The sequence below is a fragment of the Kribbella sp. NPDC050241 genome (assembly GCF_044459685.1).
Classification (GTDB): Bacteria; Actinomycetota; Actinomycetes; order Propionibacteriales; family Kribbellaceae; genus Kribbella.
In genome coordinates, this window is sequence record NZ_JBITJE010000003.1 from 395225 (window position 1) to 450842 (window position 55618).

At 68.2% G+C, this 55618-nt stretch carries 56 protein-coding genes and 3 tRNA genes (2 of these 59 cut by a window edge); 19 read left to right on the top strand and 40 right to left on the bottom strand.

The annotated features are described in order from the left end of the window. The 5 genes from rplA to ACIBG5_RS16515 all read right to left on the bottom strand — a co-directional run. Nucleotides 1-261, bottom strand: partial view of a 50S ribosomal protein L1 gene (gene rplA / locus ACIBG5_RS16495; RefSeq protein WP_360446745.1) — the start only. The gene continues 462 nt to the left of window position 1, outside the view; only the first 261 of its 723 coding nucleotides appear in the window; its start codon is at nt 259-261; the stop codon falls past the left edge of the window. Nucleotides 262-372: 111 nt separating this feature from the next. Beyond that, nucleotides 373-804 carry a 50S ribosomal protein L11 gene (rplK, locus tag ACIBG5_RS16500; RefSeq protein ID WP_131361094.1) on the bottom strand — a complete coding sequence of 144 codons (432 nt, stop codon included), beginning with the start codon at nt 802-804 and terminating at the stop codon, nt 373-375. A gap of 12 nt (nt 805-816) precedes the next feature. Continuing rightward, complete coding sequence (gene nusG, locus ACIBG5_RS16505; RefSeq protein WP_396392996.1) at nt 817-1701, bottom strand: transcription termination/antitermination protein NusG; 885 nt, start codon at nt 1699-1701, stop codon at nt 817-819. A 384-nt stretch (nt 1702-2085) separates the two neighbouring features. After that, on the bottom strand, nt 2086-2328 hold the full coding sequence (gene secE, locus ACIBG5_RS16510) for a preprotein translocase subunit SecE (protein WP_360446750.1): 243 nt from the start codon (nt 2326-2328) through the stop codon (nt 2086-2088). Nucleotides 2329-2383: 55 nt separating this feature from the next. Further along, nucleotides 2384-2456, bottom strand: a tRNA-Trp gene (locus ACIBG5_RS16515). A gap of 266 nt (nt 2457-2722) precedes the next feature. On the opposite strand from ACIBG5_RS16515, the gene ACIBG5_RS16520 reads away from it, so the two are divergent. The 4 genes from ACIBG5_RS16520 (at nt 2723) to ACIBG5_RS16535 (ending at nt 7035) form a co-directional block, all read left to right on the top strand. Then, nucleotides 2723-3916 carry a pyridoxal phosphate-dependent aminotransferase gene (locus ACIBG5_RS16520; protein WP_396392358.1) on the top strand — a complete coding sequence of 398 codons (1194 nt, stop codon included), beginning with the start codon at nt 2723-2725 and terminating at the stop codon, nt 3914-3916. Between the two features lie 51 nt (nt 3917-3967). Continuing rightward, nucleotides 3968-5011 carry an adenosine deaminase gene (locus ACIBG5_RS16525; protein ID WP_360446754.1) on the top strand — a complete coding sequence of 348 codons (1044 nt, stop codon included), beginning with the start codon at nt 3968-3970 and terminating at the stop codon, nt 5009-5011. Beyond that, nucleotides 4969-5601: a histidine phosphatase family protein gene (locus ACIBG5_RS16530; RefSeq protein WP_396392359.1), complete on the top strand. Its 633-nt coding sequence runs from the start codon at nt 4969-4971 to the stop codon at nt 5599-5601. Before ACIBG5_RS16525 ends, ACIBG5_RS16530 begins: the two co-directional genes overlap by 43 nt. 63 nt (nt 5602-5664) lie before the next feature. Next, nucleotides 5665-7035 (top strand): TrpB-like pyridoxal phosphate-dependent enzyme, encoded by a 1371-nt coding sequence (locus tag ACIBG5_RS16535; protein WP_396392360.1) that lies wholly within the window; start codon nt 5665-5667, stop codon nt 7033-7035. On the opposite strand, the gene ACIBG5_RS16540 is transcribed toward ACIBG5_RS16535, so the two are convergent. Next, a complete protein-coding gene (locus tag ACIBG5_RS16540; protein WP_396392361.1) occupies nt 7032-7532 on the bottom strand; it encodes a hypothetical protein in 501 nt (166 codons plus the stop codon). The two genes, ACIBG5_RS16535 and ACIBG5_RS16540, sit on opposite strands and share 4 nt — an antisense overlap. A 312-nt stretch (nt 7533-7844) precedes the next feature. Here ACIBG5_RS16540 and ACIBG5_RS16545 point away from each other — a divergent pair, with 312 nt between their 5' ends. Genes ACIBG5_RS16545 through ACIBG5_RS16555 form a run of 3 tightly spaced genes read left to right on the top strand, consistent with a single transcriptional unit; the run spans nt 7845 to nt 10347 of the window. Next, a complete protein-coding gene (locus ACIBG5_RS16545) occupies nt 7845-9161 on the top strand; it encodes a hypothetical protein (RefSeq protein WP_396392362.1) in 1317 nt (438 codons plus the stop codon). An 11-nt stretch (nt 9162-9172) separates the two neighbouring features. Then, complete coding sequence (locus ACIBG5_RS16550; protein WP_396392363.1) at nt 9173-9787, top strand: 2'-5' RNA ligase family protein; 615 nt, start codon at nt 9173-9175, stop codon at nt 9785-9787. Between the two features lie 26 nt (nt 9788-9813). Next, nucleotides 9814-10347 carry a hypothetical protein gene (locus ACIBG5_RS16555; RefSeq protein ID WP_396392364.1) on the top strand — a complete coding sequence of 178 codons (534 nt, stop codon included), beginning with the start codon at nt 9814-9816 and terminating at the stop codon, nt 10345-10347. A gap of 115 nt (nt 10348-10462) precedes the next feature. On the opposite strand, the gene ACIBG5_RS16560 is transcribed toward ACIBG5_RS16555, so the two are convergent. The 10 genes from ACIBG5_RS16560 to ACIBG5_RS16605 form a co-directional block, all read right to left on the bottom strand. After that, a complete protein-coding gene (locus tag ACIBG5_RS16560; protein ID WP_396392365.1) occupies nt 10463-12676 on the bottom strand; it encodes an FAD-dependent oxidoreductase in 2214 nt (737 codons plus the stop codon). Between the two features lie 11 nt (nt 12677-12687). Further along, nucleotides 12688-13563: a MurR/RpiR family transcriptional regulator gene (locus tag ACIBG5_RS16565; protein WP_360446767.1), complete on the bottom strand. Its 876-nt coding sequence runs from the start codon at nt 13561-13563 to the stop codon at nt 12688-12690. 19 nt (nt 13564-13582) lie between these two features. Further along, nucleotides 13583-14959, bottom strand: a complete 1377-nt coding sequence (locus ACIBG5_RS16570; protein WP_396392366.1) for a hypothetical protein — start codon at nt 14957-14959, stop codon at nt 13583-13585. Then, the gene (locus tag ACIBG5_RS16575; protein WP_396392367.1) at nt 14956-15777 is read right to left on the bottom strand and encodes a carbohydrate ABC transporter permease; all 822 of its coding nucleotides are present in this window, start codon (nt 15775-15777) and stop codon (nt 14956-14958) included. Before ACIBG5_RS16575 ends, ACIBG5_RS16570 begins: the two co-directional genes overlap by 4 nt. Beyond that, complete coding sequence (locus ACIBG5_RS16580; RefSeq protein WP_396392368.1) at nt 15770-16705, bottom strand: carbohydrate ABC transporter permease; 936 nt, start codon at nt 16703-16705, stop codon at nt 15770-15772. Before ACIBG5_RS16580 ends, ACIBG5_RS16575 begins: the two co-directional genes overlap by 8 nt. Beyond that, on the bottom strand, nt 16705-17898 hold the full coding sequence (locus tag ACIBG5_RS16585; protein WP_396392369.1) for an ABC transporter substrate-binding protein: 1194 nt from the start codon (nt 17896-17898) through the stop codon (nt 16705-16707). The genes ACIBG5_RS16580 and ACIBG5_RS16585 overlap by 1 nt, the downstream gene beginning before the upstream one ends. Nucleotides 17899-18166: 268 nt before the next feature. Further along, the gene (locus ACIBG5_RS16590) at nt 18167-19039 is read right to left on the bottom strand and encodes a DUF559 domain-containing protein (protein WP_396392370.1); all 873 of its coding nucleotides are present in this window, start codon (nt 19037-19039) and stop codon (nt 18167-18169) included. Nucleotides 19040-19194: 155 nt separating this feature from the next. Next, the gene (locus ACIBG5_RS16595; protein ID WP_396392371.1) at nt 19195-20220 is read right to left on the bottom strand and encodes a UDP-N-acetylmuramate dehydrogenase; all 1026 of its coding nucleotides are present in this window, start codon (nt 20218-20220) and stop codon (nt 19195-19197) included. Beyond that, nucleotides 20217-20582 carry a MaoC/PaaZ C-terminal domain-containing protein gene (locus ACIBG5_RS16600; RefSeq protein ID WP_396392372.1) on the bottom strand — a complete coding sequence of 122 codons (366 nt, stop codon included), beginning with the start codon at nt 20580-20582 and terminating at the stop codon, nt 20217-20219. The genes ACIBG5_RS16595 and ACIBG5_RS16600 overlap by 4 nt, the downstream gene beginning before the upstream one ends. Nucleotides 20583-20620: 38 nt before the next feature. Then, entirely contained in the window at nt 20621-21043 is a 423-nt protein-coding gene (locus ACIBG5_RS16605) for a MaoC family dehydratase N-terminal domain-containing protein (RefSeq protein ID WP_131361121.1), read from the bottom strand. A 246-nt stretch (nt 21044-21289) separates the two neighbouring features. Here ACIBG5_RS16605 and ACIBG5_RS16610 point away from each other — a divergent pair, with 246 nt between their 5' ends. Then, nucleotides 21290-22036, top strand: a complete 747-nt coding sequence (locus ACIBG5_RS16610; protein ID WP_396392373.1) for a hypothetical protein — start codon at nt 21290-21292, stop codon at nt 22034-22036. A gap of 93 nt (nt 22037-22129) precedes the next feature. Here the strand turns inward: ACIBG5_RS16610 and rpmG are convergent, their stop codons facing one another. The 4 genes from rpmG to ACIBG5_RS16630 all read right to left on the bottom strand — a co-directional run bounded on the left by rpmG (nt 22130) and on the right by ACIBG5_RS16630 (nt 23647). Beyond that, a complete protein-coding gene (gene rpmG, locus ACIBG5_RS16615; protein WP_131361122.1) occupies nt 22130-22297 on the bottom strand; it encodes a 50S ribosomal protein L33 in 168 nt (55 codons plus the stop codon). A 62-nt stretch (nt 22298-22359) separates the two neighbouring features. Next, nucleotides 22360-22433: transfer RNA gene (locus ACIBG5_RS16620), tRNA-Met, on the bottom strand. A 50-nt stretch (nt 22434-22483) separates the two neighbouring features. Further along, a tRNA-Thr gene (locus ACIBG5_RS16625) sits at nt 22484-22556 on the bottom strand. Nucleotides 22557-22684: 128 nt separating this feature from the next. Continuing rightward, the gene (locus ACIBG5_RS16630) at nt 22685-23647 is read right to left on the bottom strand and encodes an NAD-dependent epimerase/dehydratase family protein (protein WP_396392374.1); all 963 of its coding nucleotides are present in this window, start codon (nt 23645-23647) and stop codon (nt 22685-22687) included. Between the two features lie 336 nt (nt 23648-23983). Between ACIBG5_RS16630 and ACIBG5_RS16635 the strand changes: the two genes are divergently transcribed. Further along, nucleotides 23984-24886 (top strand): M23 family metallopeptidase, encoded by a 903-nt coding sequence (locus ACIBG5_RS16635; protein ID WP_396392375.1) that lies wholly within the window; start codon nt 23984-23986, stop codon nt 24884-24886. Here ACIBG5_RS16635 and ACIBG5_RS16640 read toward each other — a convergent pair. Continuing rightward, a complete protein-coding gene (locus ACIBG5_RS16640) occupies nt 24876-25715 on the bottom strand; it encodes an alpha/beta fold hydrolase (protein WP_396392376.1) in 840 nt (279 codons plus the stop codon). The genes ACIBG5_RS16635 and ACIBG5_RS16640 overlap by 11 nt on opposite strands. Further along, the gene (locus tag ACIBG5_RS16645) at nt 25715-26221 is read right to left on the bottom strand and encodes a GNAT family N-acetyltransferase (RefSeq protein WP_396392377.1); all 507 of its coding nucleotides are present in this window, start codon (nt 26219-26221) and stop codon (nt 25715-25717) included. Before ACIBG5_RS16645 ends, ACIBG5_RS16640 begins: the two co-directional genes overlap by 1 nt. A gap of 145 nt (nt 26222-26366) precedes the next feature. On the opposite strand from ACIBG5_RS16645, the gene ACIBG5_RS16650 reads away from it, so the two are divergent. After that, on the top strand, nt 26367-27026 hold the full coding sequence (locus ACIBG5_RS16650; protein ID WP_396392378.1) for a M15 family metallopeptidase: 660 nt from the start codon (nt 26367-26369) through the stop codon (nt 27024-27026). Here the strand turns inward: ACIBG5_RS16650 and ACIBG5_RS16655 are convergent. Further along, nucleotides 27023-27544: a GNAT family N-acetyltransferase gene (locus ACIBG5_RS16655; RefSeq protein WP_396392379.1), complete on the bottom strand. Its 522-nt coding sequence runs from the start codon at nt 27542-27544 to the stop codon at nt 27023-27025. The genes ACIBG5_RS16650 and ACIBG5_RS16655 overlap by 4 nt on opposite strands. A 39-nt stretch (nt 27545-27583) precedes the next feature. Between ACIBG5_RS16655 and ACIBG5_RS16660 the strand changes: the two genes are divergently transcribed. Next, a complete protein-coding gene (locus ACIBG5_RS16660) occupies nt 27584-28147 on the top strand; it encodes a helix-turn-helix domain-containing protein (RefSeq protein WP_396392380.1) in 564 nt (187 codons plus the stop codon). Here ACIBG5_RS16660 and ACIBG5_RS16665 read toward each other — a convergent pair. Next, complete coding sequence (locus tag ACIBG5_RS16665) at nt 28114-29649, bottom strand: FAD-dependent monooxygenase (protein ID WP_396392381.1); 1536 nt, start codon at nt 29647-29649, stop codon at nt 28114-28116. The genes ACIBG5_RS16660 and ACIBG5_RS16665 overlap by 34 nt on opposite strands. A gap of 77 nt (nt 29650-29726) precedes the next feature. Continuing rightward, nucleotides 29727-30341 carry a TetR family transcriptional regulator gene (locus ACIBG5_RS16670; RefSeq protein ID WP_396392382.1) on the bottom strand — a complete coding sequence of 205 codons (615 nt, stop codon included), beginning with the start codon at nt 30339-30341 and terminating at the stop codon, nt 29727-29729. 103 nt (nt 30342-30444) lie between these two features. Between ACIBG5_RS16670 and ACIBG5_RS16675 the strand changes: the two genes are divergently transcribed. Beyond that, nucleotides 30445-31653 (top strand): TerC family protein, encoded by a 1209-nt coding sequence (locus ACIBG5_RS16675; RefSeq protein WP_396392383.1) that lies wholly within the window; start codon nt 30445-30447, stop codon nt 31651-31653. On the opposite strand, the gene ACIBG5_RS16680 is transcribed toward ACIBG5_RS16675, so the two are convergent. The 4 genes from ACIBG5_RS16680 to ACIBG5_RS16695 are packed head-to-tail and all read right to left on the bottom strand — an operon-like array spanning nt 31643 to nt 36616. Then, the gene (locus ACIBG5_RS16680) at nt 31643-32473 is read right to left on the bottom strand and encodes a carbohydrate ABC transporter permease (protein WP_396392384.1); all 831 of its coding nucleotides are present in this window, start codon (nt 32471-32473) and stop codon (nt 31643-31645) included. The genes ACIBG5_RS16675 and ACIBG5_RS16680 overlap by 11 nt on opposite strands. Before the next feature lie 2 nt (nt 32474-32475). Further along, nucleotides 32476-33432, bottom strand: coding sequence for a carbohydrate ABC transporter permease (locus tag ACIBG5_RS16685; RefSeq protein WP_396392385.1), 957 nt, complete (start codon nt 33430-33432; stop codon nt 32476-32478). Beyond that, nucleotides 33429-34739: an extracellular solute-binding protein gene (locus tag ACIBG5_RS16690; RefSeq protein WP_396392386.1), complete on the bottom strand. Its 1311-nt coding sequence runs from the start codon at nt 34737-34739 to the stop codon at nt 33429-33431. The genes ACIBG5_RS16685 and ACIBG5_RS16690 overlap by 4 nt, the downstream gene beginning before the upstream one ends. A 2-nt stretch (nt 34740-34741) precedes the next feature. Next, nucleotides 34742-36616: a glycoside hydrolase family 127 protein gene (locus ACIBG5_RS16695; RefSeq protein WP_396392387.1), complete on the bottom strand. Its 1875-nt coding sequence runs from the start codon at nt 36614-36616 to the stop codon at nt 34742-34744. A 171-nt stretch (nt 36617-36787) separates the two neighbouring features. On the opposite strand from ACIBG5_RS16695, the gene ACIBG5_RS16700 reads away from it, so the two are divergent. Together ACIBG5_RS16700 and ACIBG5_RS16705 are read left to right on the top strand one after the other, a co-directional pair. Next, the gene (locus ACIBG5_RS16700) at nt 36788-37786 is read left to right on the top strand and encodes a LacI family DNA-binding transcriptional regulator (RefSeq protein WP_396392388.1); all 999 of its coding nucleotides are present in this window, start codon (nt 36788-36790) and stop codon (nt 37784-37786) included. Nucleotides 37787-37855: 69 nt separating this feature from the next. Next, entirely contained in the window at nt 37856-39040 is a 1185-nt protein-coding gene (locus ACIBG5_RS16705; protein WP_396392389.1) for a hypothetical protein, read from the top strand. Here the strand turns inward: ACIBG5_RS16705 and ACIBG5_RS16710 are convergent. The 10 genes from ACIBG5_RS16710 to ACIBG5_RS16755 all read right to left on the bottom strand — a co-directional run bounded on the left by ACIBG5_RS16710 (nt 39006) and on the right by ACIBG5_RS16755 (nt 51662). After that, a complete protein-coding gene (locus ACIBG5_RS16710) occupies nt 39006-39983 on the bottom strand; it encodes an acetylxylan esterase (protein ID WP_360456535.1) in 978 nt (325 codons plus the stop codon). The two genes, ACIBG5_RS16705 and ACIBG5_RS16710, sit on opposite strands and share 35 nt — an antisense overlap. A gap of 11 nt (nt 39984-39994) precedes the next feature. After that, complete coding sequence (locus ACIBG5_RS16715; protein WP_396392390.1) at nt 39995-42313, bottom strand: polysaccharide lyase 8 family protein; 2319 nt, start codon at nt 42311-42313, stop codon at nt 39995-39997. 10 nt (nt 42314-42323) lie between these two features. Further along, nucleotides 42324-43460 (bottom strand): GDSL-type esterase/lipase family protein, encoded by a 1137-nt coding sequence (locus tag ACIBG5_RS16720; protein WP_396392391.1) that lies wholly within the window; start codon nt 43458-43460, stop codon nt 42324-42326. A gap of 89 nt (nt 43461-43549) precedes the next feature. Beyond that, nucleotides 43550-44119, bottom strand: coding sequence for a DUF624 domain-containing protein (locus ACIBG5_RS16725; RefSeq protein WP_396392392.1), 570 nt, complete (start codon nt 44117-44119; stop codon nt 43550-43552). Further along, nucleotides 44116-46038: a hypothetical protein gene (locus ACIBG5_RS16730; protein ID WP_396392393.1), complete on the bottom strand. Its 1923-nt coding sequence runs from the start codon at nt 46036-46038 to the stop codon at nt 44116-44118. Before ACIBG5_RS16730 ends, ACIBG5_RS16725 begins: the two co-directional genes overlap by 4 nt. Beyond that, a complete protein-coding gene (locus ACIBG5_RS16735; RefSeq protein ID WP_396392394.1) occupies nt 46038-47756 on the bottom strand; it encodes a heparinase II/III family protein in 1719 nt (572 codons plus the stop codon). The genes ACIBG5_RS16730 and ACIBG5_RS16735 overlap by 1 nt, the downstream gene beginning before the upstream one ends. Continuing rightward, on the bottom strand, nt 47744-48508 hold the full coding sequence (locus ACIBG5_RS16740) for an SDR family NAD(P)-dependent oxidoreductase (protein WP_396392395.1): 765 nt from the start codon (nt 48506-48508) through the stop codon (nt 47744-47746). The genes ACIBG5_RS16735 and ACIBG5_RS16740 overlap by 13 nt, the downstream gene beginning before the upstream one ends. A 23-nt stretch (nt 48509-48531) precedes the next feature. Then, the gene (locus ACIBG5_RS16745; RefSeq protein WP_396392396.1) at nt 48532-49413 is read right to left on the bottom strand and encodes a carbohydrate ABC transporter permease; all 882 of its coding nucleotides are present in this window, start codon (nt 49411-49413) and stop codon (nt 48532-48534) included. Beyond that, nucleotides 49400-50344 carry a carbohydrate ABC transporter permease gene (locus tag ACIBG5_RS16750; RefSeq protein ID WP_396392397.1) on the bottom strand — a complete coding sequence of 315 codons (945 nt, stop codon included), beginning with the start codon at nt 50342-50344 and terminating at the stop codon, nt 49400-49402. The genes ACIBG5_RS16745 and ACIBG5_RS16750 overlap by 14 nt, the downstream gene beginning before the upstream one ends. A gap of 28 nt (nt 50345-50372) precedes the next feature. Continuing rightward, nucleotides 50373-51662: an ABC transporter substrate-binding protein gene (locus ACIBG5_RS16755; RefSeq protein ID WP_396392398.1), complete on the bottom strand. Its 1290-nt coding sequence runs from the start codon at nt 51660-51662 to the stop codon at nt 50373-50375. A 213-nt stretch (nt 51663-51875) separates the two neighbouring features. On the opposite strand from ACIBG5_RS16755, the gene ACIBG5_RS16760 reads away from it, so the two are divergent. The 3 genes from ACIBG5_RS16760 to ACIBG5_RS16770 are packed head-to-tail and all read left to right on the top strand — an operon-like array spanning nt 51876 to nt 54186. Further along, a complete protein-coding gene (locus ACIBG5_RS16760) occupies nt 51876-52952 on the top strand; it encodes a LacI family DNA-binding transcriptional regulator (RefSeq protein WP_396392399.1) in 1077 nt (358 codons plus the stop codon). A 9-nt stretch (nt 52953-52961) separates the two neighbouring features. Continuing rightward, nucleotides 52962-53783: a TrmH family RNA methyltransferase gene (locus ACIBG5_RS16765; RefSeq protein WP_396392400.1), complete on the top strand. Its 822-nt coding sequence runs from the start codon at nt 52962-52964 to the stop codon at nt 53781-53783. 25 nt (nt 53784-53808) lie between these two features. Next, on the top strand, nt 53809-54186 hold the full coding sequence (locus tag ACIBG5_RS16770) for a VOC family protein (protein WP_396392401.1): 378 nt from the start codon (nt 53809-53811) through the stop codon (nt 54184-54186). 106 nt (nt 54187-54292) lie between these two features. Here ACIBG5_RS16770 and ACIBG5_RS16775 read toward each other — a convergent pair whose 3' ends face one another. Then, complete coding sequence (locus ACIBG5_RS16775; protein ID WP_396392402.1) at nt 54293-55087, bottom strand: class I SAM-dependent methyltransferase; 795 nt, start codon at nt 55085-55087, stop codon at nt 54293-54295. Between the two features lie 169 nt (nt 55088-55256). Here ACIBG5_RS16775 and ACIBG5_RS16780 point away from each other — a divergent pair, with 169 nt between their 5' ends. Continuing rightward, nucleotides 55257-55553 (top strand): putative quinol monooxygenase, encoded by a 297-nt coding sequence (locus ACIBG5_RS16780; protein ID WP_396392403.1) that lies wholly within the window; start codon nt 55257-55259, stop codon nt 55551-55553. Beyond that, nucleotides 55550-55618, top strand: partial view of an isocitrate lyase/phosphoenolpyruvate mutase family protein gene (locus tag ACIBG5_RS16785; RefSeq protein ID WP_396392404.1) — the 5' end (the start) only. It continues 705 nt past the right edge of the window; the window shows 69 of its 774 coding nt (coding positions 1-69); the start codon lies at nt 55550-55552; its stop codon lies off the right edge, out of view. The genes ACIBG5_RS16780 and ACIBG5_RS16785 overlap by 4 nt, the downstream gene beginning before the upstream one ends.

Here is a 55618-nt window from a genome sequence, read left to right on the forward strand (position 1 = left end):
GGCCTCGGCGCGGTCACCGGTGGCGAAGACGAGGACCCGTGCCGTCTTGCCGGTGCCGTGCGGAAGGTTGACGGTGCCGCGCACCATCTGGTCGGCCTTGCGGGGGTCGACCCCGAGGCGCATCGCAACGTCGAGCGTGGAGTTGAACTTCTTGCTGCCGGCGGCCTCCTTGGCCAGCCGGATCGCCTCGAGCGGCGTGTACAGCTTGTCGAAGTCGATCTTCTCCGCGATCGCGCGGTAAGCCTTACTGCGCTGTGTCATGTCTGTTCTCCTGTGTGCGAACGCTGCTTGTTCGTTCGCGTTGTGGTGATGACGGGCGAACCTCTCGCCCTTCCACTCCTGCTGGTCCGCCGCGGCGGACCGATGGAGGTACTACTTCTCGACGACAACGCCCATCGAACGGGCGGTGCCCTCGATGATCTTCATCGCGGCGTCGATGTCGCGCGCGTTCAGATCCGGCATCTTGGTGGTGGCGATCTCGCGGACCTGGTCGGAGGTGATCTTGCCGACCTTGTCCTTCTGCGGGACGGCCGAGCCCTTCTGCAGACCGGCGGCCTTCTTGATCATCTCCGGCGCCGGCGGCGTCTTGGTGATGAAGGTGAAGGAACGGTCTTCGTAGATCGTGATCTCGACCGGAACCACGTTGCCGCGCATGGATTCTGTCTGGGCGTTGTACGCCTTGCAGAACTCCATGATGTTGACGCCGTGCGGACCGAGCGCGGTACCGACCGGCGGGGCCGGCGTCGCGGCACCGGCCTGGAGCTGCACCTTGACCAGGGCAGCGATCTTCTTCTTGGGAGGCATTCTGTCGGGTCCTTAGACTTTCTGGATCTGGTTGAAGCTGAGTTCCACCGGGGTCTCCCGGCCGAAGATCTCGACCAGGGCCTTGATCCGCTGGGCCTCGGCATTGATCTCCGTGACTGTGGCGTGCAGGGTCGCGAACGGCCCGTCGACCACCATGACCGAGTCGCCCACACCGAAGTCGGCGACCTCGACCTTCTTCTTGGCCGCGGTCTTGGCGGGTGCGGCGCCGGCTTCGGCAGCCGCTGCCTCGGCCGCCGCCACGACGGCCGGAGCGAGCATCTTCTCAACCTCTTCGAGGCTGAGCGGGACGGGCTTCTGGCTGTTGCCGACGAAGCCGGTCACCGACGGCGTGTGCCGCACGGTCGACCAGGACTCGTCGGTCAGGTCCATCCGGACCAGCACGTAGCCGGGGAGCACGGTGCGCTTCACCATCCGGCGCTGCCCGTTCTTGATCTCGGCGACCTCTTCGGTCGGCACGATGATCTCGAAGATGTAGTCCTCCATGTTCAGGGAGTTGATCCGGTTCTCCAGGTTGCCCTTGACCCGGTTCTCCATCCCCGAATAGGTGTGGACGACGTACCAGTCGCCGATCTGCGAGCGCAGCCGGCCGCGGAGCTCCTCGAGCGGGTCGCCCGGCTCCTCGGGCTCGCTCTCCTCGGCCTGAGCCTCGGCGGCAGCAGTCGCCGCGGCGAACGCGTCCACGTCCGCGTCGTCGTCGGCGGCCGGGCTCGCGTCCGCGCTGGAGAAGACCAGCTCGTCGTCGGCCGGCTCCTCCTCGATGCTCTCGTCGGAGGTGGTCTCGGCGGTCTCGGCAGCGAGCTCGTCGGCCGCGTCCTCGACGTCGGCCTCGGTCACGACCTCGGCGTCCTCGGCCTCGTCTGCGGCGGCGACCACCACGAGCGGCTCCTCGTCGGAGTCGTCGGCGTCGGCCGGGCCGTCCTCGGCCTCGTCGTCGGCGGAGTACTCCGCGACCTCCTCGACCTCGTCGTCGGCGCTGACGTCCTCGTCCTCGTCGTCGAGCCCGGCGAACGGGTCGTCGTCATCGTCGTCGTCGCCGGCGAACAGGTCGTCATCGTCGGTGGCGTTCTCGTCGAAGTCGAGCTCGAGGTCAGGTTCGTCGGAGTCAGCGGATACGTCGAACTCGTCCTCCAGGTTGAGGACCTCGTCGTCGCGCTCGGACACGTTGTACTCCGTCATCTGTGCATCGGGTCTTGTCTGGCTTCGGGTCGGGCCGGCGGGCCCGGGACCCCCGGCGAGTGCGTTCGTGGGCTGCTGTGAACCTCAGCCGAAGATCTTGAACATCGCCCAGCCGAAAACGAGGTCGAGGACCGAAACGATCGCGATGACGAACACCACGAAGGTCAGGACGACCACGAAGTAGGTGGACAGCTGCTTACGGGTGGGCCAGACGACCTTGCGGAGCTCGGCAACCACCTGGCGGTAGAAGCGCAGCAGGCCCCTGCCCTGCTTGCCTTCCGCCGGTTTGCCGGCGCCGGACGGTGCCGGGGTGCGCGTCTCCGTCACGACCTACCTCTTTCGCTAGCGGCGGCCTGACCGGCCCTGCGCCGGTCAGGATTTGCAGGGCACGAGGGACTTGAACCCCCAACCTTCGGTTTTGGAGACCGATGCTCTGCCAGTTGAGCTAGTGCCCTCTGCAATCCTCCGGACGCCGCGGGACCTGATCTCGGGCATGCCGGATCAGGGCCACCAACGCCCGGACTAGAAGAGTGTACGGGGTCCGCGCCACCTGGTCTAACCGAGGCCCTTGCCCGTACGACCCCCGGACCGGGCGTCGCACCGCGACCAGAACCATACAGCCTCCAACCGGTTCCAACGGACCACGCCCCCTGCGTGTTCCCCGGATCACCAGGTGACACCACGGTGCGTGGGCGGCCGCCCTGGTGCCAGGATGGGGCGCATGGGTTCCAGGGTTTCGGCGCGGATCGGCGCCATCAGTGAATCGGCGACGATGGCGGTCGACAGCAAGGCGAAGGCGCTCAAGGCGGCCGGTCGCCCGGTGATCGGGTTCGGCGCCGGTGAGCCGGACTTCCCGACGCCGGACTACATCGTCGAGGCGGCGGTCGCGGCCGCCCGGGATCCGAAGAACCATCGCTACACCCCCGCCGGCGGACTGCCGGAGCTGAAGCAAGCGATCGTCGAAAAGACCAGGCGCGACTCCGGCTACGAGATCGAGGCCGCCCAGGTCCTGGTGACCAACGGCGGGAAGCACGCGGTCTACAACGCGTGCGCGACGCTGCTGGACCCCGGCGACGAGGTGCTGCTGCCGGCGCCGTACTGGACGTCGTACCCGGAGATCATCCAACTGGCCGGGGGTGTGCCGGTCGAGGTGCTCGCCGACGAGACGCAGGGGTACTGCGTCACCGTCGAGCAGCTCGAGGCGGCCCGGACCGAGAAGACCAAGGCGCTGCTGTTCTGCTCGCCGTCCAACCCGACCGGTGCGGTGGACAGCCCGGAGGCGGTCGAGGCGATCGGCCGCTGGGCGCTCGAGCACGACCTCTGGGTGATCACCGACGAGATCTACGAGCACCTGACGTACGGCGGCGCCGAGTCGACGTCGCTCCCCGTCGCGGTGCCGGAGCTGGCGGACAAGACCGTCGTACTGAACGGTGTCGCCAAGACCTACGCGATGACGGGTTGGCGGGTCGGCTGGATGATCGGCCCGAAGGACGTGGTCAAGGCCGCGACGAACCTGCAGTCGCACCAGACCTCGAACGTCTGCAACATCGCCCAGCGGGCCGCGATCGCCGCCTTGTCCGGCGACCTCAGCGCGGTCGACGAGATGAAGAAGGCGTTCGACCGCCGCCGGCAGACGATGGTGCGGCTGCTGAACGAGATCCCCGGCGTCGAGTGCCCGGAGCCGACGGGTGCGTTCTACGCGTACCCCTCGGTCAAGGGCGTACTCGGCAAGGAGATCAACGGGCGTACGCCGGCCAGCTCTGCGGAGCTGGCCGAGATCATCCTGGACGAGGCCGAGGTCGCGGTCGTCCCGGGTGAAGCGTTCGGCGCGCCTGGATACCTGCGGCTGTCCTACGCGCTCGGCGACGCCGACCTGGCCGAGGGCGTCGGCCGGATCGCCAAGCTGCTCAGCTGACCGGATCAGCCCGATTTCTGTCCGTACGCCGTCCGTCGGTAACCTTCGGTAATGACGCAGCGGGATCTGCGGGTGCTGCCGAAGACGCACCTGCATCTGCACTTCTCCGGGTCGATGCGCCACCTGACGCTGGTCGAGCTGGCGGACACGCACGGGGTTCGGCTGCCTGACGCCCTGCGCACCGATTGGCCGCCGGATCTGTCCGCGGCGGACGAGCGTGGCTGGTTCCGGTTCCAGCGCCTGTACGACATCGCCCGGTCGGTGCTGCGCACGGAGGACGACGTACGGCGCCTGGTCCGGGAGGCGGCCGAGGACGACCGGGCCGACGGCTCCCGCTGGCTGGAGATCCAGGTGGACCCGTCCGGGTACGCGAACCGGTTCCACGGCATCACCGAGTTCACCGATCTGGTCCTGGACGCGGCCCGGGACGCGTCTGCCACGACCGGGATCGCAGTGCAGGTGATCATCGCCGCCAACCGCACCCGGCATCCCCTCGATGCCCGGACGCTCGCCCGCCTCGCAGCGCAGTACGTGGGGCGTGGAGTGGTCGGCTTCGGCCTGTCCAACGACGAGCGCCGGGGTACGACGTCCGAGTTCGCACCGGCCTTCCGGATCGCGCGGAACGCCGGACTGCTCGCTGACCCGCACGGCGGCGAGCTGTGTGGCCCCGCGACTGTCCGCACCTGCCTGGACGAGCTGGGAGCCGGCCGCATCGGACATGGGGTGCGCACAGTCGAGGACCCGGACCTCCTGAAGCGTGTGGTCGACGCACAGATCGCCCTGGAGGTCTGTCCGGCATCCAACGTCTCACTCGGCGTCTACGAGCGACCGGAGGACGTGCCGCTGCGCCAGCTCTACGAGTCGGGGGCACGCATCGCGCTCGGCGCGGACGACCCCTTGCTCTTCGGCTCGCGTCTGGCCGAGCAGTACGAGTCAGCCCGCACGGTCCACGGCTTCACCGACCAGGAGCTCGCGGACCTGGCCCGCGGCTCGGTTCTGGCCTCCACCGCTCCACCCGACGTCCAGAAGTCCTTGCTCAGTGAGATCGACGAGTGGCTCGGCGTCACGACTCCAGCCCCGGTCCCGGCGTACTAGTGCGGTTCGACGCCGTCTACCTGGCCCGCCACGGGCAGACACAGTGGAACGTCGAGGGACGCAGACAGGGACGGCTGGACTCGTCACTCACTCCGCACGGGCTGCTGCAGGCGCAGCGGAACGCAGCTCTGGTCAGCGACGAGCAGATCGATGCTGTCTTCACCAGTCCACTCGGCCGCGCTCGCCGTACGGCAGAGATCCTTGCCGACACGCTGGAGCTACCTGTGCGGGTGGTCGACGACCTCGCAGAGGTCGCGCACGGTGAGTGGTCGGGGCTCACGTCGGCGGAGATCGACTCAGGTTGGCCTGGGCAGCGGGCTGCTCGCGAGAAGGACAAGTACGTCTTCCGCTTCCCCGGTGGCGAGAGCTATGCGGACGCTGAGCTACGAGCCGTACGCGCGTTGCAGAGCATCGCAGCGACGGGATCGCTCCGACCGCTGCTCGTCGCGCACGAGATGCTCGGCCGGCTGCTGGTGAAGCAACTCGTCGGGCTCGGCAGCGAGGAGGCTCTGCGGCGCGCTCAACCGTCCGATGTGGTCTATCGGATCACCTCCGCCGGATCGATCGATCGGTTGACGTGTGCCGAATAAGTGCTGGTCTGGTTCCTGAGCAGGGCATTGCCCGGGCCTGCGGGCGGGAATTACGTTGCGTACATGACGCCGACCAAGATCCTGCTCCCAGAGGACGAGCTTCCGACCCGTTGGTACAACGTGCTGCACGACCTCCCCACGCCCCCGCCGCCGGTGCTGCATCCGGGGACGGGGCAACCAGTGGGGCCGGACGATCTCGCGCCGCTGTTCCCGATGGACCTGATCCTGCAGGAGGTCTCACAGGACCAGTACGTCGACATCCCGGGCGAGGTGCTCGATGTGTACCGGCTGTGGCGACCCAGCCCGCTCTACCGGGCGCACCGACTGGAGAAGGCGCTCGACACCCCGGCGCGGATCTACTACAAGTACGAAGGTGTCTCGCCGGCCGGCTCGCACAAGCCGAACACGGCGGTCCCGCAGGCCTACTACAACGCCAAGTCCGGTGTCCGGAAGCTCACCACCGAGACCGGCGCCGGTCAGTGGGGCACAGCACTCGCCTTCGCCTGCGCGCAGTACGGGCTGGAGTGCGAGGTCTGGCAGGTGCGGGCGTCGTACGACCAGAAGCCGTACCGCCGGACGATGATGGAGGTCTTCGGCGCGACCGTCCACCCGAGTCCGTCGGAGCTCACCGAGGCCGGCCGGAAGATCCTGGCGGAGGACCCGGAGTCGCCTGGATCGCTCGGCATCGCGATCAGTGAGGCGGTCGAGTCCGCCCTTCAGGACGAGTCTGTGCACTATGCGCTGGGCTCGGTGCTCAACCACGTGCTGCTGCACCAGACGATCATCGGCGAGGAAGCGCTGATCCAGCTCGCGATGGTTGGTGAGACGGCGGACCTGCTGGTCGGCTGCACCGGTGGCGGGTCGAACTTCGGCGGCCTGGCGTTCCCGTTCCTCCGGGAGAAGTGGGCCGGGCGGATGTCGCCGACCGTCCGCGCGGTCGAGCCGGCCGCGTGCCCGTCGCTGACTCAAGGGACGTACGCGTACGACTTCGGCGACACGATCGGGATGACGCCGCTGATGAAGATGCACACCCTCGGCCACGACTTCATCCCGGACCCGATCCACGCCGGCGGTCTGCGGTACCACGGGATGAGCCCGTTGATCAGCCACCTGTACGAGACCGGCGAGATCGAGGCGGTCGCCAAGCCGCAGTCCGAGTGCTTCGCCGCGGGTCTGCAGTTCGCCCGCACCGAAGGCATCGTGCCGGCGCCCGAGCCGACGCACGCTCTGGCCGCGGCGATCGAGGAAGCCCAACGCTGCAAGGAGTCCGGCGAGGAGAAGGTCATCCTCACCGCTCTCTGCGGTCATGGCCACCTGGACCTGGCGGCGTACGACGCCTACCTCAGCGGTGCGATGACAGACCGTTCCTGGGACGACGCTGATATCCAGGCCGCGGTCGCCCAGGCTCTCACCCACCTGCCCGTTCTGAGCTAGCGCCTACCGCGCTTCCACCAGGGTTTGGGCCGCTTGGCGACGGCTTCCAGCCAGTCCGCCGGGACGGCCCACCCCCTGGCCTGCACCGCATCGAAGTACGCCGCCTTGAGACTGTCCGGGAGCCAGTAGGTCGCCCTGCTCTGGTCCATGACCTCGAAGTACGTCGTACGTCGCTTGGCGCTCCAGATGGTCGCCTGCTGGGCGCAATAGGCCAGCCGGACGTAGTCCCACCGTGCCTGTGCGTCCTCCACGTCGAACACCCGCTCCACCACGCGCCCTTGCCGCGGCTCGGCCTCGATCCCGTCGATCAGCCCGAGCACCAGCTGCCGGTCGTGGGTGATCTCGTCCGGCAACCGCAACTCCACCGGGTCGAGGACGACAGGCCCCAGCCAAGGTCGCGCCACCTCCAGGAACACCTCCAGCAAGGCGAACCCTTCGTCGGCCCGCTCGAACCGGGCGAGTTCCGCCCGCAAGGTCGTCACCGCTTCCTCGGCCATCCGCCCACCCTAGTGTCCTGAGTCGGAGGTTCGGGGCACTCGGAGGCCGATCCTCCGCATGGGCGGCCAGCCGGTCCGGCATCTGCCCCGACCTGCCCCTGTCTGCCCCGGCCATGCACGCTCAGCTACGAGCTCCTCGACCACCGATCTGCCCCGGTTCGCCGCCCGCCGACCAGGCGCACCACCCGGAAACCCCTTACAGCGCGAGAAATCCGGGGCATCTCGGGGCATTCCGGGGCAACCTGGGGCAGATCATCCACAGCCCTCGTCTTCGACCTCACAGAGGGTGCGCGGACACCTACAGTTACCGCCATGCCAGACCCGAACGAACTCCTCCGCACCGCCCGCGAACGCACTCCTTCCCGCCGAGCGCCCGGTGAGCAGATGTCCCGGGCCGAGCTCGCGGAGGCGGTCTGCGGCTGGCTGTGGGAGACGACCGAGACGAAGTACGAGCTCGACGGGCACTACATCGCGAAGCTCGAACGCGGCGCCGTCCGCTGGCCCGGAGCGGCCTACCGGGCCGGCCTGCGGTTTGTCCTGAACGTGGTCGACGACGCCGACCTCGGATTCGTCGCGCCCGGCGGCCTGGCCGGCACGGATCCGGAGCCGGGGACCAGCTCGATGCTCGGGCTCGAGGACGACCTGGTGCAGGCCGGCGACGAGTCGGTCGCGCTCCTCGCCCTCGCCGAGGAGTCGAATGTCGGCGACCTGACCGTCGAACAGCTGCACGCCGACATCGTGCGCATCACCCAGCAGTACCTGCGCACGCCGACCAGACCGCTGTACATCCGCGCCCGGGCGATCCGGGACCGCGCGTTCCGACTCCTCGCCGGCCGGCAGCCGCCGAGCCAGACCCGCGACCTGTACGCCGCGGGCGGCTGGGCGCTGACCCTGCTGGCCTGGATCTCGGTCGACCTCGGCCGCCCGGATGTCGCCGAGAGCCACACCCGGACCGCCTGGGCCTGTGCCGAGGCCGCCGAGAGCGACGACTTGCGAGCCTGGGTGCGCGCGACGCAGCACACCGCTGCGTTCTGGCAGGACGACTTCGCCCGGGCGACGACGTACGCGCAGGACGGACTGCGGTACGCGACCGGTAGTTCGACACTGTTCCTGGCCAGCGTCGCTGCGGTCGATCTCGCCCGGACCGGCCGTCACGCCGAGGCCCGCGAGGCTCTCACGATCGCGAAGCGCACAACGGTCCGCACCGACGTACCGGAGCTCGGTGGCCCTTTCCTCTGTACGCCGGAACGCGCGGAAGGCATCTGGTCCGACACGCACCTGGCGCTGGGCGAAGCACAGCGCACCCTCGAGCACGCGGATCGCGGCATCGCGCAGTTCGAGGCGGCGCCACACGCGGTACGCAACTTCGGTTCGGAACGGATGGTCCGGCTCCAGCAGGCCAAGGCACATTTGCAGCTCGGTGATCTGGACGGCGCGACGGAGGCGGTGTCGGTCGTGCTGACCACACCGGTCGAGTACCGGGTGCGTCCGTTGATCCATCGCATCAGCGAGGTCGCCGCCCTCACCCGCCTCAGCCGGCACGCGACCGATCCGAAGGCTCGCGCGCTGCACGACTCCATCCGCGTCTTCACCCGTCATCCCGCCAGCAGGGCGACCCCGAGCAAATGAGAGGCCCGTCAATGTTCGAAGAAGTCCACGACCACTGGTACTGGCGTCCCGGTTGGCGCGCCGACCGTTCCTTCTACACCTGGCACATCACGTTCGCGGACCGATCGGAGATGGCCGCGTTGCATGCGTCGTACGCCGAGCTGGTCGACGACCTCCCCGGCTTCACGCCCGTGCCGCTGGAGTGGTTGCACCTCACCCTGCAGGGCATCGGCTTCACCGACCGGGTGCCGGAATCCGACCTGGCGGACATCGTCAAGGCCACTCGTCACCGGGTCACCCGCCTCGGCTCGTTCCCGGTCGGCATCGGCCCGGCCGTCCTCGACCGCGAGTCCATCCAACTCCCGGTCCGCCCGATCGAACCGCTCCAGCACCTCCGCGACCTCACCCGAGCCGCCATCACCGACGTCTGGGGCGACGACGCCGTCCCCGAACTCCCCGAGCTCAACCCCCACATCACCATCGCCTACTGCAACCACCCGGCCCCCGCGGCCCCCATCACCACCCGCATCCTCAACCACCCACCCCGCTCAACCGCCCTCTCCATCACCACCCTCACCCTCCTGTCCCTCACCAGAACCCACCACCTCTACCACTGGACCCCCCTCGAGACGATCCCCCTGGACTGACGCACGGGCCCGAGCGCCCACCACCCATGCCGCCCCGACCTCGCGCCCGCATTCACACCTTCGTCGACGAGAACAAGACCCGCGGCCTTCTCATGGCCGCCGCGAGCTGCCCGGCCTCGGCGGTGAGCATCAACCGCCGCACTCTCGCCGGACTTCTGATGCCCGGCCAGCGCAGGATTCACTTCCAGAAGGAGTCCCCTGCGCGGCAACGCAAGATCCTCGCCGCCATCACCGAGCTCGACACAGCCACTAACCTCTACGCCACACCGCGAGCCGACGTCGAGAGCCGACGGCGCTGCCTGACCGCGATCGTGCGAGATGCTGCACGGACCGGCGAGCGGCTCGTGGTGGAGCGCGACGAATCCACCCTGGACTTCGACCGGCAGACGCTGTACCACGCGGTCAGGATCTATGACTGTGTCGAGACACTTCAGTACGAACTGCTGGCGCCACATCTGGATCCACTGCTGTGGATCCCGGACGCGCTGGTCTGGGCGTGGGCCAAGGGCGGTGAATGGCGCGAGCAGGTTCGCGAGTCCTGCACGACCCGACCCGTCTGAACGCGCGGAACCCGGCTCACCAACCGTCCGGATGGCTGCCGGGTTCACTTCCCACAAGCTATTGCCCTGGGCACCGACAACTCTACCGGCAACTCCGGTCGCGTCGCCAGCAGGATCAGTAGGCGCGGAGGGAGGTTACGTGGGCTCGGGGGGAGCCGTTGGTGGTGTGGGGTTTTAGGCGGAGGTGGGTGATGGGGGTCGGGGTGGGGAGGGGGTGGCGGTGGGTTCGGTGGTGGTTGTTGGTGACGGTGGCGATGGGGTGCCAGTCGGCGGTTCTGTTGCGAGCCTCGAGGGTGTAGGACTCGAGGAGGGTCGGGAGCGATGTGAAGGGCGTGCGGTGGTGGTGGAGGTTGATGAGGTCCTCCTCGACGTCGTCGTCGAGGATCACGACAACCTCGGAGACATCCACGGGTGCGGACCAGCTGAGTTCGATCCACGGGTCGGGGTCCCAGGCGAGGTCTTCGGAGGACCAGAGGTTCGGGCCGCCGTACGGGCGGGAGTAGCTGCCGATCACCTTCTCCGGTGCGTACGCCGACGTCTCCCCCAGGCGAAGGCACAGACCAGCCCGCGGCAGGATGTGCTTCCAGGCGCGGAACTGTTCGGTCCACTGCTCATCAGGCGACGGGTCGCGATGCGCGAAGTAGATCATCCCGGGCAACCCCGTCGCCGCTGTATGGACGGAGACAGAGGCGTTCTGCTTGAGGACCACGATCACGTTGCCGGGGTGGTCCGGACGATAGTCGACAGGTACGTCGATCCACCGCTTCTCCCCCGCGGCCACGGGCACAGAGCGCGAGTCGATCAACGCCAACGGCAGATAGTTCTGCGGGTTCACCGGATCGTGCAGCTCGACGGTCAGTACGGCGTCTTCGGCAGCGTCGACCAACAGCTCCAGACGATCCAGCGCAGGATCGACCGGCACGACCATCGCGATATCGGCGTCCAACGGCAACGTGCCGGACGAGACCTCGACAGTCGGCTGAGTCAGCGTCGACGACGCCGTGACAGCGGCCCGCAGAGCAAGGTTGGCCGGATCATCGTCTACGACACCGAGGACGGAGCCATCGGCACGAGTGAGCGCATGCCGCATCAACTCGAAGCGCGAGGAAGCCAACTCACGCGGAGACAAACCGTTGCGCAGGGCAACAGCAGCCCCGATGCCGGCCGCCTCCCCCAGAATCGCGCAGGTCGCCATCACCCGAGTCGTGCCGAACGCGACGTGACTCGCACTGATGTTCCGGCCAGCCATCCACAGATTGCGCACACTCCGCGAGTACAGCGACCGCAGCGGAATGTGGTAGTTCCCATCCGGATGCCAGTGCTTCGACCCGCGCTCGCTCGCATAGACCCCACCAGGCGGGTGCAGATCGATCGACCAGCCACCGAACGCGACCCGATCCTCGAACAGCGTCTGCCCGAGTACGTCGTGCTGCGTCAGCACGTGATCACCGAGGAACCGGCGGTACTCGCGCTTGCCCGGCACCGACCCGATCCACTCCAGGGTCAGGTTGTCCGCGTCGAACCGCCCCGAGTTCTTGATGTAGTTCCAGATCCCGTAGACGACCGCCTGCAGTTCGTCCCGGATCGCCTCGTTGTCGTCGACGACGTCGAGCTCTCCACCCCACTCGATCCACCAGTACGCGCATCCGTTCAGATCCGACCGGATCACGCGGCGATCCGGGATCGCGGTCTCGGTGATGTCGCGCGCGAACGACGGCGGCACGAACCGCACCGGTGCGCCGGTGTCCTTCGTGTAGAAGAGGAGCGTGCTGCCGAGCGTGTCGTTGTCCGGTACGTCCGGCGCCCACGACTCGTCGTACATCGACCGCGGCTCGCGTCCGGTCCGGTACTCCGCTCCCGCGAGCAACCCGATCAGGCCGTCGCCCGAGCAGTCGGCGTACGCCGGGCTGACGAACCGGATCTCCTTCTCCGACCCCATCTGCCATCCGGTCACCGACCGGATCTCCCCGGCAGAAGCCTCGACGGTCCGTACGTCGGTGTTCAGGAACAGCTGGATCCGGGGCTCCGCGCGGACCGCCTCCAGCAGCACGAGATCCCAGTAGTAAGGATTTCCCTCGGGGTTGCGGTACTGGTTCTCCACGAACAGCTCGCCCATGATCCCGGTCTCCCGGGCGAAGTGCTGGACACCGTGCGCGGTCGCGCCGCACACCCACACCCGCACCTCGCTGGAGGAGTTGCCGCCGAGCACCGGCCGGTTCTGGACCAGCGCCACCGTGCTCCCCTGCCGGGCCGCGCCGATCGCGGCGCAGATACCGGCGAGCCCTCCGCCGACGACGGTCAGATCGGTCTGGATTTCGAGCTGCTGCATGCAGGAACCTTTCAGCTGTCAGGTGTGATGACGGGTTGTCCGGGCCCGTTCGGGTGGTTGGCCGTGAGGTGGTCCGGGACGCGCTGCGCGACCAGGACGAACAGCAGGCCGGCGGTCAAGGTGTCACTGGCCCGCCCGGCGAAGAACTCGGTCCAGGTCCCACCGACCGGCGTACCGGTGTCGAAGACGACCTCCGCCACCCGGCCGATCGGCGAGTCCGCGACCCCGGTGATCGCGACCGTCAGCGCGCCCCCGGCCTTGGAGCGCTTGATGAACTCCAGCGTGGCCGGATCGTTCCCCTGCCGGGTCACGACCAGCGCGACGTCCCCGGATTCCAGCAACCCGCTGCCGATCGACCCGGCCTGCGGTCCGTCGAAGAACCACACCGGGATCCCGATCCGCAGCAACCGGATGTACAGCTCGCGGGCCGGGATCGCGTCTCCCCACTCCCCATAGATATGGGTACGTCGTGCGCCCGCGATGGAATCGGCGACCCGGGCGGCAGCCGCCAGGTCGATCGACGCCAGCGCGTTGCGGAGAGCGTTGGCCTGGGTACTGGCCAGCACGTTGAGCACCTGTTCGGGCGGGTCCGCCGGACCGATCGCCATCCCGATGTCACTCGCCCAGCCGGCCTCGATCCCGCGGCCGACCTCCATCGCGAGGGCAGCCCGGAGTGCGGGGTACCCGGCGAACCCGAGGTGCGTCGACAACCGGGTCACCGTCGCCGCCGAGGTCTGCGCGGCCTCGGCGAGCTTGGTGATCGACCCGCGCGCGACCTCGTCCGGGTTCGCCTGGATGTGCTCGGCGACCCGCTGCATCGCACCGTTCAGCTCCGGCAGGGCGCGCTTGACCAGCTGCAACGGGCTCGGACTGTCAGCTCTCTCCATGTCTCCCATTCCGCGATCATCACGTATAGACGAACTGGGCACTCGCCACACCGTCGGTGTCGCTGACGACCCGCACCCAGTGCGCGCTGAACCCGGATGGGAACACGTGCGTCCGGATCTGCCCCGGCTCGACCGTCAATTCCGTGACCGCCCCGAAGCGCCCGTGCCCGTGGAAGTCGATCTCGACAGTGATCGTGATCGGATCGGCCGAGAAGTTCTCCAGATGCAGGCACTTCCCATCGAAGCCCGTCATCAGATACGGATCCGACGGCACCCCGGCGGCGACCGGCGTCTCCCACCACGGGCCACCCCACCCGGCCGGCTTGCCGAAGCTCCACAGGTCATCCGTCTTCCCGAACCACAGCCCGGACTGCGGCTCGGCCGTGGTCGGGTTGAGTCCGTGACTCGGCGAGGCGTTGTCCGCACCGGCGACGAGCATGCCGCGCCAGGAACAGAAGTCACCCAGCACCCACAGATGGGTCGAGATCGGCCGCACGCCCCAGATCCGGCCGCCGTACGCCCAAGGCGACAGTTCGTAGAACATGCCGTGGTGGTCGAGCAGGAGCCGCTCGTGCTCGACCTCCCGGATCCGCGGCCACTCGGTCTGCCACTTGTGGTCGAAGCAGTGCGACGCCTTCGGCAGCCGGTACCGCGTCCACTTCTGCTCGGCCTCCGTGAACACCTCGAGGATTGCCGACGCCCGGTCCCATCCGGTCGCGAAGATAGTCCCGCCGAACTCGTGCCGCCCACCGATCGCGGTGTACGGGTCCTCTCGCAGTACCTTCCACGATTGGCCGTCGTACTCCGCGAGCCGCCCGCGCGACCGAACGCCTTCCCACTCGGGCTCGGCGTACTCGTTGGAGCAGACGACGAGCCGGCCGAACGACGTGTAGCAGTCCTTGTAGTGGACCTTCATCTCGCCGTCCGTGCCGAGCTCGTCGTTGAGGTCGAAGAGCTGCGTGCACTCGTACGTCGTCAGGTCCAGCTCGAGCAGCTCACCTTCCATCGCCAGCACATACACGTGGGTGTCCGGCTTGGTCAGGTGCCGCGACGTACCGCAGACCCGGAGCGGCTGGAGCTCGGGGATCGTGACGATCTTGTGGTCGGCACTGATCACGTGCGGCCCGAGGACCAGCTGCGACGTCGGGAAGTGCACGAATCGGTTGGTGTAGGTGCCGTCCACACCGAGGGTCTCGGCGACGATCTCCATCGACAGGTCGGCGTCGATCCGCCGGAGGCTGACGCCGGCACCGGACGGCGCCTTGTGGGAGTTGTAGTTCTGGACGTAGAGCTTCCCGTTCCACGGCATCAGCGAACCGACGCCGAGCTCGCTGCGTGGCGGACCGAAGTCGCCGACCTGCGCGAGATCCGGGAAGACACCTGAGACGTTGATCATTTGATCCCTGTGTGAGTCATGGCCGCGATGAAGCGGCGTTGCAGGACGACGAAGACGATCAGCACCGGGACGATCGAGATCACCGAGGCTGCCATGGTCAGACCCGGTGCGATCTGCCCCTGCTCGTCGACGAAGTTGGTCAGGCTGAGCGGCAGGGTGTAGCGCTCCGGGTTGCTGATCAGCACCAGCGGCGTCTCGTAGTCGTTCCAGGACCAAACGAACGCGAGGATGCCGAGTGCACTGATCACCGGTGTTGCCAACGGCAAGTAGATCCGGGTGAACACCCGCCACTCGTTCGCGCCGTCCATCCGGGCCGCTTCGGCGAACTCGGCCGGCTGACTGACGAAGAACTGCCGCATCAGGAAGGTCCCGAGCACCGTGAACATGCCAGGCAGGATGAGCGCCCACAATGTGTCGTAGAGCCCGAGCTTCTGGAAGTAGATGAACCGCGGTACCAGCAGCAACTGGGCCGGGATGATCGCGGTCGCCAGGTAGACCAGGAACAGCTTGTCCCGGCCCTTGAACGACATCCGCGCGAACGCGTAGCCGGCCATCGTCGCGGTGATCAGTTCCCCGGCGACCCGCAGTACGGCGACGAACACCGACCGCCCGAACGCCGGCAGCACCGAGGTGGCACCGCTCAGTACCGTGCTGAAGTTGTCCCACTGGAACGGATCCGGGATCCACTGCATCGGGATCTTGTACGCGTCCACGTCCTGCTTGAGCGCGGTCGACAGCATCCATGCGAACGGCGCGAGGAAGGCGATCGCGAGGATCCACAGCGGGATCCCCCAGTACCACTTGGCGCGGTTAGTCATGCAGAGCCCTCCCTCGCTGGGCCCGCCAGGTCACCAGGGTCAGCACCAGTACACCGACGAAGGTCACCAGGCCGGTCGCCGAGGCATAGCCGAACCGGTAGAACTGAAAGCCCGTCTGGTACATGTAGTAGGAGATCGTCGTGGTCGAGTCGCCCGGTCCGCCGGCGGTGATCAACGCGATCAGGCCGAAGCCCTGCGACGCACCGATGATCAGCGTCACCAGCAGGAAGATCGTTGTCGGCAGCAACGACGGCCAGGTGATCACGCGGAACTTCGCCCAGATTCCCGCGCCGTCGATGTCGGCCGCCTCGTACAGCTGCCGCGGCGCGTCCTGCAGCGCGGATAGGTAGATCAGCGAGCAGTAGCCGACGCCACCCCACACCGCCATCACGATCAGCGCCGGCAGCGCCCAGTGCGATGAGGCGAACCAGCCCGGTTGCAGCCCGAAGACGTCGAGCACCTGGTTGACCAGGCCGGCCTTCGGGTTCATCAGCATCAGCCAGGTCATGCCGATCGCGACGATGTTGACGATGTACGGCAGGAAGAAGATCGCCCGGAGTACGGCGCGACCGGGCAGCGGGCGGTTGAGCGCGATCCCGAGGCCCAGTCCGAGGATCACGGTCAGCGGAACGGACACTCCGACGTAGACGAGGGTCAGGCCGACCGCGCTCCAGAAGCCGGGGTCGCGGGCAATGGCGATGAAGTTGTCGAGACCATTGAACTTGATGCCGCCGAGGCCGGACACCAGGTTCCAGTCGGTGAAGGCGAGCACGATCACGCTGATCAGCGGGATCAGCGTGAACGCGATGACGCCGAGCAGGTTGGGCGCGATGAACAGCAGCCCGATCCAGCCCTTCGGCTTGATCCCGGGACCCGGATCGGCCCGGACCGTGGTCCGTTCCGCTGCGACGACGGTGGCGGTGGCCATCAGGAACTCCTCTCGTTCCGGGCGATCGCGGCATCGGCGACCCGGCGTACCTCACGGATCGCCGCGCCGGGATCCTTCTCGCCGAGCCAGCACAGGTCCTTCTGCTGCTTCACCGCGAGGGTGATCTCGGGGAACCCGGCCAGCCGGGTGTCGGTGGCGAGCTTCGGTTCCGCGTCCAGGACGACACGGCGGAACGACTCGACGTCGAAGTACTTCTCAGGTTCCTTGCCGAGCATGCCGGTGAGCACCTGGTCGTCGGTGACGTTGCCCAGCGTCGGCAGCTTGCCGCCCGCGAGCATCGGCGTGGACCCCTCGGTGAGCCAGAACTTCACGAACTCCCAGGCCGCCTCGGCCTTCGGCGACTTCGGGTTGACCATGACGAAGTTGTTGTAGCTGCCGCCGTTCCAGTCCTGGCCGTCGACGGTCGGAGGTGGCGCGAACGAGACCTTGAAGTCGTGCGGGAACTTCTTCGGGTCGTACAGGTACCGCAGGTTGAACGGTGCGGTCGACCAGAGGTGGAACTCCTCGCCGAGGAACGAGTTCTGCTGGTACGAGTCCAGGTGCCGGGCGAGCACCTCGGTCCACGGGAACGCGGACCCCTCCCGGATCATGTCCTGGCCGATCCGGAAGCTCTGCTCGAAGTGCGGATCACCGAAGTTCGAACGATCGCCGTCGTACCAGTAGTTCGGGCCGAGCGCGATCCGGGCCACGTCGGGGACGGTGTACGCGCCGATGGTCTTCGCGGTGGTCAGCTTCTTCGCGGTCTCGCGGTACTCGTCGATCGTCCACTGCTGCGGAAGGTCGACGCCGGCCTGCTGCCGGAGCTTCTCGTTGAGCAGTACGAAGAACGGCTCACGGGCGGTGGCGAGCGCCTTGATCCGGCCGTTGTCGAGGTACGCCCGCGGTTGATCGGTGTCGAGGAACACCTTCAGTTGCGGGTCCTGGGTCACCCGGTCGGTCAGGTCCGCGGCCAGCCCGGACCCGGCCCGGAGCGCGAGCGACGCCGGCGAGTAGGTGAAGTACACGTCGATGTCGACACCACCCTGCAGCGCGGTGTCCAGCTTCAGATTGCCGCGGGCGTCGTTCACGAACCGCGTGTAGTTCACCTTGTACTGCGGGAACCGCTGCTCGAATGCTTTGACCACGTTCGCCGGCCCGGATGCGGCCGGCACTCCACCCCAGACCTGCAGCACAGCCGACCGCGCTCCCCCACCAGAGCACCCGGGCACCACCGTCGCCAGCGCCCCCGCACCAAGCCCGGCCAGCACCTCCCGCCGCGAAAATCTTTTTCGCCTCACATCCCACCTCCCATCGAATCTCGCAAAAGATTAGCGAGCCCAACCAGCTCAGGGAAGAGGCAGCTGCAAATCTTTTTCAGCGGACCGACGAACGGGTAGTAGTGATCGGGCCAGGCGACCTCCACGCCTGCGGCTATCGCCCAAGCACTCAGGTGGACGACTACTACCCGTTCCTCGGTACACCGAGGCGTTGCGTCAGGGCACTCCGCACGGTGGCCAGAACCCACTCCGGATCACCGATCACCTGCTGATAGGTGAACCTGAGGACAAGCCATCCGTCGGCGATCAACTCGTCGTACCGCCGGCAGTCGTCGGCGAAGTCCGTGGCCGACCCGTGAAATTCATAGCCCTCGGCCTCTAGTGCGACACGAGCCTGCCTGTGCCCCAGGTCCACCCGCGCGCGGAAGCACCCGGTGTCGATCAGTACCTGCGGCTCGAACCCCTCGACGCCCGCCACGAGCAGCAGACTTCGCAGCATCGACTCGAGGAAGCTCTGCGACAGCCCGGTGGCGGCCGCCGCGACGCTGACGGCATTCGGCCGCCCTTGACCTCGCAGAGCCAGCAGGGCTGCCTCCAGCTCGTCACGACTGAGCCGACCGGTCGCGAGCGCAGCGTCAGCAACAGCCAAGGCTTCGCCGAACGGAAGAATCCGGACACAGTCGGAGACTGTGCGCAGGAGTGAGGTGCGTCGGTGGTGCCGGTCAGCCGCTGGAAGAGCCGCCCAGTGCAGAACGGCGGGCGGACCCGATCGTGCGTTGCGGTTCAGGGGCAGGGTGATGTGCGGCTTCTGTGGGGTCACGAGCAGCGGCAACCGCCAAGCCGCCGCTGCGCTGGTGTGCGACAGGACTCCGTCGTACGCGATGGCCGTCGAGAGATCCCCGGCGAGCTCCGGGAGTCCGTAGATCCCGCGCGTCAACCGCTCCACGTCTCCGTGACGCACCGCGCGTGCCAGTGCACGCCGGGACGTCATTCTCACCAGCTCGGCAAAAGTTCCCCAGCCGCCCGACCGGGCCAGCACTTCGACGACGGACTCCACCCCGAAATCCTGCCGACTTAAGCGGATTCCCGGCGGCCGTCATCCACAGGGGTACCGACGGACGGGTAGTAGTCACCCGCGGACCTGTGGATCACGGTGGGCGGCCGGTCGCCGCGCCCGGGTTTCCGCTACTACTACCCGTTCTTCGGCACGGATCAGAGGGTGCAGTTCACCAGGACTGGTTCGTTGGTGAGGGTGATGGCGAAGGCTTGGTGGACCTGGTTGCGGACGTGGGCGGCCAGGGAGAGGAGTTCCTTGGCGGTGGCGTTGCCGCGGTTGGTGAGGGCGAGGGGGTGTTTGGTGGAGACGGCGGCGGAGCCGATCGTGAAGCCCTTGGAGACGCCGGCGTGTTCGATCAGCCAGGCGGCGCTGGTCTTGACGCGGCCGTCGGGCTGGGGCCACTGCGGCGCACCCGCGGGTACGTCGGCCGGCGTGTCCAGGATCGGGTTGGTGAAGAACGACCCGGCGCTCCACGTGTCGTGGTCGTCCGGGTCCAGCACCATGCCCTTGCTGCGCCGCAACCCCAGCACGGCTTCCCGTACGTCGGTCATCGGCGCCCGCGACCCAGGCTCGACATCCAGTACCCGGGCCAGTTCGGCGTACCCGACCGGCGCGGACAGGTCGCCGAGCGGCAACTGGAAGGTGACCTCGAGTACGACGTACCGCGACGGGTCGGCCTTGAAGCGCGAGTTCCGGTAGCTGAACCCACAGTCGGCGGCGAACATCGTGCGAACCGCGTTGTCGACCCGGTCCCAGACGCGGACCGACGCGATCGTCTCGGCCACCTCGTGACCGTAGGCGCCGACGTTCTGCACCGGCGTCGACCCGGTCAGCCCGGGGATGCCGGACATCGACTCGAGTCCGCTCCACTCCTCGGCGATCGCGCGCTGGACGACGACATCCCAGTCCTCACCGGCGGCGATGTGAACCATTGCCCCGGAGCACATGTCAGCGTCCACGCGGATGCCACGCGTCGCGATCTTGACCACCGTGCCGCGGAAGCCGTCGTCGCCGATCACCACGTTGCTGCCGCCCGACAGCAGCAGCACCGGCTCCCCGGCGGCGTCCGCGTCGCGGACCGCGGTGATCAGGTCGTCCTCGGTGCTGACCTCGACGAGCTTGTCGGCCAACCCTCCGATCCGCAGGGTGGTGAAGTCGGCCAGACGTACATGCGTAGTCACGAGACGCGCACAACCGCCCTGGCCCGGCCTAGCACCTTCTCCTCGCCGGCGATCGCGGTGATGTCGAACTCGGCCAGCCCGTCGGCGACCTTGTCGGCCCTCGCCGAAAACGTCACGCTCGCACCCTTGTCGTCATCCGGTACGACGACCGGCTTGGTGAACCGTACGCCGTACTCCACAAGGTCAGCCGGGTCGTCCAGCCAGTCGGTGACGACGCGGACCGCGGTCGCCATCGTGAGCATGCCGTGCGCGATCACGCCGGGCAGGCCGAGCGCGGTGGCCATCCGGTCACTCCAGTGGATCGGGTTGAAGTCACCACTGGCACCGGCGTACCTGACCAGGTCGTCACGTCGAAGCGTCACGGTCAACGGGGGCAGCTCGAGGCCCGGTGAAGCGGTCTTCACGCGCCCGCCCGGTTGTGCGAGATCGTGGAGGTCGAGGTGGCGATCGGTTCGCCGTCGACGGTGGTCAGGGCGGTCTCGTACATGATCACCTCGACGTCACCGGCCTTGCGCACGGTGGTGATGGTCGCGGTCGCGGCGATGTCGTCGCCGGCCTTGATCGGGCGGGTGTAGCTGAACTTCTGCGCGCCGTGCACGATCCGGTCCAGCCGCAGTCCGAGCTCCTCGTCGCTCAGCAACTGCTCCAGCGCCCGGCTGCCCAGCATGAACGCGAAGGTCGGCGGCGCGACCGCATCGGCACCCCGGTACGCCGGATTGGGGTCGCCGATCGCGTCGGCGAACTCGCGGATCTTCTCCCGGCCCACCTGGTAGGACTCGGCGGCCGCATAGCTCCGGCCGACCATCGTGGCGTCGATCGTCATATCGCAAGAGCCTACTGGCAGACTGCGAGAGCGTGCCTGCCAGTCCCATGCCGTAGCGAGCAGGTACTCGGTGCGGTGCATCGGCGTGCTGGAGTGAAGGCCTCGATGTGGTTCCATCGTGGCCTTTGCTCCAGTGCGGCGAGGTGCCGTGCCGAGTGCCGCGCAGTAGGCATGGGACTGGCAGGTACGCTCTTCCTCCGAGTGCCGCCACCCACTCACTGTGAGCCTGACTGGGGAAGGTTGATCGTGACGGCAGTGGCGGCGCTGGCCAGGTACGCGCCTCGGTACAAACTGGAGATCGGTGAGCCGACAGGCTCCGAGTGGCTTCGGGTCGATCGGATTCTGGAGCCGGACGGCCCCGAGCTCACCGAGCTCCTCAAGCGCGACAACGACGCCAGCGGTCACCGCAGCGCCCCTGCCAACGCGCTCAGCTTGATGTCCTTCTACGCCGGCCGCGCCCCCGCGACCGCGCTCCTGCTGTGGGCCCTCGAGGGACATGTCCTGGACATCCGCCCGCACAACCTCTGGGTCCGCCCGCATGACGGCCACGGCCTCGCCGCCGTCGCCGTGCGGTCGGCCGACTACCTCCCGGGCGGCCTGGAGACCCTGTACGACGTAGTCCTCCGCCAGCACCTCTTACCTCTGTCCGCCGAACTGCACCGGCGCACCCGGGCCGGTCTCCGGCAGCTCCACGGTGGGGTGGCGGCCGGTTGCGCGATGGGGTTCTGCGCCGCCACTCGCGAGGAGGAGACAGTCGAACCGACGTACCTGCTGGAGCGTTGGCAGAGGTTCGTCGCCAAGGCGCCGGGCGGCCTGGCCCGGCTGGGCGAGGTCGAGACAGCGGCCGGCAAGCTCGTCTACCTGCGGAACACCTGCTGTCTCTACTACACCAGCGAGGTCGGCACCGGCACGCTCTGCGGCTCGTGCTGCCTGACTCCGCGCGACGAGCGCCTGACCGCCTACGAGGGCGGCCGCCCGATCCTCACGGTCTGAGTCCAACGAAAGGGCCGGTCCAGGCACAGGGAAAACGGCACAGCGAAAGGGCCGCTTCGATGTCCGAAGCGGCCCTCGCGAAGAAAGCTGAGGTCAGCGGGTCTCGCGGTGGTCCGTGTGGTCGTTGCAGCGCGCGCAGTACTTCTTCATCTCCAGACGATCCGGGTTGTTGCGCCGGTTCTTCTTGGTGATGTAGTTGCGCTCCTTGCAGACCGTGCACGCCAGCGTGATCTTCGGGCGGATGTCGGTTGACTTGGCCACTGCTGCCTCTTCTGATCAGGAGCACGCAGCTTCCGCGCACTCTCGTAGTACTGGTCGGTGGGTAGCGGGGGCGGGAGTCGAACCCGCGACACCACGATTATGAGCCGTGTGCTCTAACCACCTGAGCTACCCCGCCGGGTGAGTTCGCCACCCCACCCGGCGGACCGGGTGAGATGCCGTGCTCAGAGCCCCTTTACGGAATCGAACCGTAGACCTTCTCCTTACCATGGAGACGCTCTGCCGACTGAGCTAAAGGGGCGGGCCGAGGAGAGAGATTACACGGTCCGCCGTCCCGATGTGAAATCGAGCCGGGCGCACCTTGCGGTCCCCTCTGTCCGACCCGGAAAGCATACCGGTTCCTCACACCTGCTCTGACCAAATTTCCGCCTAGACGGACCCGGCAGCGGACTCGAGCGCCGCGTCGTCGGCCGAGAAGTCGTCCGAGCCGTCCGGCGGCGGGTTGTCCAGGTGCCAGCGGACCGAGGTTCGCAGCGTTCCGGCCGGGTCCGTCGGCTCCCAGCCGAGCATGGTGTGCGCCTTCCACGAATCCATCAACAGGTGCTGGCTCAACGTCCCGGTGAGCTCCAGATCCGCCGGCAGCAGGTCGTCGCGGACCTTCACCAACTCGACGTCCTGGGCATCGACCGCTTCCAGGATCTGCTCGGCCAGCAGTCCGTACGGCGCTGTCGTCGGCTCCACGATGTTGAAGGCCTCACCGCGCTGATCTCCCGCCAGGGCCAAGGAGACCGCCGCGGCGACGTCACCGACGTACACACGGCTGAAGAGGAACTGCCCCGACCCGATCGGGATCCGCCGGCGACCGGCTCGGACCCGGCGCAGGACGAACTCGAACCGCCGCTGATAGTCGTGCTCCCCGTAGACGGCACCCAGCCGCAGCACGGTGGCGCCGCGCGGCAGGTACTTCTCTTCCATCTCGAGGTTCTCGTACTGCGGTCCGTCGACGAAGCGTCGCGTCCTCAGCGGCGACCACTCACTCAAGGGCACCGCGTCGGTGTTCTGGCCCGAGTGCAGGGCGTCGTACGCGCGGTAGACGTCGCAACTCGAGATCGCCACCAGCCTCACCGACTCCCCGACCGCGCCCAGCGCCGCGTCGGCCGCCGCCGCATTCATCCCGGACACGTCGACCAGTGCCTCGGGGTCGAACGGCTTCAGCGCCGCCGCCAGCGCCGCACCGTCGTGTCGGTCCACGTGCGCGTGCTCAGCTTCGGGCAGCCCGGTGGGCTCATGCTCCCCGCGATGCACCACCAGAAGCGTGTGTCCGTCCGCAGCCAACTGCTCCGTGACTGCCCGTCCGATGAATCGGGTACCACCCAAGATCGCGATCCGCATGCCATCAGTCCTACCCGCCGATCCGGGCCCGCGCAGCCTCCTTTTGCGATCAGCAGACACCTGCGCAATCGCGCCTTATACCGGTCCAGAAGGGCTGCTCAGCGCCATTTCGCGCGTGATCCGCGTCACGGTGAAAACTCTTCACTTCCGCCGGGTTCGCACGCCTGAGCGCACACGAGGCGGAGAGAGCCGATCACAGCGCGTCGCGACAATTCCGTGATCTCGTCGCGCTCAGCGTTTGAGGCTGTTGAGAGGCGCTCGTTATGGTCGATGGGCCGTCACCCCCTCAGGCGGCACACCCTCCCCTGGAAGGCCCCCGTGTCTCACCACCATGACGTGCCGGAAGCAGAGCGGCCGGCACTACGACGCCTGGCCACTGCGCGCCGGGTGGCCAAGCATCGCTTGTCCCGTCGGAACATCGGCCGCCGCGGCCAACTGATCGGCCTGACCGCCGCTCTCGCCGCCGCAGCCGGAACGACCGCGGTCGGCGTCTCGTCGTCCGCGACCGGGCCCGCCCCGACCAGCACCGGCCTGAGCCCCTCACAGGCCGACGCTCTCACCGCGGCCCGGATCGATCGGCGCGACCTCGGCTCGCGCGATTCGTCCCGCATCGACCTGTCGCTGGCCGCCACCCGCAAGGCGGCGGCCGACAAGGCCGCGAAGCAGCGGGCCGCTCGGCTGGCCACGAACGCGACCCTGACCGAACGGCGGGCGTTGGCGCTGGCCTCCGCGAAGGCCGTCGCCGCGCGCAAGGCCGCTGCCAAGGCCAAGGCCCTCGCCGCGGCGAAGGCTGCCGCCCTCGCCAAGGCCAAGGCGGCCGCCGCGAAGGCCAAGGCCGCCCCGAAGATCGTCCTACCGACCACCGGCTACCACCTGACCGCGCGCTTCGACCAGGCCGGCGGCCGCTGGGCCCACAACCACACCGGCCTGGACTTCGCCGCCCCGATGGGTACGCCGGTCCGCTCGGTGATGGCCGGCGAGGTCATCCAGGCCGACTACGAAGGCGCGTACGGCCGCCAGGTGAAGGTCCGGCACGCCGACGGCACGGTCACGTCGTACAGCCACATGTCGGAGTTCGACGTCTCGGTCGGCGACTCCGTGTCGGCCGGCAGCAAGGTCGGCGCCATCGGCATGACCGGCAACACCACCGGCCCGCACGTCCACTTCGAGGTCCTGCCCGGTGGCGGTTCCCCGATCGACCCGGAGCCGTGGCTCCGGGAGCACGGCGTCAACCCGTAGTTCCGAGGAACCTCACCACCGTGCTCACGAAGCCCTCGGCATCGTCGAGCCACGGATGGTGGGCCACTCCCGGCAGAACCACGAACTGAGCCTGCGGGAAGACTCCGGCGAACGCCTCGGCGGCGACGGTGTCCGTGCCCCAGTCGAGAGCCCCGGCCAGCACCAAGGCCGGGGCTTCGACCTTTGCCAGCGCGGCCCGCGTCGCGGGCGGGTCGAAGGCGTCGGGTGAGTTGAACTGCCGGAGCGCGTCAAAGTTGGCGAGGCTGTCCTCGAACGCCTGGTGGGCCTGGGTTTCGGCGTCCCAGCGCGCGTACGACATCGGGTTGAGGGCGGCCCAGTCCGCGCCCTCACCGGTCTGGAGCGCCTCGAACGCCGCCGACACCTCGGCGTACCACGGTTCGTCCTTGCGTGACTCGAGGACCAGACGCCGCCGGTCCGCGGTCATGTCGATCCCGACCGATCGCGTGCCCGGAGTGGCGAACACCAGCTTCTCGATCCGCTCCGGGTACTCCGCGGCGTACCGGGTCACCAGACTCGCACCCGCCGAGTGCCCGAGAAGCGTCATCCGCTCCAAGCCCAAGTGCTCCCGCAGCGCCTCCAGGTCCGGCACTTGCCGATCACACCGCCAGTTCTCCGGCTCGCCCGGCCCACCGGACTCCCCAGTGCCTCGCAGGTCGAGCATCACCAGCTGCCGGTACGCCGACAGCCCGCCGAGATCTCCGAGGTAGGTACTCGGCAGCATCCCGCCGGGCACACACACCACCGGCTCACCCTCCCCCACGAGCCGATAGGCCAACTGGACTCCGTCGGGTGCAACGCAGGTGGCCATCAGAGCATCTTCGCCATGTCGAGCGCGGCGATGTAGGTGCCTTCGATGAGGAACTCCTTGGGGTGGGTGCCTTCGACCACGTAGCCGTGACGTTCGTAGAGGCGACGGGCGATGGCGTTGGTGCTGTGGACGTGCAGGGTGATCTTGCGGGCACCGCGGAGGCGTCCTTCGGCGGCGGCTGCTTCGAGCAGGGCAGATGCGACGCCACGGCTGCGGGCGGTCTGGGCGACGGCGAGGCCGTTCACAGCAAGGACACCGGCGCCCTCCGGAAATGGGTACTTGTCCTGCAATCGCAGATAGCCGACGACCTGTCCGTCGTACTCGGCGACCAGATGCGCCTCCGGACCGCTTCGCTCGAAGAAGCTCTCGCGGACGGCTTCCTGGTACGACGGGAAGCCGGACGACGCGTCCCACGAGGTGCGGTCGATCTCGAGCAGGACAGTGTCGTCGGACTCGACGGCGCGGCGGACAGTCACTTCAGGTTCGGGCAGGCGTTCGTCACTCACCGGACCATCCTCACCCGCCGACGAGGTCAGCCACCGGCAGGGTGACGGCGACAGTCAGTCCGCAACGATCTGCGGGCACACCTCGTCCTCGACGACCAGCACCCGCATACCGTCCATTGAACCGGGCCGGACGTATCGAAAACGTATGCCGAAACGCAGACGCTGCGGCAACATCGGCCGAGTTGGACTGGTGGCCATGCTGACCGATCAACTCGTTGCCATCCGCAAACGCGGACGCCGGCTGTCAGCCCTGGCCGGACTCGCGGTCGTTGCCGCGGTCATCAGTCTCACCACGTCGTCCTGTACGGCGGTGTCCGCCCAGGACGACCCGCCACCGTCGGCGGCCGGTGCATCGTCGTCGAAGAGCGGTCCGCCCGGCGCCGCGGACGGCGTACTGCCGGACCACACCTCGGCCTTCGATACCAGTCTGCCCGGCGTCGCGAACCTCGACCCGGCCCTGCGGAAGGCGGTCCAGCAGGCCGAGCAGGCGATGAAGGAGAAGGGCATCACGATGCAGGTGACCACGGGCTGGCGGAGCAAGAAGTACCAGCAAGAGCTGCTGGACAAGGCGATCCGCAAGTACGGCAGCAAGAAGAAGGCTCTGGAGTTCGTCGCCGAACCGGACGAGTCCCACCATGTCACCGGCCACGCGGTCGACATCGGCCCGACCGACGCGGACGGCTGGCTGATCCGCAAGGGTGCACAGTTCGGTCTGTGCCAGACGTTGTCGAACGAGATGTGGCACTTCGAGCTCGTCACGAAGCCTGGCGGCACCTGCCCGCCGATGACGGACCCGACGAACTAGCGGGTCTCCGCCGGCGGGTCCGGGAGGATGGCGAGGGGGCGCTGCCGCCAGTGCACGTCGTGCCAGCCGCCGAGCTTCCAGCCGATCCGCCGATAGGTACCGATCTCCTCGAAGCCCATGGCCTTGTGCAGTCCGACGCTGGCGTCGTTCGGCAGCGTCATCCCGGCAACCGCCGTCCGGAATCCACGCTCCGTCAGCCGCTCGAACAACGCTTCGTAGAGCGCTCGGCCGCCACCCGTCCGGCGCCGGCCGAGCTCGAGATAGACGCTCACCTCGCAGGACCAGCGGTACGCCGCGCGCGGCTTCATCGGACCGGCGTACGCGTACCCGATCACGTCGCCTTCCTCCTCGAGCACCAGCCAGGCATGGGTCGCCTGTGCCCTCGCGATCCGGTCGGCCATCTCCGCCGCCGTCGGCGGTTCGGTCTCGAAGGTGATGGCGGTGCCGGTGACGTACGGCGTGTAGATCGCCGCACAGGCAGGGCCGTCGAGCGCGGAGGCGTCTCTGATCTTTGGCATGTCACGATAGTAGCCATAACTGCCGCTATAGTGGCAAGCGTGATTGACGAACTCTCCGCTTCGCTCGCCGCGACCGTGCAGGCTGCCCGCGTCGCGCAGGACCTGTCCGTGAACGCGCTGGCCGATCGATCCGGGGTGTCCCGCGCGATGATCGGCAAGATCGAGCGCGGCGAGGCCCAGCCGACCGCGGTCCTGCTCGGCCGGCTGTCCGGCGCCCTCGGTATGACGCTGTCCGAGCTGGTCGCGCGCGCCGAGAACACCGATGACCTGCTCCGGCGCGCTGCCGACCAACCGGTGTGGACGGATCCGATGACCGGGTACCGCCGCCGCGCGGTGTCACCGATCACCGACGGACCACTCGAGCTGGTGGAGGTCGAGCTGCCGCCCGGCGCCTCGGTCTCTTATCCGGCCGACGCCTACATCTTCAAGTACCAGCAACTCTGGATCCTCGACGGCCGCCTCCGCTTCCACGAAGGCCCGGTGATCCACGATCTGCAGACCGGCGACTGCCTCCAGCTCGGGCCGCCGATGCCGACCAAGTTCCACAACCCGGCGACGGATCCCTGCCGCTATCTGGTCGCACTGGTCAAGGGCCGCTCCTGATCCGCGCGTACGCCGAACCACCGGGCCAGCGCCGTACGCAGGCCCTCCTGCTCCGCGACACCGTCGTGGTCTGCAGCCCAGGCGACGTACCCGTCCGGCCTGATCAGCAAGGCAATCGGCGACTCACCGCGACCGGTGACGACCTCGATCCGATCCGTGCTCACCGTCGCAGCGAAGGACGCACCCTCGGTGAGATCGAGCAACAGCGGACGACCGGTCCGGGTCAGCTCGGCAAGGCGCGTGCCATCCACCTGCAGATCCGGCGCCCACCGGCCGGCCAACGGATGCGGGCCGTCGTGGTAGCGGATGTCCGCGCCGGTGATCAGGTCCGCGATCCGCTGCACGTTCCGCGGCTCGGACAACAGCTCACCGAACAGCTCTCGCAACGCCGTCACTTCGTTGCCCGGAGCAATCAGCGCGGACTGTGCCTGCGTTTGCATGACCACCCGCTGGCCGACCGGCCGACGTTCCGACTCGTAGGTGTCGAGCAGTCCGTCAGGCGCCCAGCCCTGCAGCTCGGCGGCGAGCTTCCAGCCCAGGTTGATCGCGTCCTGCAGACCGAGGTTCAGCCCAGGTCCGCCGATCGCCGAGTGCACATGGGCGGCGTCCCCGACCAGCAGCACGCGGCCCTCGCGGAACCTGTCGGCGAGCCGGCTGTTCCCACCGGTGACCCGACGCAGCAAGCGCGGACCGTCACCCTCCGGCGAGGTCAAGGGCAGGTGTACGCCGAGCACCCGGTCGACGCTCTCCTGCAACTCCTCGAACGTCATCTCACCGTCCGGGGCGTCGTCCCACTCGCCGGTGCTGATCGCGGGCAGCCGGTCGGCGAACGGCGCGTACACGAACAGTCCGCGCTCGTTGCGGTGATGCATGAACGGCGCGATCACGCCGTACCCGGGGATCGTCAGTACGCCGTTTGCCGGATTGACGTACTCCGACGGCACGAAGGCGTTCGCCGTACGGGAGACCATGGAGTCGTTGGTGACGCCGGGGAAGTCGATGCCGGCGAGCTTGCGGGTGAGGCTGTGGCCGCCGTCGGCGCCGACGAGGTAGCGGGCGCGCAGTTCGTAGCTGCCGTCCGGGCCGTCGACCGTGACCGTGACCGCGTCCGGGCCCTGGCTCAGACCGGTGAGCTCGTGGCCGCGGCGGATCTCGGCGCCGAGTTCCAGGGCGCGCTCCTGCAGGACTTCCTCGATCCGGCGCTGCGGGACCGGCAACAGGTAAACGGGGTTGTCGTCGAGCTGGCTGAGGTGCAGCGGCATCGCGGCGAACACGAAGCCCGGCTGCGGTTCCGGCGGGCCGGGCCGACCGCTGAGGCGCTCGTACAGGCCACGACGGTCGAGCATCCGGACGACCTGGCCGACCAGACCGTTGGCCCGCGGCACTTCACTGCGTTCGGGCAGACGCTCCAGCACGATCGGCCGGATTCCCGCCAGCCGCAGTTCGGAGGCGAGCATGAGGCCGTTCGGTCCGGCCCCGGCGATAACGACATCGGCATCCATGACAGGTGTCCTTCCAAGCAAAGTTGGCGTGACTGACCGCCCCGGCGGCGCCGGGGGGTCTTCTTGAGGTGTGGGTTCTAGTGCTGTTCGGGTTCGGGGAGACCTGCGCTGACCAGGTCGAGGGCCTCCGACAGCAGATCGGCCATCGACCGCGGCGGATCGGCACTCAGCCATTCGGCGATGGCCGCCGCCCGGGCTGAACCGACGACCTCGGCGACCAGGCGCGGATACAAGCCGTGCGTCCCGGTCCGATCCGCGACCGCGTCCGCGAACTCCGCACCCGCCGCGGCGTACGCCCGCGCCATCTCACCCTGCAACGACGGCTCGGTCACCATCAGCCGGATCCCGGCCAGCCACCGCTCGTCCGGTGGCTGCTCGCCGCCGTGACCCGTCTCGCCGAGCGCGAACTCCGACCCGATCGACTCCCGGATCGCGGTCCACAGCGGCTCGTCGGCCGGCCGGGCGCGCAGCTCGGCGGCGATCCGCAGGCTACGGTCGACCTCCCGGGCGGCGACCGCCTCGGCCTTGCTGGAGAAGTAGTTCCGGAACGTCCGCAGCGAGACCCCGGCCTCGGCCGCGATGTCCTCGATCTTCACGTTGGCCAGGCCCCGCTCGACCGTGAGCCGCACGGCCGCCCAGCTCAACGCGATCCGCGTCTCCTGCTTCTTCCGCTCCCGCAACCCTTCGGCCATGTCCTCGACGGTAGCAAAGTTTGCCGAAAGTGCAAAGATGCCTTTAAGGCAAATTTCTGGAGGTGTTGTCCAGAGGCGGACCCGCCGTGGTTGGGTTGAGCCCATGGCCGTGTCCCCGGTGGTCTGGGTGCTGACCCTGCTCGGCATCATCGCTCTGTTGTTGTTCGACTACTTCTTCCACGTCCGGTCGGCGCATGTGCCGACGCTGCGGGAGGCCGCGATCTGGTCCACCGTGTACGTCGGCATCGCCGTACTGTTCGGCCTCGGGACGTTCGTCTTCGGCGGTACGGCGATGGGCTCGGAGTACTTCGCCGGGTACATCACCGAGAAGGCGCTGTCGGTCGACAACCTGTTCGTGTTCCTGATCATCATGACCAGCTTCCGGGTACCGCGGGAGAACCAGCAGAAGGTGCTGCTGGTCGGGATCGTGGTCTCGCTGATCGCCCGCGCCGGGTTCATCTTCGTCGGGTCGGCGCTGCTGAACACGTTCGCCTGGGTGTTCTACCTGTTCGGGATCGCACTGCTGGTGACCGCCGGCAACATGCTCAAACCGGAGACCGAGGAGTCGCACTCGGCCCAGAACATCGTGGTCCGGCTGAGCCGGAAACTGTTCCGCACCAGCGAGGAGTACGACGGCGACCGGCTGACCACCATGGTCGACGGGCGCCGGATGATGACGCCGATGCTGCTGGTGATGCTGGCGATCGGCGGCACCGACTTGATGTTCGCGCTGGACTCGATCCCGGCCATCTTCGGCCTGACCCAGAACGTGTTCGTGGTGTTCACCGCGACCGCGTTCAGCCTGCTCGGCCTCCGGCAGTTGTACTTCCTGCTGGACGGGCTGCTGGACCGGCTGATCTACCTGTCCTTCGGGCTGGCCGCGATCCTCGCGTTCATCGGCGCCAAGCTGATCCTGCACGCGCTGCACGAGAACAACCTGCCGTTCGTGAACGGCGGCGACCACGTCGAGGTCGTCGAGATCAGCACCGGCCTGTCCCTGGTCGTCATCCTGGTCGTCCTGCTGATCACGATCTTCGCGTCCTTGTTCAGCACCCGCGGCCGGACCCAGACCGCGATGGCCCACATCCGCCGCGACGCGACCGCCTATCTGGACGCGGAGTACACCGAGGACCCCGCCGAACGAGAGCGGATCTTCCAGCGGCTGCTCAGGGCCCGCGACCACATCACCGCTCTGGGCCCGCAGGCCAAGCAGCAGGTCCGCAACGAGACCGAACTGATGGCCCTGTGCCGCGAGGTGGCCGACGCCCATGCCGCCGCCCACCCCGACCACAAGATCCGCCCTAGCCTTTGACGGCTCCGGAGGCCAGGCCGGTGACGTAGAAGCGCTGGAGGGCGACGTACAGGACGACGCAGGGGATCATGGCGATGACGGAGCCCGCGACGAGGGAGCCGAAGTTGACTTCGCCGTACGCGCCGGCCTGGACGTTCACCAGTGCGACCGGCAGCGTGTAGAGCTCGTCCTTGGTGAGGAACGTCAGCGCGCCGAGGAACTCCGTCCACGCGGCCAGGAACGCATACAGCGCGACCGTCGCGGCTCCTGGTGTGATCAGCGGGCGGAGGACGGAGCCGATCATGCGGAGGGTGCCGCAGCCGTCGACGTGGGCCGAGTCCTCCAGCTCGACCGGCACCGAGGCGAACGAGTTGCGCATCACGAAGACGCCGAACGGCAGGTTGACCGTGGTGTAGAACAGCACCAGCCCGAGCAGGCTGTCGGTCAGCCGCAGGACGTTCATCTCCAGGTACAGCGGAGTCAGGATCGCCTGGAACGGGATCATCATCGACACCACGACGAGCGCGAACAACAGCGGCCCAGTGCGGAAGCGGAACCGCGCGAACCCGTACCCGGCCAAGGTCGCCAGTACGGCGGTCAGCACTGCCGTACTCAAGGCGACGATCAGACTGTTCCCGACGGACCGGATCAGATTGCCCGGTCCTTCGATCAGGGTCCGGAAGTTGTCCCAGGTCAAGTGGAAGAACGTCGACGCATCCGGCGCCGCGACGATCACATCGTTCGGCTGGACCGACCGGAAAAGGGCCCACAGCAACGGTACGGCGAAGACCAGGAAGGCACCGCCACCGCCGACGACGTACAGGGTGTTCTTGAGTCGCATCGTCAGTCCTTCTCCCGGAGCAGCCAGAACTGGGCCGCGGTGACGAGTCCGACCACGATCACCAGCACGATCGACAGCGCGGTCGCGGCACCGAGCTGTAGCTGGACGAAGGCGCGGTTGTAGATGTACTGGACGACAGTGGTGGTGTCCGTACCTGGCCCGCCGCGGGTCAGGATGTAGAACTGCGTGAACGCGAGCAGCGAGCCGACCACCGAGATGATCACGCACATCGCGATCGTCCGGCGCAGCACGGGAATGGTGATCTCGCGCTCCTGCTGCCACCAGGTCGCGCCGTCGAGTTCAGAGGACTCGTAGAACTCGCGCGGGATCGCCTGCATGCCGGCCATCAGCAGCATCATGGTCAGGCCGCTGACACCCCAGATCACCAGCACGCAGATCAGTCCGGTCGCGAGCGGCCCGTCCACCAGCCAGGCCGTCGTACCGTCGGTGATGCCGAGCTTGCGGAGCACGATGTTGATCGCGCCGCTGTCCGGCTGAGCCTCCAGCACAGTGACGAAGCTCAACGTCGAGAGGCCGACGACGAACGGCAGGAAGAAGACCGTCCGCAACAACGTCGCGCCGCGGCGCTTACGTCGTACCAGGACCGCGAGCGCGTACCCGAGCACGAGTATCGGCCCGGTCACGATGACTGTGTACAGCAGGGTGTAGAGGACCGACTTGGCGAACGCCGCATCGGACGCGATCGCGGTGTAGTTCTTCAGCCCACTGAACTTCACCGTCCCGATCAGCGGCCAGTTGGTCAGCGAGATCACCACGGCGAAGGCCAGCGGCACCAGCACGAAGACCCCGACGAACAGCACTGCGGGCGTCACCAGGAGCAAGCCGGTCCGAGCTGGATGGGTGAGTGAACCGCGCCCGGCCCGTCGTCCGGCCGAGGCCGCCTTGCGTGAGCTCGAGTCGAGCCGGTGCGTACGCCGGGTTCCAACGTCCGTACTCATGCTTGTCCCTGGGAGAGAATCCGGTCGTAGTTCTGCTGTGCTTCCTTCATGGCGGCCTCCAGCTCGCCGTCGAACACGGCCCGGCGGAACATCTGCAGCCATGGACCGTCCGGCTGGTTGTAGAGCAGGTTGTAGGACAGCGTGGTCGGCGCGTAGCCCTCCGAGATGCGCTCCAGCGGCAGCGTCGCGAGCGGGTACTTCTTCGCGAACTCCGTCGTTCTCGCATCCGACCGGACCGGCGTGTAACCGCCCGCCGGCAGGTCGATCTGTTGCGGCAGGTCCAGAGCGAACCGGACGAACTCCCAGGCCCCGGACGCGTTCTTCGCGCCGCGCGGGATGCACATGTTGTCGCCACCGTCGAAGAACGCCGAGCCACCGTCCGGTCCGGACAGCAACCGGGGCGCGACCTTCTGGTGGAACTTGTCGTCCGACGCGGACACGACCACGCTGTAGTTCGACGGGAAGATGCCGACCTTGCCGGCCCGGAAGTCGCTGCCCCAGCGGGACGCGTCATCGGAGAAGTTCGCTCGCGGCACCAGTCCGTCGACCCATAGCTGCCGGTGCAGCTCGAGCATCCGCTGGACCACGTCGTTGCCGACGATGTTGCCGGACTGCTCGCCGATCGTGCCTTTGATCAGATCGGTGTCCGCCGCCCAGATCATCGGCTGTACGACGAACCCGAGCGCCCCCGGACTGTTCGCCGGGAAGCTCCAGGCGTAGATGTCGTCGCCCAGCTTGCGCAGCTTGCGGGCCGCGTCCAGCAGATTGTCGAAGGACTTGATCGCCTCGTCCGGGTCGACCTCCGCGCGGTCGCACAGCTCGGTGTTGAACCAGAACATCGAGTTGTCGGCCAGGTACGGGACTCCGAACACCCGGTCGCCCTTGGTCGCGAGCCGGAGGTGGCCCGGGCTGAGCTTGTCCCGGAAGTCCAGCGCCTGCAGGGGTTCGGTCAGGTCGGTGAACGCATCGCGGTAGATGAACAGCATCGAGTTGATGTCGTCGATGTCGACCAGGTCCGGCACGCCCCGGCCGCGGATCGCGGTGGCCAGCTTGGTCACGTACTGCGCGTCCAGCACCGGCGTCAGCTCGACGGTGAGTCGTTGCTGGGACGCGTTGAACTTCTTCACCAGGTCGGTCAGGCCAGTCTGCGTCGCCGCCCGGCACCACACCTGCACGGTGCCGGTGGCTTCCTGCCCGAACCCGGCCGCTTGCACGTCGGGTTCGGGCAGGACAGAACTGCAGCCCGGCACGGCGCCTGCCGCGGCTGTCGCCGCCGTCAGACCGAGGAACTTCCGCCGGGTGAACATGATCAAGCCCTGGGCATCCAGACGCGCATGGCACCGATCTCACGGTTGGCCCACGCGTAGTACGGAACTGCGACCACGTCGACCTCGTCGGCGACGCCGTCCGCGCTGTCGGTCGCGAACGGCCAGACCGCGTCGCGATGACCGGCGCCGGCTCGCCCGCGCGTCCTCAGCACGGTGACACCATCGAGCAACTGATCGTCGTGGCTCGCGGCAACTGAGGCCCCGGGCAACAGATGGAGATCGTCGACATCGGCCTGCTGGTCGGTCTGCTCGACCGCGTAGACGAGCGGTCCGCGCTCCAGCGCACTGCAGCCGCGCACCGCGTCGACGCGCGGGTCTGCACCGACGACGCGGGTTGCCATCGGCAACTTCAGCTCGATCACTTCACCAGCAACCGCATCCACGCGTGCATAGCCGGCGGCATCCACCGGCTTGCCGTTGACGGTCGCTCCCTCCGCCCACGCTGGGATCCGCAGTTCCACCGCGATCGGACCACTGGCCGTGATGCCGACCGCGCCGTCCCACGGGTACGCCGTGTCGACGGTCAGCGTGACATCGCCGGCGGTGAGCGTGCCGGCGGCGTACTGGTGGATCTGGATCGCGCCGTCGCTGGTGCTCGCGAGATAGCCGTCGAGGCTGGCCAGCGTGCGCATGATGTTCGGCGGGCAGCACGCGCAGTCGAACCACCCACGCCGGCCGTGCGCCGGGCTGCGGCCGTTGTCCGCGTGCGCCCCGCCGCGCAACTGCAGTGCGTTGACATAGAAGTACTCGGTCCCGGCGAGCGACACCCCGGCCAGGAATCCGTTGTAGAGCATCCGCTCGATCGCGTCCGCGTACGACGCCTCACCGGTGGCAAGCAGCATCCGCCACGCCCACTGGATCCCACCGATCGCCGCACAGGTCTCGGCGTACGCGCGGTCCGAGGGCAGCTCGTACTCGTCGCCGAACGCCTCACCCTCCCAGCGCGCGCCCAGCCCGCCGGTGACGTAGGTCTTCGTCGACCACATGTGCGCGAACTGCCGCTTGAGCGACTCGAGCAACTCGGTGTCGCCGGTCTCGACCGCGACATCGGTCGCGCCGGCGGCGAGGTAGACCGCGCGAACCGAGTGGCCTTCGACGGTGGTTGCCTCGCGCACCGGAACACGGTCGGAGAAGTACGCCGGCTCGTGGCCGTGGTTCTTGATGATCCCGTGGCCGCGGGCGTCGACGAACCACCGGGCGAGGTCGAGGTAGGCCGTCGTCCCCGTCTCCCGATACAGCTCGACGAGGGCCATCTCGATCACCGGGTGGCCGTCCACGTCCACGGTCTTGCCATCGCCGAACGTCGCCACCAGATGGTCGGCGAGCTTGATTGCCACGTCGAGCAGTTCACGGTCGCCGGTGCAGCGGACCTGCGCGACGGCGGCCTGGATCAGGTGACCGGCGCAGTAGTGCTCGTGGCTCCAGACCAGTTGCTGGTAGCGGCCCTCGTCGCCGTACCGGAGCTGGACGACCGAGTCGAGATAGCCGTCCTCGCGCTGGGCCGCGGCCACGATCGCGGTGAGGTCGCGCTGGCGCTGCAGCAACTCCTCGCTCGGATTGCGTCCGTACTCCCAGGCGGCGGCCTCGAGCCACTTGTAGACGTCGGAGTCGGCGAAGACCGGGCCGATCGCCTCGCCCTCGCCGATGCCGGCCGCGAGCCGGAGGTTCTGCAGGTTGCCGGCCTTCTCCAGTTGGTCCTGACCGCTGGGGATGGCGCTGTCGCCGTTGCGCTGCTGGCGCGGCGACCAGAAGCCGCCGGTGATCTTCGCGTCGGCGAGGCCGACGGGGCGCCATCGGCCGCGGGTGCCGGCGGCCGGGCTGCGGGAGCTGTGGACTGCGTCCGGGGTAGCGCTCATAGGGCGTGACTCCTGGGAGGCTGGGAGGGCTTCTCGGAAAATCCAGAATACGTTTTCCTTGATGAAGCTAGAGAGCTTCGGCAGCCTGGTCAACCCCTCGGACCTGGCGAAATCCGGTCACGCCGGGCTTCATGAGGTACTGTTTCCGGAAAGTTCGGAAAGGAGTTGCCGATGGCGTCTCGCGGTCCTTCGCTGCCCCGGATCACGGATGTGGCCGCGCTGGCCGGCGTCTCCACGAGTACGGCGTCCAAGGCGCTGAACGACACCGGTCAGCTCCGCGAGGAGACCAGACAGCGAGTACGCCGGGCCGCCGAGCAACTCGGGTTCACCCCGGACAGCCGCGGTCGCGCGCTGTCGTCCGGGCGGAGTTTCACGGTCGGGTTGATCACCACGGACAGTTCCGGCCGGTTCAGCATCCCGATCATGCTCGGCGCGGAGGACACCCTCAGCGCCGGCGAGATGGCACTGGTGCTGTGCGACACCCGGGACGACCCGCTGCGCGAGCAGCACTATCTGCGCTCGCTGGTGTCCCGCCGCGTCGACGGGATCATCGTGACCGGACGACGTACCGAGCCGCGTGCGCCGATCGACGTACCGATCCCGGTCGTGTACGCGTTCAGCCCGTCGACCGACCCGGCCGACATCTCGGTCATCGTGGACGACCACGGCGGTGCTGCGTCGACAGTGCGGCACCTGCTGTCGTTGGGCCGTCGGCGCATCGCACACATCACCGGACCGGCGACGCACCACAGCGCGCAGGTCCGCGCCGCCGCGGCGGTCGCGACCGCGGGCAGTTCGCTCGTCGGCGAACCGATGCACGGTGAGTGGAGCGAGCGGTGGGGCCGGCATGCGGTCGACGTACTGCTGCGTTCGAACCCGGAGATCGATGCCGTCTCGTGCGGCAGCGATCAGATTGCGCGCGGGGTCTGCGACCGCCTGCGCGAGCTCGGCCGCTCGGTCCCCGACGACATCGCCGTCACCGGCTACGACAACTGGTCGGTCATGGCGCTCGCCAGCCGCCCGCCGTTGACCACGGTCGACCTGGAGCTGGAAGAGCTCGGACGCCGGACCGCCAACCTGCTGCTGGACGCGATCGCGGGCTCACCGCACTCCGGCGAGATGGCGCTGCCGACACGCTTGGTCACGCGGGAGTCGACGCTCGGTACCTGAGCCGTCCGGTCACCGGATGGTCGCCCACAGGTCCGCCGTTGGTTGCCCGTTGACACTAGGTTGATCCGGGTGCTGCGCAAGCTCCTGATCGGCGTCGCGGTGATCGCCACACTGGTGGCGGGGGTGGGCACCGCGCGCCTGATACTTCCTCGGACCGATCCCACCGGCGGCGTGGTCAAACAGCTGGCGTTCCTGCGTGCCGAGATCGAAGGTGGCGCGGACCACGCAGCGCAGAAGCAGTTCCCGGAGGGCTACTTCTTCCTCAACGTGCTCTACGGGCTGACCTGGGTCCAAGTCGGCCTCGCCGATCCAGAGCGGTCCGTCGACGCGGCAACCGAAGCACGGTGGGCGCTCAACCGGCTCGAGTCGCCGGATGGAACCGCCGTCTTCGACGCATCCCTGCGCCCGCGGTACGGCGTCTTCCACGCGGGCTGGACGAACTGGTTGCGCGGCGGACTGATCGCCCTCCAGCACTCCGACGCGGCCGAGTTCGACGAGTTCACCAGCTCGTCGGTCGAGATCGCGACCGCGTTCCGGACCGCGAAAACACCTTATCTGGAAGCGTATCCGGGCCAGGCCTGGCCGGTCGACTCCGCCGTCGCGATCGCCTCCCTCCGCCTGTACGACGACCTGGTGGCACCGCGGTTCGGCCGGATCGCCACGAACTGGGTCGCGGCGGTGAAGACCAAGCTGGATCCGGGGACCGGCCTGATCCCGCATCAGGTCGCTCCGGTGACGACCGGTGCGCGAGCGTCGTCGCAGAGCATCATCCAGCGGTTCCTGGTGGAGATCGATCCTGTCTTCGCCCGGGCGCAGTACGAGATCTTCCGGGACCGGTTCGTCGGTGGGATCGGCGTCCGGGAGTATCCGAAAGGTGTGACCGGCACAGGTGATGTCGACTCCGGCCCGTTGATCCTCGGCATCAGTCTGTCCGCGACCGTGGTCACGATGGGGGCCGCCCGGGTCCAGCACGATCCGCTCGCCGATCGGCTCGGCCGGGAAGGCGATCTGCTCGGGCTGCCGATCAGCGGCCTGAAGACCAAGCGGTACATGTTCGGCGCGCTGCCGATCGGGGATGCGTTCCTGGCTTGGTCCGCGTCGGCACGACCCATCGTGGCCGGCGACCAGCCGGAGCTCGATGGTGGCTCCAGCTGGTGGCGTGGACCGTGGTTGCTGGTGCTCTGGCTGCCGGCCCTGATCCTGTGGGGCCTGGTCCGGTTCAGGCGGCGCCGAAGACCGAGGCGAGCGCACTGAGCTTGCGCGGCAGGTCGTACTCCGCGCCGCCCTCGTGCCCGTTGTAGGCGAAGATCTCCAGCTCCGCGGGACCGGCGTAGCGGTGGTACGCCGCGAACACCGTGGACGGCGGGCAGACGTTGTCCATCAGGGCGACCGAGAACCACGCCGGGCAGACCGCCCGGGCGGCGAAGTTCACGGCGTCGAAGTAGGACAGCGTGCTGATCGCTGTCTCCACCTCGAACCGGTGACCCTTGAGCCAGCGCGCGATCTCGGCGTACGGACCGTTGTCCGTGATCTGCGACGCCCGCCGGTAGTGGCAGAGGAACGGTACGTCGGCGATCGCGGCGGACAGGTCGTCGCGCAGACCGGCGACCGCCAGGGCAAGCCCGCCGCCCTGGCTTCCACCGAGGACAGCAACGCGGTTGCTGTCCACGTCAGGGCTGCTCTTGACCGCGTCGACCGCACGCACCGCATCGGTGATCAGCCGTCGGTAGTAGTGCTTGCGCGGATCCTCGATACCTCGGGTGAGGAAGCCAGGCGACGACGACCCATGGCCGTCCGGCGCGACGTCCGGGGTGTCGGCGACCGTCTTCCCGCCGCCGCCCTGGCCGCGGTTGTCCATCACCAAGTGGGCGTAGCCGGCCGCGCTCCAGGTCAGCCATTCGTACGGGATGCCTCGGCCGCCGTTGTACCCGATGTACTGCACAACGGCGGGCAACGGTCCGCTGCGATGGCGCGGCAGGAGCAGCCACGCCTTCACCGGCTGCCCGTTCCACCCGCTGAACGTCACGTCCTGCACGTCCACGGTCGCCAGATGTGCGGCGTACGGTCTGAACCGGGTGTCGATCGGGTGGCCGGCCGCGTCCTCGAGCGTCTGCTTCCAGAACGCGTCGAAGTCTGCGGGCTCCTCCGGGTCCGGCCGGTACTCGCGCAACCGGTCAAGGGGCATGTCAACGAGCATCGAGTGTCTCCTCAGTGGAAGGTGGCGGTCGCGGTCGCGCCGTGGCGGTTCGTGGTGTCGACGACCAGGCGCCAGCCGGTTCCCTGGCGGGTCACCTGGACGCCTTCGTCGGCCGACACCAGGCGCAGGCCGGGCTTGGTGAGGTCGACGGTGACCGAGGAACGGGTCTGGGTCGGATCCGAGATCGCGACCTTCCCGGCCACCATGACCACCGAGGCCGCGCCGTCCGCGGTCAGCTCGGCCACGGTTCCCCCGGTCCAGAAGTTCGCGGCGAGGACGCCTTGCAGCCGTACTGCGTGCGCGGTGGGGTCGGCGCGCAACCGGCGTACCGGGAGCTTGCAGGCGAAGGTCTTCGTCGCTTCCAGGGTGGCCGTGGGCAACTGCACGTAGTAGTAGCCCTGGGCAACGGGTGCGGTGCCGTGGTCGATCCAGACGGTCTGGTACGGGCGGGTGATCGGGCCGTCGGTGCCGTACTTGAGGTTGATCTCGCGCCAGGTCGCGGTCCGGTTCTCTCTCAGCGCGCGGACGGGTGTCCGGTCGGGGAAGACATAGCCGCCGGTGCCGGCCAGATGACACCAGCCGGATGCCTCGGTGAACGTCTCGTCGCCCTGCCGCAGCTTGCGGTTCTCGACGATCGTCTCGACCGTCCCTTCGCCGGTGATGTCCGAGCCGAGACAGACCATCACGTCGTCGATCAGGAACCAGCTCTTCAAGGCCCCGAGGTTCGTCCCGTAGCCGCGCAGATCCATGCCGTAGGCACCGATCGTCCGCCCGGGGACCGCCGTACCTCCGACCCAGTCGGCCTCACTGGTACTGCGGAAGCCGTAGGAGTCCGCGAGTCGGCGGGTGTCGACCGTTGTTCCCGGCAACCGATACGGATCGACCGTCGGCCAGTAGTCGCCCGAGTAGTGGCCGAGGTCGTCGTCGAAGACCAGCACCATGCCGTCGGACAGGTGCCAGCCGTGCAGGTTCTCGTTCTGGATCGACTCGTAGTTGTAGATCCGGGACGAATACGCGCTCAGCCCGACGGTGAACGCGGGCCGGTGGTGCGCAACCTTGTCCATCCGCGGGTACTGCTTGTGTACGACGAGAGGCCCGCGCGCCGGCGTGGTCGACGCGAGAACGGCCCGGGCCGCCACCAGCGAGGCCGGGTCGGTCACGGTGAGAAAGTCCCGGAAGGTGTCCTCGGTGATCCACTGCTTGACCAGCGCGGTCAGCTTGGTCGCGCGATCTGGCGGTGCCGCGGGGATGAGCCGGAGCGTGCCTTCGATGATCGTCTGGGTCGGCGCGTGGTTCTGCTTGCTGGGCCGGGCGATCTCGCGACCGCAGACCGAACCCATCAGGTCACCGCGCACCATCAACGGGTCGAAGGCGTCGTCGATCCAGCCGTAGAGGTTGTCGAGCTCCGGATCGGTCACGGTCCACTGCGTACCGCCAAGCAGGTAGAGCAGTGACGACAGTGTGCCGAGCAGTTCCTTGCCGTAGCCGCCATTGTACGGGTGCTTGTAGTGCTGGAGGAACGAGCCGTCGCTGTAGAAACCCTCACCGGTGCCGTTGTCGGTCCGGCCCGGTGCGTCGTTGAACGCCAGCACGCTGTTCGCGCCGTCGCCCTCGACATCGCTGATCGCGTCGCGGACCCGCACCAACGCGGCCGTGTCGCCGTCGAGGACCGCGCGGACGGCGACGACCGTCGCGATCCAGACCCGGTTGGCGCCGGTCGCGATCTGCCGGTCGGCCCGCCAGAGGTTCGGATCCGGCGTGTAATGGCTGATCGCCGTCGTGTACGTCGTCCGCACCTCGGCCGGGATCACGTCGTACAGCAGGACGAGGGTGTCCGCGAACGCCGAGGCACCGCCGATCTCCCAGTCGTAGTCGTTGTCGTAGCGCGGGAGTGCCGGGCTGTACCGGTTCGTGTGCATCCACTCGAGGGCGCCGAGGATGTCGCTGGCCACGCTCGCATTGCCTGCGTACGCCGAGCCGTTGGTGGCCCAGGCCACCGCGAGCTGCTTGATCCGGCGGAAGTTCGAGGCGACGTGGTTGGACAGCGTCGTGCTCGCGAGGTCCGGCCAGAGCGTGGTCCGGTTCGCCGAGCGGTCGAGGGTCGTCAGGGCGGACTGGGCCAGCCGGTCGACGCGCGCGATCGCGACGGCGAGGTCGGGATCGGACGGGTCGACCGACGGACCGCCGGTGAGCAGGGTCTGCCAGCGGAGGCGGAGCTCGTCGGTCGACTCGTCCGCCCAGGCCATGGTGGTGGACGGTGCGGCCAGGACTGCGGCCGAGCCGAGCATTCCGCCGAGCACGGTGCGTCGGCGCAGGGTGAGATCGGGCATGGAAGTCCTCTCAGAGGGTCAGGGCGATCGCCTTCGCCCCGGCGGCGTTCGGATGCAGTCCGTCGCCGCTGTTGAAGGCCGGCCGTAGCTGTGCCGGGTCGGCCGGATCCCGCAGTACGGCGTCGACGTCGACAAGCCGGTCGAAGACGCGGGAGGACCGCAGCGTGTCGTTCACCTGGTTGCGGACGTGGTCGAGCTCGTCGGTGTAGCGGATCCACCCCTTGAACGGGCCGATCGTTGCCCCGAGCACCTCGAGGTCGTGGTCGCGGGCGCGCCGGGCGAGCTGTTCGTAGCCTTCGAGCAGCCGGGCCGGGTCGGTCTGACTCGGTGGCTGCTGGATGTCGTTGATGCCGAGGAACACCAGCACTGCTTGAAGTCCCGGCAGTGCGAGTACGTCCCGGTCGAACCGCGACTGACCGCTCGGCCCGAACCGCGCGTCGTCGAGCAGCAGGCGGTTGCCACTGATGCCGAGGTTGGCCACCGCCGGGCGCCGCCGGAACCGCGCCGCGTACTGATCGGGCCATCGCAGATTCGCGTCGTCCGGCGTCCCGACACCTTCGGTGATCGAGTCTCCGAGGACGGCGAGTGTTCGCCTGCCCTCGGTCAGGACGTCGACACCGCTGAGCAGGAACACGGACTTCGTCGCCCGCTCACCCCCGGAATCCGCGATGACTCCGGTGGCGTGCACGTTCCGGTGCAAGCTCAACGGGCCGGTCGGGCCTGGCAGATGCATGCTCACGACGAGATCGCCACCGTCTGGCACGACAAGCCCTACCGGGTCGCTGATGACCGTGGCCCCTGTGGCCAGCACCATTTGCTGCTCGCCACCGAACAGCACTGCCTTCGAGTTCGCGGTCACCGGGCCAAGCAGCGTCGGCGCGGTTCCGAAGACATTCGAGAAGCGCAGGCGGACTTGGCCGCCGGCGGACAGGTGCTGCGTGGTGCGGATGGTGGCGTCGGTGAAGCCTTGGGTCGCGTCTTGATCGGTCGGGGTGGGGGCGGTGTGGGCTGTGGCCCAGGTGGTGACCCAACGGTGGCGCGGGGCGGCGTTGGCTCGACCGGTCGCGAGACCGCCGAGCGTCGTACCGCCGAGAACCGCGCCACCGAGCGCCCCACCGAGGACTGATCGGCGAGAGGGGCGAGTCATCAGCAGGCGGCGGTGGGGTCGAAGTCGGCGCCGAGCAGCAGGATCGGGACAGCTCTGAACATGACGGTCCTCCTAGGGGCGGTTGGGGACTATGCGTGGTCGGCGACGAGCAAGCCGATCAGAACCGGAATCGTGGTGCCGAGAAGCAGTGGGCCCGCCGGGACGACGAGCGAGAAAACCGGTGCGGCAATGGCAGCGCCGAGCAAGGCCGTGCCGCGCGGGACGGAAGTGAAGGCGAGCCGGAAGGCGGTACGACGCCAATCGGCGGGCGAGCCGGACGGGTCACGACCAGCAGCGACCGCGAGTGCCAGGTGGTAGGTGATTGCGGCCGCGACCAGGCCGACGTGGATCATGAACAAGGCGACGACGACCGGCCCCGAGCGACCGGACAGGAACGACAAGTTGCTGACGGCAATCACCGCCGCGACGGTCATCAGGATCGAGTGCGGCAGCAACGGACGCCAGTACCGGCGCCACCCGGTGAACACGCCCGTGAAACAGCGGCTGTCGCCGTCGGTCCGCCACCGGTTGAGCGCGAACCCGACCGCCGCGAGGGCCGGCAACCAGGTCACCACCCCCAGGCAGAGGAGTGAGAACGCCGCACCGGCCAGCACCGGACTCGCCAGCCATCCCAGCCAGTCCAGCGCCCGCCTGGTCATAGCGTGATCCTCCCGCGGGCGGACTCGATCACGGCCTTGGCCTTCTCCGAGAACCCCTCGCCCTCGATCACCCCGTCGTCGTCCGCCAACAGAACGGTTTCCCCGTCGAAGGCGATCCCGAATCCACGGACGAGATCGAGGCGGCGCGCGGAGGCCGGCGCCGGCCGCAACGCCGAGGTCGGCTCGATGGTGGTCAGCATCGTCGCGGTGGTACGACGCTCCGCGGTGGCGCGCAGGGTGTGCATAGTCCGGGTCAGCCGCAGACTCGGCGTACTCGATGTCGGGTTCGCCTCGACCTCGGTGACGGCCGGCTCGACAGTCAGCGGGGTGTGCAGGCGAACCCAGGCTTGTGCGGATCCCGATCGCAGCACGATGTCCTCGCCGTACTCGATCGGCCAGTCCGTATGCAGCAAGAACGTCCAGTCGCGTGGTGACTGAGCCGCGCAGCGATCCAGCAGGACGAGACGACCGGTGGGGGTGAACACCAGGGTGCGGTCGAGCCGGGTGATCTCCAGCTCGGCCGGATACATCGCCGCGATCTGGGCCGTTGCGTGAGCCACGCCATCGGCCGCGAGTACGTCGACCATCCGGGCCTGCCGCTCGTACGGCGCCCCTTTATAGACGTGATACCGGTCCTCGTCCGCGAAACCCTGCCCGTCGACCAGGATGAGGTTGTGGTCCCCGGCCCGCTTCCGGTTGCTGTAGCCCTCGTCCACAGCCAGGAACGCACCGCGCGAGGTCAGTACGAACGACCCGGCATCCGGGTGGTGATGCCCGGCGCTGAGGGTGTCCCAGCCGCGTTCGGTGTCCAGCCGGTGCGAGGTCTCCCACGCCTGGTGCCCGCCGCCGGGAGCGGCCTTGAACGACACCATCGTCGCGTCGTCGTCCCATCCGGTCCGCGCGGTGACCAGACCGAGGTCGGGGAAGTACGCCGACAACGGCGAACTCTTCCTGGGCGACACCGGTCGCACCGATTCGTCGTACCAGAGCAACTCCAGGTAGGCCTCCGGCATCACGCCGGGCTTCACCCCGCTCGCGTATGCCTCACGCCAGAAGAAGCGATCGGCGACCAGGTCGCCAAGCCACTGTGCCTCGCCGATCCGGTAGGCGGAGGCGAGCTTGTAGTACAGCGAGACGCTGTGCCCGCTGCGCCGGTCGTGACAGTCGCCGTGATCGATGTTCTCCTCGAACCCCGGCGCACACTGCTGCAGGCGATAGGAGAACGTGTTCGCCAGGAACCGACAGCGATCCCACCAGTCCAGACCCTCCTGGTCCTGCAGCAGATCCAGGTACGTCGCCAGCCACGGCACGCCGTACCGCCAGTAGACGACACCTTCCATGTCGGAGCCGTCGGCAGGCAGCAGATCGATCACCGTGGCGAAGTTCGTTCTCGCGCGCTCGGTCCACTCGGTCTTGCCGAGCGCGTAGCCGGCGGCTGCCAGGCCCGTATAGCAGATCCAGTTGTGATTCTGCCAGTACGACGAACTCCACCAGGAGCCCTCGGACTCGACGGCGAACTCGTACAGCCGCGAACCCTGCAGTTCCAGCTTCGCCCGCAACTCGTCCGCCAGCGCGAAGTCGTCGCCGAGCCAGGTCGACGCGAGCGACAACCCGTGCAGCAGCCAGCCGGCGTCCAGGTCGTGGTCGGGCATGTGCGCCTTGCCCCAGTGCGGGAGCCCGATCGCCGCGGAGATCCAGCGCGCGGCCTCGTCGCGGTAGCCGGGGTTGCCGGTCATCCGGTAGGCGAGGGCCAGGTTGGCTGCCGCCGGTCCGAGGTACGTGATGCTCGCTGACGGATGCTCGGTCGGCGGGGTCTGGGTGCGATACCAGTCGCACTGCTCGCGCAGCCGGCGCCAGCGAGCGGCATGCCGGCCGTCGAGACCGTCACGCAGTTCGTCGAGGCGGTGTTCGATCAGCATCAGCGATCTCCGATCCGGTGCATGTGCCCGTTGACCGCGACCGCGTCGTCGGTCACCTCGACGGCAGCCACCGTGGTCGAGTAGACGGAACAGAACGTTGCCGTTGTTCCGACGGTGGTCCAATCCAGGGCAGTCCGAGTCCGCTGTGGGTCGTCGGCCGGGCCCGGCCCTGGGCGAACCAACGGCACCGCCTGCCCGATGTGGTAGCCGTACAGCGTCTCGTCGCCGGTCCACGTCGTGCGAACCGCGCCCGGCGAGACCTCCACACTCAGCTCGACGTCGGGCCTGAACTGCAGGACGATCTCTCGTTCCCGGTCCGTTGTCACCCGGACCACGTCGACGAGGTAGCCATCGCCGGCGATCAGATGCCGCGTTGCCCGGACGCCGTCGTACCAACCGGCGATCTCCGCGGTCACCGATGTCTCGTCGTACGTGATCGCACCGGTCGCCTCGTCCGGGTCGAGGCCGTCGATCCGGATCGTCGGGTGGGCGGCCGCGGACTTGTAGTGGCGCCGCCATTCCGCGTGTCCGTACGGCACCTGGCCGGGATCTGGCTGCCACGGCGTCGTCGCGCCGTACAGGTAGAGCGCCAGCTTGTCGTGGTGCCCATGCGAGCCGCCGTGCGGACCATGGTCGAGGATCGCGTGGATGCCGCCGGCGCGGAGCACGGCGTACGAGCTGGACACCTCGACCATCGGCCGTGGCCGCACTGTGCCTGAGCGAGGTGGTCCCGCGAACCATCCGTCGAACCTGTCCTCGAGGCCGTCGTACGCCGGGCCCACCTCCGAACGAGCCTGGGCGGCCACGGCGTCGAGACCGTGGTTCGTGGTGAACTGGCGTGCCAAGGCAACGATCTCCAGCCACTCCAGAGCCAGCGGCACCCGGCGGTACGGGCCGTCGTGCAGGGCCGGCAGGACGCCACCGTCAGTCGCGATCCCGGCGAGCGCGCCGATCATCGCCTCGAGCCGATCAGGGACCTGTGCGGGGTCGGCGCCACGGAGGCTCAGCAGGTAAGCCCGGAGGACGAAGCCGTGGTAGTACGTGCTGGCTTCCCACTCGAAGCCGTCCTCGCCGGTCGCCACCTCAAGATGCGCGAACTGACCGTGCTCACCGGACAGCCACTCCTTCTCCCCGTCCCACGACTCTCCGCGCACGGCCGCGGCAGCCTGACCCGCGGTGACGCCGAGGGCGTTGAACCAGGCGGTGTAGTTCGAGGAGAACTTGTCCTGGGCAACCATCGCGTCGCGGGCCCGCCGCGCGCCGTCGACCATGTCGTCGAGCATCGGCAACGTCTCCGCCAGCTCGGCCCGACCGGCCAGGTTGCGGATCGCATGCGCGATCGGCACACCCCAGACCGCGTCGGTCAGCGCCTGGTGGAACAGCCGTCCGCGCTGCATCCACCCCTGTGCCTGCTCATGCTCACCGGACTCGGTCAGCGTCAGGTAGAGCCGCGCGTACGACGTGAGCAACTCGGCGCCGGCGCCGTCGTACGAGAGCAGACGGATCCGCCGGGCCCACCAGTGGTGCGCGAGGACACGCCAGGCACCACGCACTGTCTCCGTGTCGACGCGGCAGCCGTACGCGCACGGCACGCCGCCGGCCGGAAACTCACCGGTTTCGAACCCTTCGTGCTCGAGTTCGACGCCGTGCGCGGGACAGACGTACTGGTGCCACCAGCCGCCGCGTTCGGCCGGCGGGTGTCCGGTCATCGAGGCCATGTGCCACCGTCGATGTCGATGGTGATCCCGGTCAAGTAGCCCGACGACGGCAGCGCGAGGAAGCGGACCGCATTAGCGACGTCCTCGACCTGACCGGCGCGGCCGATCGGCGTACCGGACACCATGTTCGCCTGGGCTTCGGCGGTGGAGAACGTCTGGTGGAACGCGGTCTCCGCGATGTAGCCGGGCGCGACCGCGTTGACGGTGATGCCCTGCGGACCGAGCTCCTTGGCCAGCCCCTTGGTGAACCCGCGGATCCCCGCCTTGGCCGCCGCGTAGATCACCGAGCCAGGACCGCCGCCGTTGTGCGCGGCGAGCGAAGCCATCGTGATGATCCGCGGGTTGGCCGACTGGGCGAGGTGCGGGATCGCGGCGCGGGTGGTGCGGAAGGTGGCGCCGAGGTTCACGTCGACGACCTGCTGGAAGTGCTCGTCCGACATCTCCTCGACCTTGACCCGGCCGATCAGATGGCCGGCGTTGCAGACCAGGACGTCCAGCCCACCGAGGAACCCGGCCGTCTCGTCCAGCAACCGGTCGACGTCAGCCGTACTGGTGACGTCGGCACCGACGGCGATCGCCTTCCGGCCGAGTGCCTCGATGTCGGCGACGGTCTGCGCGGCTGCGTCGGCGGACCTGCCGTAGTGGACCACGACGTCCGCCCCGGCTGCCGCCAGACCGAGCGCGATCCCCCGGCCGATGCCGTGCCCGGCCCCGGTCACCAGCGCTCGCGTGCCTTGCAGTTCCTCGGTCATACGTTGGTCTCCTTCGCTGTGTGTCATTTGATGCCCGCGGTCGCGAACCCTTGGACGAAGTAGCGCTGCCCGATCAGGAACAGCACCACCATCGGCACGGTGGCCAGCGTCGTACCGGCCATCAGGAACGCCCACTGGGTGTCGTTCTCGGTCCGGAACACCGACAGGCCGACCTGGATCACCCGCAGGCTGTCGCTCTTGGTCACCAGCAGTGGCCAGAGGAAGTTGTTCCACGAGCCCTCGAAGGTGAGCAGGGCGACGGTGATGAACGCGGGTTTCACCAGCGGCGTCATGATCCGGGCGTAGATGCCCAGCTCACCGAGGCCGTCCAGCCGCGCGGCCTCCTCGAGCTCGACCGGCAGGTCCAGGTAGAACTGCCGGAACAGGAACACCGAGAACGGACTGACCGCGCCCGGGATGATGAGCGCCCACCAGGTGTCCAGCCAGCCGGTGCCACCCTGGCCGGTGATGTCGTTGCCGCCGAACAACGGCATGAACCGCACGATCAGGAACTCCGGCAGGATCTTGGTGTACGTCGGGATCATCAGCGCACCGACGAACCCGAGGAAGATCAGTCCGCTGCCGCGGAACCGCAGCCGCGCCAGCGCGTACCCGGCCATCGACGCGATCACCACGTTCAGAACGGTGTGACTGGCCGCGATCACGAAGCTGTTGCGGGCGTACGTCGCGAACGGCGCGGCCCGCAGCGCGTCGGCGTAGTTGCCGAAGGCCCACTTCGTCGGGAACAGCCGGGGTGACACCGCGCCGATGTCGGCCGGCGTCTTCACCGACGTGAGCAGCATCCAGACGAACGGCACGATCATTACCAGGGAGATCGCGGACAACGTCAGGTAGAGCGCGATCCGGCCGGCCCGGACCCGGCGTACTGCGTCAACGGCTGGCACGGTCGCCTCCGGTGATCCGCCGGTTGACCAGGGTCAGGACGAGCAGCAGCGCGAACAGCACCAGGCTCTGCGCGCAGGCGTAACCCATCCGGAACTCCCGGAACGCGGACTTGTAGATCTCGTACGTCATCATCGTGGTGCTGTTGGCCGGTCCGCCGTCGGTCAGGATGTACACCTGGTCGAACGACTGGAACGCGCCGATCACCGAGGTGACGAAGACGAAGAAGGTCGCCGGCTTCAGCAACGGCAGGGTCAGGCTGAAGAACTGCCGTGCCTTCGAGGCACCGTCCACCGCCGCCGCCTCGTACAGCTCGGTCGGCAGGCTCTGCAGCGCGGCCAGGTAGATCAGCATCTTCAGCCCGATGCCCTGCCAGATGCCGACCACGATCACCGCCGGCATCGCCCAACTGGTCGAGGACAACCAGTTCGGGCCGTCCAGGCCGAGGAACGACAGGATCGCGTTGGCCAGGCCACTGCGCGGATCGTAGATCCACAGCCAGACCAGCGCGACCGCGATCGTCGCGGTCACCTGCGGGATGAAGATCGCGGTCCGGAAGATCGCCCGCCCGGCCAGCTTGGCGTTCAGCATCAGCGCGATCAGCAGCGCGATCGCCATCGCCACCGGGACGGTGAAGAACGTGTAGACACTGGTGTTCAGCACCGCCCGCCGGAACACGTCGTCGCCGAGCAGGTCGCGGAAGTTGTCCAGTCCCGCGAACCGCGGCGGCGTCAGCACGTCGTACGACGTGAAGCTCAGGACGACCGCCGCGACCAGCGGGATGCCGATCCAGATCAGTGCGTGCAGCAACGCGGGCGCGACCATCAGCAGGCCGGCACGTCGTCGACTGCGCAGCAGGCGGCCGGGTGGCGGGGTGGTGGCCGGGCCGGGTGCGGCGTCGCGCACCCGGGCCGGTGGGGAGATCACAGCCATGGCGGAGCCTTTCCGCTGAAGGTCTCGGTCACAGGCGGGAGATCGCTTGCTTACTCAGGTTCGCCAGCTCGTCGATCGCCTGCTGCGCGGTCCGCTGACCCACCACGGCGGTCTCCAGCGTGGTCTTGATCTTCTCCCGGATCTCCATCCAGGCCGCCGTTCCACCCTCGGAGCGGGCCTTGTTCATGTTGTCCAGGGCAAGCTTCACGAACCCGTTGTTCTTCACGTAGTCGGAGGTCCGCAGGTCCTGCACGCCGGGCACCGAACCGCGCTGCGCCGCGGTCGGCAGGATCGTCTCCGGCGTACCCATGAACTCGACCAGCGCCTGGGCGGCCGCGGCGTGCTTGGTCGAGGCCGAGCGGGCCACCAGGGTCCCGCCCTGCAACATCGCCGGCACCTTGTTGGCCAGGATGAACGCGCCGACCTTGTCCTCCGCGAGCAACGCGGGGTTCTGCTCCTTCAGCTGCACCCACAGCGAGTTGTTCGCCATCATCATCGCGGACCGGCCCTGCGCCAGCGTGCTCGGCTGACCGGCCGCGGACTTGAACGAGTAGTCGCCCGACTTGTCCTTGATCACGTCGAGGAACAGCTGCAACGCCTCGACGCCGCGCTCGTCGTTGAACCGCACCTGCTGGCCGGACTCGTCGAACAGGTTGCCGTCGTTGGCGAACAGGAAGGTCTCCCAGCACTGCCGCAGGTCGATCGAGAACGGATCGAACCCGACCCTGGTCAGCTTGCCGGAGCCGTCGGTGCGGGCCAGTTCCTTGGCCATCGCCCGCAGTTCGGCCCAGTCCTTCGGCGGCTGCTTGATACCGGCCTCGGCGAACATGTCCTTGCGGTAGGTGACGATCCGGGTGTCCAGCACGAGTGGCAGTGCGTAGAGCTTGCCGTCGTACCGGGAGGGCTCGAGCACCCGGTCCTCGTAGTCGAAGCGGGTCGCCAGCGAGTCGGGCAGCGGCGCGAGCACCTTCTTGTGCGCGAACGGCGGGATCCAGCCGACGCCGAGCATCACCACGTCCGGCATCAGACCGCCGGCCAGGCCGGTGGTCAGCTTCTCGTTCAGCGCGGCGTACGTCGTGTAGTCGACCTTGACGGTGACGTTCGGGTTCTTCTGCTTGAACGCGGGCAGCAGTTTGCCCTCCAGCAACTGCTTGCCGGTGCTGCCCTCGAAGATCGGGGTGAGCAGCGTGATCTCGCCCTCGGCGGGACCGTCGGCGGCCGCCTGACCGTCACCGGACGGCGAGGCGGAACACCCGGTGGCGGCGGCGAACGCGCCGAGGCCGAGGGCCGTCAGGACTGATCTGCGGGTGTACTCCATGGCGCGCCTTTCGTGGTGCTGCGGAAGAGGAGTGGTGCAACGATCTACCAGTCGGAGCGGCGCTGCTGATGCGGACTGGTGCAACGATGCACCGCATGCTAGGAAGCGTTCTTCGTGATCGTCAAGAGGTCGACGCCGAATCGCCTCGTACTGGACTTTCGGCCTCCACTGATGCATCGTTGCACTGCGAGACCGCAGGTTCGGGGCGAAACGGTGAGAAAGAATGCGCGGGTGGGCATGGGTGAGGTGACGATCCAGCAGGTCGCGACCGAGGCAGGTGTCTCGCCGAGCACGGTGTCGAACCTGCTGAACGGGCGGAACCACCGGATGCTGCCGGAGACGCGGCAGCGGATCGAGACGGCGATCGACAAACTCGGCTACCGGCCGAACCGGGCCGCCCGGCAGCTACGCACCGGCCGCAACACCACGATCGGGCTCGTCGTCCCGTCGGTCGGCAACCCGTTCTGGGGCGCACTCGCCCGGTATCTGGAGTCGGCCGCCCTGGCCGAGGGCTACCACGTGCTGCTGTGCAACTCCGAGCGCGATCCCCGCCGTGAGCGCGACTACGTCGACGAACTGTGGGCGGACGGCGTACACGGTGTCGTGCTCTGCTCCTCGCTGCCCTCGCTCGAGCACGTGATGCCGCTCGTCGAGCGCGGTCTCCAACTGGTGGCGTTCGACCGTACGTCGCAGGCCGGCGATCCGGCGTCGCTGGTGAGCATCAGCGTCGACAACGCGATCGGCAGCCAACTCGCCACCCAGCACCTCACGGAGCTCGGACATACCCGACTGGCGTTCGTCTCAGGTGCGCTGGCGAGCGTGAACCGCAAGGAGCGGTACCGCGGCTTCGTCGCCGGGCTGGAGCAGGCCGGGCTCGATCCGAAGGCTGCCCTGCGGGCGCCGACCGGGAGCGGCGCCGACGACTTCGGCGATGTCGAGGCCTCGGAGCTGGGTCGCGCGGCCGCCGCGGAGCTGGTTGCGCTCGACGAGCCGCCGACGGCGATCGTCGCCATCAACGACATGTGTGCGCTCGGCGTCTGCCGCGGACTGCGCGACGGCGGACTCGAGCCCGGCAAGGACGTCTCGGTCGTGGGCTTCGACGACATCGTGCTCGCCGACCTGTACGCGCCGACGCTGACCACGGTCCGGCAGCCGATGCGCGAGATGGCGGCGGCCGCGTTCAGCCAGCTCCGGGCCCGGCTGGACGCTTCCGGACCGACCCAAGGTCAGTCGCTGCTGTTCCGGCCCGAGCTGATCGTCCGCGAGTCGACCGGAGCGCCGTCCACGTAGGGTGGTGGCGTGCAACGGATCTCGTCGCGGAATGCCCGGTTCCAGGTGTGGCAGGCATCGCTGACCAACCGGACCAAGCGGCAACGGGCCGGTGAGTTCCTGGTGCAGGGAGTGCGACCGATTTCGCTTGCCGTGGACAACGGCTGGCCGGTGCGCGCGGTGATCCAGGATGCCTCGCGACCCTTGTCGCGGTGGGCGCAGGAGTTGCTGCAGCGGTTGCCCGGTGTCGAGCGGGTCGCGATGGAACCCGCGTTGCTGGCCGAACTCGGCGAGAAGGACGAGGCCGCACCGGAACTCGTCGCGGTGCTAGAGCTGCCACCGGACGATCTGGACCGCATCCCGGTGGGACCGGATTTCCTCGGCGTGGTCTTCGACCGGCCGACCGGTCCCGGGAACATCGGGTCGATCATCCGGTCCGCCGACGCCTTCGGCGCCCACGGCGTGATCGTCACCGGGCACGCCGCCGACGTCTACGATCCGAAGGCGGTCCGCGCGACCACCGGGTCGCTGTTCGGCATCCCCGCCGTCCGGGTTCCGTCACAGCGCGAGGTGATCGAGTGGGTACGGCGCTCGGCCGACGTACCGATCGCTGTCGTGGGCACCGACGAGCACGGGACGGTCGACGTGTTCGACTTCGACTTCACCCAGCCGACCCTGCTGCTGATCGGGAACGAGACCAACGGGCTGAGCGCCGGCTGGCGCGAGGCCGCGGACCAGTTGGTGCGGATCCCCATCACCGGATCGGCCAGTTCACTCAACGCCGCCAACGCGGCCACGACCGTGCTCTACGAGGTGTCGCGGCAGCGTTCCCATTCGTTCAAGACCACCTAGCCGCCTGGCGCCTAGCGTCGCCGGTATGAGACCACAGACCTTGATCGCGGTGAGCGACGTCGAGAAGAGCAGTGCGTGGTACTGCGAGGTGCGGGGAGCCGTGAGCGCTCATGGTGGGCCGGAGTACGAGCGGCTCGAGGTGGACGGCGTGTTGGTGATGCAACTGCACAATCTGGACGTCGATCACCATCACGGGCCGTTCGGGGATCCCTCGTATCCGTTGGGGAACGGGGTCGCGGTGTGGTTCGAGACCGACGACCTGACCGCGGCCGCCGCGCGCGCTCGAGCGCTCGGCGCCACAGTGCACACCGACGTCCACCACAACCCGAACGCAGACCACGACGAACTGTGGCTCCGCGACCCGGACGGCTACCTCGTGGTCCTGGCCTCGCCTGGTCCCTAGATGCGGACCTGTCCCACTCACCAACTCGATCGCCGGGGCTCCGCTCCCCCGAGCCTGAGCGTGACGCGCCCGGATCAGGCCGACTTGGTGAGTGCCACAGGTCCGGCTAGGCGGTGCAGAGGAGTTCGCCGTGGAGGATGGAGATCCAGCCGTCGGGGCGGGCTGCCCAGGTCTTCCAGGCCGCGGAGATCGCTTTGAGCGTCTCTTCCGGTACGCCGGCTCGGCGAGCCTGGTCGGACATCGCCGACTTGAGGATGCGGTCCGCCCACATGCCTCCCCAGAAGGCTCGATCGTCCGGATTGGCGAACGTCCAGGTGCTCGCCGTCGCGTCCACCTTCTCGAAGCCGGCCTCCAATGCCCAGCTCAGCAGTCGCCGGCCGGCATCCGGTTCGCCACCGTTCGCGCGCGCCATCCGCTGGTAGAGGTCCATCCACTCGTCGAGCTCGGGCAGCTCCGGATACCAGGTGAAGCCGTGGTAGTCCGAGTCCCGGACCGCGACGATCCCACCCGGCTTGCAGACCCGCCGCATCTCCCGGAGCGCCTGCACCGGATCCGCCACATGCTGCAGCACCTGGTGCGCGTGGACCACGTCGTACGAGTCGTCCGGAAGGTCCAGCGCGTGGACGTCGCCGACCACGAACCCGACCTTCACGTCGAGCTTGCCGAACGTCGCACGGGTGATGTCGAGCGCCGCCTCGGTCGCCTCGAGTGCGGTGGTCCGCCCCGGTTCGACCAGCCGGGCCAGGTCAGCGGTGATGGTGCCGGGGCCTGCGCCGACGTCGAGCAACGACATCCCGGGCCGCAGATGCGCAAGCAGGTACCCGGCCGAGTTCTCCGCGGTCCGCCAACTGTGCGACCGCAGCACCGACTCGTGGTGGCCGTGGGTGTAGACGTTGTTCATCTCCAGGCTCCTTTGCCCTCGCCGACAGTCTCACGCTAGCGCAGAATCTTGTGTTGTGAGACATATCGTCTCAAATATTGAACCGACGGAGATGGCCGAATATGGCCAGACCCGGACCGGGTGCGCGCGCGAGGCTTGAAGGAGTTCAGTCGGACCCAGGAGGAATCAAGTGCTGGCAAAGGTGTTTCCGATCAAGTTGAAGGACGGCAACCAGGCGGCGGCCGAGGAGCTGGTGCGGGAGTTCGCGCCGCAGGGGCCGGGCGCCGAGGAGGGGACGTTGTCGTTCCGCGTCTATCGCGATCCGGCGAACCCGGACCACTTGCTCTTCGTCGAGCACTTCGCGGATCAGGCGGCGTACGACGCGCACACCGGGTCGGCGGCGTACCGGGAGCTGATCGCGGGGAAGTTCGCGAAGCTCATCGTCGAGTTCGTCGAGATCGACCACGAACTACTGGTCAGCCTGTGAGCGCGCAGAACGAGCTCGCCCGGCGACTGCGGGCGTTGCACGCGCAGCCGCCGCTGGTGCTGCCG

What these genes read in the sequence shown, in the direction of transcription:
- rplK (WP_131361094.1), bottom strand. Translation starts at nt 804, where the DNA reads ATGCCTCCCAAGAAGAAGATCGCTGCCCTGGTCAAGGTGCAGCTCCAG.
- ACIBG5_RS16520 (WP_396392358.1), top strand. Translation starts at nt 2,723, where the DNA reads ATGGGTTCCAGGGTTTCGGCGCGGATCGGCGCCATCAGTGAATCGGCG.
- ACIBG5_RS16525 (WP_360446754.1), top strand. Translation starts at nt 3,968, where the DNA reads ATGACGCAGCGGGATCTGCGGGTGCTGCCGAAGACGCACCTGCATCTG.
- ACIBG5_RS16535 (WP_396392360.1), top strand. Translation starts at nt 5,665, where the DNA reads ATGACGCCGACCAAGATCCTGCTCCCAGAGGACGAGCTTCCGACCCGT.
- ACIBG5_RS16540 (WP_396392361.1), bottom strand. Translation starts at nt 7,532, where the DNA reads ATGGCCGAGGAAGCGGTGACGACCTTGCGGGCGGAACTCGCCCGGTTC.
- ACIBG5_RS16545 (WP_396392362.1), top strand. Translation starts at nt 7,845, where the DNA reads ATGCCAGACCCGAACGAACTCCTCCGCACCGCCCGCGAACGCACTCCT.
- ACIBG5_RS16550 (WP_396392363.1), top strand. Translation starts at nt 9,173, where the DNA reads ATGTTCGAAGAAGTCCACGACCACTGGTACTGGCGTCCCGGTTGGCGC.
- ACIBG5_RS16555 (WP_396392364.1), top strand. Translation starts at nt 9,814, where the DNA reads ATGCCGCCCCGACCTCGCGCCCGCATTCACACCTTCGTCGACGAGAAC.
- ACIBG5_RS16560 (WP_396392365.1), bottom strand. Translation starts at nt 12,676, where the DNA reads ATGCAGCAGCTCGAAATCCAGACCGATCTGACCGTCGTCGGCGGAGGG.
- ACIBG5_RS16565 (WP_360446767.1), bottom strand. Translation starts at nt 13,563, where the DNA reads ATGGAGAGAGCTGACAGTCCGAGCCCGTTGCAGCTGGTCAAGCGCGCC.
- ACIBG5_RS16570 (WP_396392366.1), bottom strand. Translation starts at nt 14,959, where the DNA reads ATGATCAACGTCTCAGGTGTCTTCCCGGATCTCGCGCAGGTCGGCGAC.
- ACIBG5_RS16575 (WP_396392367.1), bottom strand. Translation starts at nt 15,777, where the DNA reads ATGACTAACCGCGCCAAGTGGTACTGGGGGATCCCGCTGTGGATCCTC.
- ACIBG5_RS16580 (WP_396392368.1), bottom strand. Translation starts at nt 16,705, where the DNA reads ATGGCCACCGCCACCGTCGTCGCAGCGGAACGGACCACGGTCCGGGCC.
- ACIBG5_RS16605 (WP_131361121.1), bottom strand. Translation starts at nt 21,043, where the DNA reads ATGACGATCGACGCCACGATGGTCGGCCGGAGCTATGCGGCCGCCGAG.
- ACIBG5_RS16630 (WP_396392374.1), bottom strand. Translation starts at nt 23,647, where the DNA reads ATGCGGATCGCGATCTTGGGTGGTACCCGATTCATCGGACGGGCAGTC.
- ACIBG5_RS16640 (WP_396392376.1), bottom strand. Translation starts at nt 25,715, where the DNA reads ATGGCCACCTGCGTTGCACCCGACGGAGTCCAGTTGGCCTATCGGCTC.
- ACIBG5_RS16650 (WP_396392378.1), top strand. Translation starts at nt 26,367, where the DNA reads ATGCCGAAACGCAGACGCTGCGGCAACATCGGCCGAGTTGGACTGGTG.
- ACIBG5_RS16655 (WP_396392379.1), bottom strand. Translation starts at nt 27,544, where the DNA reads ATGCCAAAGATCAGAGACGCCTCCGCGCTCGACGGCCCTGCCTGTGCG.
- ACIBG5_RS16665 (WP_396392381.1), bottom strand. Translation starts at nt 29,649, where the DNA reads ATGGATGCCGATGTCGTTATCGCCGGGGCCGGACCGAACGGCCTCATG.
- ACIBG5_RS16670 (WP_396392382.1), bottom strand. Translation starts at nt 30,341, where the DNA reads ATGGCCGAAGGGTTGCGGGAGCGGAAGAAGCAGGAGACGCGGATCGCG.
- ACIBG5_RS16675 (WP_396392383.1), top strand. Translation starts at nt 30,445, where the DNA reads ATGGCCGTGTCCCCGGTGGTCTGGGTGCTGACCCTGCTCGGCATCATC.
- ACIBG5_RS16680 (WP_396392384.1), bottom strand. Translation starts at nt 32,473, where the DNA reads ATGCGACTCAAGAACACCCTGTACGTCGTCGGCGGTGGCGGTGCCTTC.
- ACIBG5_RS16685 (WP_396392385.1), bottom strand. Translation starts at nt 33,432, where the DNA reads ATGAGTACGGACGTTGGAACCCGGCGTACGCACCGGCTCGACTCGAGC.
- ACIBG5_RS16690 (WP_396392386.1), bottom strand. Translation starts at nt 34,739, where the DNA reads ATGTTCACCCGGCGGAAGTTCCTCGGTCTGACGGCGGCGACAGCCGCG.
- ACIBG5_RS16695 (WP_396392387.1), bottom strand. Translation starts at nt 36,616, where the DNA reads ATGAGCGCTACCCCGGACGCAGTCCACAGCTCCCGCAGCCCGGCCGCC.
- ACIBG5_RS16700 (WP_396392388.1), top strand. Translation starts at nt 36,788, where the DNA reads ATGGCGTCTCGCGGTCCTTCGCTGCCCCGGATCACGGATGTGGCCGCG.
- ACIBG5_RS16710 (WP_360456535.1), bottom strand. Translation starts at nt 39,983, where the DNA reads ATGCTCGTTGACATGCCCCTTGACCGGTTGCGCGAGTACCGGCCGGAC.
- ACIBG5_RS16715 (WP_396392390.1), bottom strand. Translation starts at nt 42,313, where the DNA reads ATGCCCGATCTCACCCTGCGCCGACGCACCGTGCTCGGCGGAATGCTC.
- ACIBG5_RS16720 (WP_396392391.1), bottom strand. Translation starts at nt 43,460, where the DNA reads ATGACTCGCCCCTCTCGCCGATCAGTCCTCGGTGGGGCGCTCGGTGGC.
- ACIBG5_RS16725 (WP_396392392.1), bottom strand. Translation starts at nt 44,119, where the DNA reads ATGACCAGGCGGGCGCTGGACTGGCTGGGATGGCTGGCGAGTCCGGTG.
- ACIBG5_RS16730 (WP_396392393.1), bottom strand. Translation starts at nt 46,038, where the DNA reads ATGCTGATCGAACACCGCCTCGACGAACTGCGTGACGGTCTCGACGGC.
- ACIBG5_RS16735 (WP_396392394.1), bottom strand. Translation starts at nt 47,756, where the DNA reads ATGGCCTCGATGACCGGACACCCGCCGGCCGAACGCGGCGGCTGGTGG.
- ACIBG5_RS16740 (WP_396392395.1), bottom strand. Translation starts at nt 48,508, where the DNA reads ATGACCGAGGAACTGCAAGGCACGCGAGCGCTGGTGACCGGGGCCGGG.
- ACIBG5_RS16750 (WP_396392397.1), bottom strand. Translation starts at nt 50,344, where the DNA reads ATGGCTGTGATCTCCCCACCGGCCCGGGTGCGCGACGCCGCACCCGGC.
- ACIBG5_RS16755 (WP_396392398.1), bottom strand. Translation starts at nt 51,662, where the DNA reads ATGGAGTACACCCGCAGATCAGTCCTGACGGCCCTCGGCCTCGGCGCG.
- ACIBG5_RS16770 (WP_396392401.1), top strand. Translation starts at nt 53,809, where the DNA reads ATGAGACCACAGACCTTGATCGCGGTGAGCGACGTCGAGAAGAGCAGT.
- ACIBG5_RS16775 (WP_396392402.1), bottom strand. Translation starts at nt 55,087, where the DNA reads ATGAACAACGTCTACACCCACGGCCACCACGAGTCGGTGCTGCGGTCG.